Origin of the sequence: Mesorhizobium sp. M8A.F.Ca.ET.218.01.1.1 (genome assembly GCF_004791165.1) — a bacterium.
Taxonomy (GTDB): Bacteria; Pseudomonadota; Alphaproteobacteria; order Rhizobiales; family Rhizobiaceae; genus Mesorhizobium.
The window spans coordinates 458,168-513,757 of record NZ_SRUZ01000006.1 but is presented as its reverse complement, the minus strand read 5'-3'; the positions used below and the strand labels follow the sequence as shown (position 1 = coordinate 513,757).

Sequence of the window (55,590 nt, the reverse complement as noted above, 5' to 3'; positions counted from 1 at the left end):
CCTATGCCGGCAAGCACGCAGGCGTGGGCGGCCGGGCTCTTGTCGCATGTGATGACCGGATTGAGCTCGGTCAGCACCTTGTCACCATTCCTGGAAAACAGCCATTGGCCGACACCGCGAAGCTGGGCGTTTCCGACCCAGGCCAGCGATCGCGCCTGGCGCGGGCTCACACCCTGCGGCAGGCTCGCGGCGAAGGCAGGACTTGCCACCACGATCTGCCGTATCGTGCCCAGGCGCCGCGCCTGGTTCGAGGAATCGGCAAGCCAGCCGACGCGGATGCCGAGGTCGATCTGCTCGTCGACCAGATTGCTTACCGCATCGTCGAAGATCGCCTCGACGCGCATATGCGGATAGGTTTTCAGATAGGCGGCGATGACCGGCGCAACGATCTTCGTGCCGTAGTCGAGCGGTGCGGTCAGTCTCAGCATTCCCGCCGGTTCGACGCCACCGCGCGAAATCTCGCCATAGGCGGCTTCCGCTTCCCGCAGAATGATCATTGCACGGTCATAGAAGAGGCGTCCCTCTTCTGTCGGTGTGACGCGGCGCGTCGTGCGTCGCATGAGAGACGCGCCCAGTTCTTCCTCGAGCTTGCCAATCTGATGGCTGACCACGGCTTTGGCGACGCCAAGTCGGTCGGCTGCCGATGTGAAGGACCCGGTCTCCATCACGGTGGTGAAGTAAATGAGTCGATTGAGGTTCAGCAGGTCGGCCAAAGTGATCGCTTTTGTCTGATTGGATCAGACAGTTTGTATTATTGGTAGCCATTTATCGCAAGACCGCCCGCTGCCACATATGGGCCAGGACATTTGACGGTCAGGTCGCGGGGAGCCCCGCCAACGGACATCAGGCAATCATGCGCAACTCAGGCGTGACTTACCTTTTCGATCCGCTCTGCGGTTGGTGCTACGGCGCCACCCCAATGCTGGACAAATTGATGGCAGGCGGCGTGCGCGTCGAATTGCTGGCGACCGGCCTGTTTTCCGGCGCCGGCGCGCGTCCGATGGATGAGGGGTTTGCCGCCCATGCCTGGGCCAACGATCAGCGTATCGAACGTCTGACGGGACAGCCGTTCACGCAGGCTTATCAGCGCAACGTTCTAAACGTTCGTGGCACTCTGCTGGACTCCCATACCGCCACGCTCGCCATCAGCGCCGCAGGCCTGGAAGATCCCGGCCGGCGGCTGACCGCGCTGAAGGCGATCCAGCGGGCACGCTATGTCGACGGCCGCGATATCGTCACCGCCGGCGGTGTCGCCGAGGTGCTCTCCGCCGCTGGCATGGCGGATGCGGGCGAGTTGCTGGCGGCGCCAACGGAGCGGCTGCTGACGGCTCACCGCGAACTGGTCGGTCGCGGCCGCGCGTTGTTCCAGCGCTTGCATGCCAATGGCGTGCCTTCGCTGGCGGTCATCCGCAACGAAGCGCCCCGGCTCATCGGTTCGAACGCGCTGTTCGGCAGCTTCGACAATCTCGTCGCCCATATCGCTGCGGCCTGATCTCCACCCAATCAGCCTCCAACAGGAAATGGAAGAAGACATGGCAAAAGTTGCTCTTATCGGCGCCTCCGGCGCCGTCGGTTCGCGCCTGCTCAAGGAACTCTCCGACCGTGGCCATACGGTCACCGGCATCGCCCGCAGCCCGGAAAAGATCGCGGCGCTGCCCGGCGTGACCGCCAGAAAAGGCGATGTCTTTGACAGGCAAGGTCTCGCCGATTTGATCCGCGGACACGACGTGGTGATCAGCTCGGTGCATTTCCTGGACAGCGACCCCGATACGTTGATCGCAGCGGTGCGTGACTCCGGCGTGAAGCGGTATCTCGTCGTGGGCGGCGCGGGCAGTCTCGAAGTCGCGCCCGGCAAGCGGCTGGTCGACACTCCCGAATTCCCCGAGATCTACAAGGCCGAAGCACAGAAGGGCGCCGACTTCCTGGATAAGCTCAAGACGGTCGGCGATCTCGACTGGACGCTCCTGTCGCCTTCGGCCCTGTTCGTCCCAGGCGAGCGCACCGGCAAATACCGTCTCGGCAAGGACACGCTTCTCGCCTCGGACAAGGGCAGCAGCATTTCCTTCGAGGACTATGCCATCGTCCTGGTCGACGAGATCGAGAAGCCGGCGCATGTTAGGCAGCGCTTCACCGTCGGCTATTGATACAGCGCTGCGCAAGTGACGAGCGTCGCAAAGTGACCGCTCGTCATCTTCGCTAGTCCTCAGGCTGGAAACGCGGGCCGGCGATTGCCGTGATGACCGAGATCATGGATGCCATGAGGCTGAAGCGGCGGCATGCCGAATCCGCCTGGCAGATCGCTCGCAGGACGCTTCGGCTGCCGCCGGCATGACCGGCGCTGGCACCGAGCGACTCAGGCGTCGCTGGCCAAGGTCGCGCGCAGCCATGCGGTGATGGCATCGAAGTCGATCGGCCGCGTGGTGTCGACGTCGAACAGCGGTCCGCGCCGCAGCGGTTCGGCGCGCTTGGCCAGTTCAATCAGTTCAGGGATGTAGGCAGCGCCGGGATGGCCGGGGAGGCGCTGGCCGAGCCTGGCGCCATAACGTTCGGCCAGAACCTCGCCGGGCGCGTGGCACCAGATTTCGACGGTATGTTCGACGCCGGCCCTGCGCAGATGATCCTCGAGCACTTGCCGCGGCTGGAAACCGAACCAGGCATCGACGATGAAGGTGCTGCCGGCCGGGGCGTCGCCGACCAGCGACCAGATTGCCTGGTAGCTGGCGCGGCCGAGTGTGCGGTTGAATTCGCGGTCGGCACCGCCGAGCACTTCGAGGAACGGGTTCTTGACCGTATCGAGTGCAAGCAGCGGCCATCCCATGCGGTTGGCGATGCCGCGTGACACGGTGCTCTTGCCGCTGGCCGGGATGCCGTTGACGAGCACGGCGCGTCTGGCGCGGCCAAGGTTAACGGAAAGCGATGTCGATGCCGGAGCCGAAAGCGCCTGGAGCCCGGCGCCGATCACACCGGCATCGTCGCCGAGCTGTGCCGGTTCGACCGGGCATTGGTACCAGGGCGCCAGCGCCGGCGCGTGGCCGAGCGCTCTGTGTGCCGCGAGGCCAAGCCCACCGCCAAGCAGGACGACATCGGGGTCGAACATGGCGACGGTGGTATCGATCGCCGCGCGCAGCGGCCTTGCCCAGGCTTCCAGTATGCTGCGCGCCTCGATATCGCCGGCCACGTCGCGAGCAAAGAGCTGGTCGACCGAAACGTCAGGCCCAAAGCCGGCGCGCGCGATGTGGCGGCCAAGCGCCGTGCCGGAACTGGTGGTTTCGACACAGCCGCGCCGCCCGCAGGCACAGACCTCGCCGTCGACGTCGACGGTGATGTGGCCAAGTTGCCCCGCCGTTGCCCGGCCGCGCATGATCCGTCGGTTCTGGGCGACGGCGCCGCCAATGCCGGTGCCGATGGTGAACATGGCGATGTTGTCGTGGCCCCGGCCGGCGCCAAGGGCCATCTCGGCGGCCAGCGCCATGTTGCAGTCATTGTCGAGGACAACAGGCTTGCCGGTCATGCTTTCCAGCCGCTGCGCGAGCGCGACCGAGGCAAGGTTGACGTAACCTCCCGACAGGACAGCGCCGCGGCGCGCGTCGACGCGTCCGGGAACACCGACGCCGATGGCCGCCACGTCGGGCGTATCGAGAAGGCGCACCATGTCGGCGATCCGGCCAAGCACCAGTTCCGGGTCGGGTGCGCTTTTCTCGCTGAGGCGTTTGAGGATTTCACCCGTGCCCGAGATGCGGGCGGCACGCAAATTGGTGCCGCCGATATCGATCCCTATGGCCATCGACTTATGTGGCATGATGTCCTGCACGTGCCGGTGATCCAACGGAATGTCAGGCGGCGGCCTTTTGCCGATAGTGCCCGATCACCGCCTGGATCTCGCGCAATCGCGGCACCGCGATGGTCTTAAGCCTTTCGCGCTGAATGTCACGGTCGAGCGAGATACAGTCCTTCCACAGTGAACGGCCGGCGATCACGCCGGAGGCACCATTTTGCATGGCGATCTCGACCTGGCCGAGGAAGGTGGCGTGGTTGACGCCAGCCGAAAGTACGGCCCACGGCACTTCGCCGGCCATTTTTGTGATATTGGCACAGGCTTCCGGCGTTCCGGGGTAGGGAAGCTTCAGCACCTTTGCGCCGCATTCCAGCGAAATCCTGGTACCTTCCTCGACCAGCCAGGGCGTCTTGGCCGCATAGTCTTCCGGACTTTCTCCGTCGAGCTGATAGGTCAGGAATTCGACGACGAGCAGCAGGTCCTCTTTGCCGAAGTCGGTAATGCACTGGCGCAGGATGGCGATGTTGTGTTCGTTGGCCTGCGGCTTGTCGGCCCTGAGATAGACCATGATCTTGCCGCCCGTGCCGCCGAGTTCGCGCACGCGCCGCGCGTCGATGCCGGGAACCAGCCGCGACAGGCGGTAGCCTTCCGGCGAAAGGTCGAACCCGGACGCGTCGAGGCCGATGAGGAGTGCGGTATCCCGGTTCAGCACGCCCTCGTCGACCACTCTCGGCACCGCGCAGAGCGGGTCGAGCAGCACGCAGGACGCAGCGCTTGCGAGGTAGCGCGTGATGTCGGCCTTGGTGTCGCCGAGCATGTCGTTGGTGATCCTGGCCTGGTCCGCGGGATCCGACGCCAGCAAGGTGCGCATGCCGCCGCGCTGGTCGCAAGCGATGGCCACCATGGCGCCGTCCTTGCCGCATATCTGCTGGTAGCCGCGCAGTTCCGCGGTGGTCATCTTCGTCATGGTTTTCTGTCCGATGTTGGCGCTCTCTCGCCGAGGCGCTGATCCCGTGGAAACAATGGTCAGTTTGCCTGCCTGCCGGCAGGAAGATTTTGCCGCCTGATGCATCGCCGGCTGCCAGCACAAGCAGCCTTGCCGGCGCGTGGCCTGGTATGGCCCTCAAGTTGCGAGTTCACCGGATTTGCGCGATAACTCCCATCGGCGTATACGTGTGTAACACGTTGCTGAAAGGAATTGCAAGCTGTCTGTTCCCTCCGTCCAGGACGCGACCGCATCGCGCACGATGCTGCACACGGTTGCCAAGCTGCACTATGTGGAGGAGATGTCGCAGGTCGACATAGCGCGGCAGCTCGGTGTCTCCACTGCGACGATTTCGCGTTTGCTGCAGAGGGCGCGGGCCGAGGGCATCGTGCGCATCGAGGTCATCGACCTGGCGACGCCGGAGGATATCACCAGGCAACTGGTCGACGGGCTGAAATTGCGGGATGCCGCGGTTGTCGAGACGCCGGCGGCGGGTGGGTTGACGGCGCTTTCCGCCCCGCTTGGCGCTTTGCTCAGGCAGGCGCAGCTGGTTGCCGGCTCCGTGGTCGCCATCGGTTGGGGGCGCGCCGTGCGCGAGGTCATCCGATCCGGCCTGCCGCGCATGCCGGGCGTGCTGACAGTGGCAGCAACCGGCGGCATGCAGCAGCACGCGGCGCATTTCCAGGTCAACGAATTCGTGCGGCTTGCCGCGGAGGAGTTCGGCGGCACACCGCGCTTCATCCACGCCCCCTATTTGCCGTCGAGCGAGCTGCGTGAGGTCTTCCTGCGCGACGCCGCCATCCGCGACGCCGTCGCCTTGTGGGAGAGAACCGATGTGGCGATCGTCGGCATCGGCCTGCCGCACGCCATAAACGCGCCCGAGGCGAGCGCAGCCACGCCGAGCGAGCAGGCGCTGGTTCACGCGGCCGGCGACGTGCTGCGTCATTACTTCGATGCAGAAGGCGCCCTGATCGCCTGGGAAGGGGAGAGCCGTATGATCGCCATGTCGCCGGCGCAGCTTCGCGCCGTGCCGCTGGTGATCGGCGTCGCCGCCTCGCCTGAGAAGGCGACGGCAATTATCGGCGCCGTTCGTTCCGGGCTCATCAACACGCTGGTGACGGATACCAAGACGGCGCAGGCCGTCCTCGCGGTTCTTGCAACGCGATAGCGGCAGATATGCCGGACGGATGCCGCGCCGTGGCGCGGAGAGAAGCCGTTGCGAAATCGATTGTATCGCCGTGGAGTCGGGACGATAGTTCGCCTGGGCTCCGAGGAGCAGTCGGATGGTGTCTGGAAAAGGCTGCGTTGCCGTCTCGGAAAAACCGAGTTGCAATTTATTTCTGCAAAGTGTTACAAATTGCGGACCCGGCGTGCAGGGCATGCCGGGCGCCGTGGTTGCCTGACGTCGCGGAGGCGAGGAAAGCGAGCACGGCGATTGTGCCGGTCGGCTGGCCGGCTGACAGACTGGAGGGCGCTTGGGAGGAGCTGCCCGCGAAAGGCAAACAGGCGTTCCCGGCCGTCGGCATCCTGCCCCCGCGCGGATGACGGCCATTCCAATGTCACCGCAAACGGCAGAATTGCCAACAATGAGGAGGATGTCATGAAGAAGATCGTTGCCGCGCTCGCGGCGCTTGCCGTCAGCGCGACGGTGCTGATGGCGCCCGCGCAGGCACAGGACAAGAAATACACCATTGCGCTCATTCCGGGTCTCACCACCGATGGCTTCTACATCACCATGCGCAAGGGTGCTCAGGCGGCTGCCGATGCGCTCGGCGTGAACCTGGTCTTCCAGGGTGCTCCGGACTTCAACCCGGTCACCCAGGTGCCGGTGCTCGACGCAGTCATCGCCAAGAAGCCGGACGCGATCCTGATCGCGCCGACCGACAAGGTTCAGCTGGTGGAACCGCTGCGCAAGGCCAATGATGCCGGCATCCCGGTCATAACCGTCGACACTTTCATCGGCAGCGGCGTCTACCAGACGGGTGCCGGCGACGCCGATTTCCCGCTGGCCTACATTGCCTCGGACAATGTGCTGGGCGGCGAGATCGCGGCGCGGGCGCTGGCCACCGCCATTGGCGACAAGGGCAAGGTCTATGTGTCGAACGTCAAGCCCGGCATTTCGACCACCGACCAGCGCGAAGAAGGCTTCAAGAAGGAGATGGCCAAGCATACCGGCATCACCGTTCTGGAAACCCAGTTCAATGACGACGACGCCAACAAGGCCGCCTCGCAGCTGCAGGCTGTCTTCGCGCGCAATCCCGATCTCGTCGGCGTGTTCGGCGCCAACCTATTCTCGGCGCTCGGCGCCGCCAACGGCGTCAAGCAGGCGGGACAGACGGGTACCGTCAAGGTGGTTGCCTTCGATGCGCCGACCAGCATCGTCGACAACATCAACACCGGCCTCGTGGACGTGGCAATCGCCCAGCATCCGGCCGAGATCGGCTATTACGGCGTCGTTTCGGCCTATGCCCACCTGACCGGCCATTCGATCCCGGTCACGATCGGCACCGGCTTCACGATCATGGACAAGTCCAACATCGCGGACCCGAACATCTCGAAGTATCTCTACTCCGAGTAAGCCCAGACGAGCTTGGCTCCTCCCGGTTTTGCCGGGGGGGGTCGTGCCGGGTCCCGCAAAAGGGCGGGGCCTGTTTGAAGGCAGCCGCGCCGCGGAGTATTCATGACCTCGACATCACCAGCCCAGCCTGCCGAGAAGCATGTCGCCCCCCAGGCCGATCATGGCGATCCGGCCAGGAGCCTGATCGGACGCATCGCCGAAGGGCGCGCCTGGCTGTTCCTTGCCGGCCTGATCATCTGTTTCGAGATATGGTCGAGATACGCCTTCGGCGCGACGTTCGTGCTCAACCCGTTCAACCTGCAATCCATCGCGATCTTCGCGATAGCGCCGCTGCTGCTGGCGACCGGCCAGACCTTCGTCATCATTTCAGGCGGCATCGACCTGTCGCTCGGCTTCATCATGGGCCTTGCCGCAGTCGTTGCCGCGCATGCCACCAATATGGCGGGCGCCGCCATTCCCTTGCCGCTGGCCATGCTCGCGGGCATCCTCGCCGCCGTGATCGTTGCCGGTGTGCCCGGCATCATCAATGGTCTGCTGATCTCACGCCTCAGGGTGCCGCCGTTCATCGGTACGCTCGGCATGTTCGGCGTCGCGCGCGGCGTTGCCTTCCTGCTTGCCGGCGGCACCACGGTGCCGGTGCAGAATTCTTGGTTCGCGCTGCTCGGCAACGGCAAGTTCTATGGCGTGCCCTATCTGGTCATGATCGCTGCCGTCTTCGTCATCGGCATGCACTACCTGCTCAGCCAGACGCGGTTCGGCCAGCACAATTATGCCATCGGCGCCAATGTGCAGGCGGCGCGGCGCGCCGGCATCGATATCAGGGGCCACATATTGCGGCTCTATGTGCTGTCGGCGATGTGCGCCGGCCTTGGCGGGGCGCTCTACGCAGCGCGCTTCACCGCCGGTGCGGCACAAGCCGGCGAGCCGCTGCTGCTCGACAGCGTCGCGGCGGTGGTGATCGGCGGCGCCAGCCTGTTCGGCGGCTCCGGCACGATCCTGGGCACGGTCGCCGGCGCGCTGGTGATCGCGGTCATCCAGTACGGGCTGGTCTTCGTCAATGTCGAGCCGTTCTGGCAATTCATCGCCGTCGGCGTCGTCATCATCATTTCCGTGCTCATAGACCAGGCGCAGCGCCGGTTCAGTGGAGGCCGCCAGGATGAATAGCACCGACCAGAACACCCCCTTGCTCGAAGTCCGCAACCTGTCCAAGCATTTTGGCGCCGTGCGTGCACTCAGCGATTTCTCCATGGCCGTGCGGCCGGGCGAAGTGGTGGCGCTTGCCGGCGACAATGGCGCCGGCAAGACGACGCTGATCAAGGCGATCTCGGGCGTGTTCCAGCCGACGGGGGGCGAAATCCTGCTCGGTGGCCAGCCAGTGGCTTTCGCGACGCCGCAGGAGGCGCGCGAAAAAGGCATCGAGACGATCTACCAGGATCTGGCTCTGGCCGACAATCTGTCGATCGGCGCCAACATCTTCCTTGGCCGCGAACCGATGCGCAAGGCGTTCGGCTTCCTGCCGGTGCTCGATCGCAAGGCGATGGCAGAGGCCGCCAGGGAGACGATGAAGCGGCTCGATTTCCATGTCAGCCGGATGAACGCCCCGGTCAGCAATTTCTCCGGCGGCCAGCGCCAGGCCGTCGCCATCGGCCGCGCCGTCTACTGGGATGCGCAGATCCTGATCATGGACGAACCGACGGCGGCATTGGGCGTGCCGGAGCAGCGCAAGGTGATCTCGCTGATCCACCAGCTCAAGGCGCAAGGACGCGGCGTGATCTTCATCTCGCACAATCTGCAGGACATCTTCGCGGTTTCGGACCGCATCGTCGTGCTGCGGCGCGGCGTTCAGGCCGGCGAGCGCAAGATTTCGGAGACCAACCATGATGAGGTCGTCAGGCTGATGGTCGGGGGATAGGCGGGTTCTCTCAGTGTGATCTTGCTCGAAGACCGGATCATGGTCTGCTTCTGTCCAATCTGGGCGCGGCCGCCACCAGCGCCTTGCCGACGGCCGATTGCGGTGCGTCGATAACGGTTCGGGCATCGCCGCTCTCGGCAATCCGCCCGCCGTCGAGAAGGATGACGCGGTGGGCGATCGCGCGCACCACGCCGAGATCATGCGAAATGAAGAGATAGGCGATCCGTTCCTGGTGCTGCAGGTCGAGCAGGAGATCGAGGATCTGGCCGCGCACCGAGACATCGAGCGCCGACACCGCTTCATCAAGCACGATCAGCGACGGCTTGGTGGCGATGGCGCGGGCAATCGCCACGCGTTGCCGCTGGCCGCCGGAGATTTCATGGATGGCGCGCGGTGCAAGACCGGCCGCAAGGCCGACCCGCTCCAGCAAGGCAGCGATGCGGCGCGGCCGCTCGGAGCGCGAGGCGACGCCATGAATGCGCAAAGGGTCGTCGAGGACGCGCGCCACGGTGGCGCGTGGGTTGAAGGCGGCGAGCGGATCTTGGAACACCATTTGCAGGCGGGCGCGGCGCACACGCAAGGGCGCGCCGCGCAGCGCCAAGAAATCATCGCCTTCGAATTCGATGCCTCCGCCATCCGGCTCGATCAAGCGCAACACCAGTCGCGCGATCGTCGATTTGCCGCTGCCGGAAGGCCCGGCCAGCGCCAGTGTTTCGCCGGGTTCGACATGAAAGGAGACATCGTCCACCGCGGCGAGGGTCTTGCCGCCGCGACCATAGCGTTTGGTGAGCTTGGACACCGTCAGCAGGCTCATCCATTCAGCCCGCTTCGGTTCAGCAAGGGTTGGGCGTCGAGGCCGATATGGGCGTCGAGCAGCGCGCGCGTGTAGGCTTGGGCGGGTGCGTCGATCATCTGCGCCGTCTTGCCAAGCTCCACCAACTGGCCATGTCGGAAGACCGCGATGCGTTCGGCAAGTTCGGCGGCGAGCGCGATGTCATGGCTGATGAACAGCAGCGTCATGCCGTCCTCTGCCACCAGCCGTCGGATCAGCACGACGATCTCGGCCTGCACGATGGTGTCGAGCGCGCTGGTTGCCTCGTCGGCGATCAGCAGTTTCGGCCCGGCGACAATCGCGGCGGCAATCGCCACACGCTGCTTCTGGCCGCCGGAAAGCTGGTGCGGGAAGGCGCGCAGGGCGGAGTCAGGGTCGGGCAAGCGGACGCGTTCGAGGAGGGTTCTGGCCTTGGCGTATGCCTGCTGCCATGTGAGGCCGAGATGGGTGCGGGCGACTTCGGCGATCTGCTTGCCGATGGTCATCACGGGATCGAGGCTTGCGGAGGGATCCTGAAAGACGAAGCCGATGTCGCGGCCGAGGAGGGGTGTCAGGTTTTGTCCGGAGTGAGACTTTGGCGTTCTGCGTTCTACGGCATCCAACGTTGGTAGAGAGAACCACTCGATGCTGCCTTCAATTTTCGAAGACAGTGGCAACAACCCCGCGATCGCCAGCGCCAGGGTGCTCTTGCCCGAACCGCTTTCACCGATGATCGCAAGCCGTTCGCCTGCGTGGAGATCGATAGTGATGTTCTTCAGCGCCGTGACCTCGATGCCATCGCCGCGGTAGGTCACCGAGAGATCGCGGATCGACGCCAGCGCGGTCACGACAGGCCCCTGCGCACGGCCGTCGTCTCGACGATGCCTTCGCCGGCGAGATAGACGCTCAATACCGTCAACACCAGCGCAATGCCCGGGACGATCGACAGGAACGGCGCGGTGCGCAAGACAGTGCGGCCTTCCGCGATCATGCCGCCCCAGGTGACCCGGTTGGGATCGCCGAGGCCAAGGAAGGACAGGGCCGCTTCGGTGAGGATCGCGGCGGCGACGATCACCGATGACATCGCCAGCACCGGCGGCAAGGCGTTGGGCAGCACTTCGCGAAAGGCGATCTCCATTGGATGCATGCCGATGACACGGGCACCGGCGACATAGTCGCGCTCGCGGATCGACAGCACTTCCGCGCGGGCAATGCGCGCCGGTCCAGTCCAGGTTCCGAGCGCTATGGCCACGACAACGACGCCGAGCGAGGGGCCAACCACGCTGACGAAAGCCAGCGCCAGTAGGAAACCAGGCACGGTCTGGAACGCGTCGGCAATGCGCATCAGCACTTCGTCGACGAGGCCGCCGGCAAAGCCGGCCAGCGTGCCGACGATCGCACCGACGACAAGGGCCGCGGCGGCCGCGGCGAGGCCGACAGCCAGCGAGGTGCGGGCGCCGTGGAACAGTTCGGCCAGCACGTCACGGCCGAGCCGATCGGTGCCGAGCGGCAGCGACCAATCCTGGAATGGCGGCAGCAGCGCGGGGCCGGCAATGGCTTGCGGATCCCCGGGAAACAGTAGCGAGGCCGACAGCGCCATGGCGAACAGCACCGCCAGAAGGAGAGTGCCGGCAACCGCCTCGGGCGTGCGCAGGAAGCGGCGCAGACGGCTCATGCGCCCGCCTCGCTGGCGCCGACGCGGGGGTCGAGAAAGGCATAGGCGATGTCGACGAGCAGGTTGATGAGGATGACGAGCACCGCGCTTGTGAGGATGATGCCAAGCAGCAAGGGGGTGTCGCGCGCGGCCACCGCTTCCTGCGCCAGCCGGCCGAGGCCGGGCACAGCAAAGACGCTCTCGATGACGACGCTGCCGCCCAGCATCTGCGCCGATTGCAGGCCAAGCATGGTGACCAGCGGCAAAAGTGCGTTGCGGGCGACATGAGCGAGCACGATGCGGCGGCGCGAAAGCCCCCTGGCGCGGGCGGCCAGCACGAAATCCTGGCGCCAGGCCTCGGCCATGCCGGCGCGCATCATGCGCAGATAGAGCGCCAGGTAGATGAAGCCGAGCGCGGATACCGGCAGCACCAGATGGATGGCGATGTCGGCGGCGCGGTCGAGACCGGTCCTGTCCGATGCCAGGGTTTCGATGCCGCCGATCGGCAACCAGCGCAGATCGACGGCGAAGATCACGATCAGCACCAGGCCGAGCCAGAAGCCAGGCACCGCGTAGAGCGCCAGCGAGGCGACGGAGAGAAAACGGTCGCGGAAGCTGCCGGGCCTTGCGCCGGCATAGATGCCGAGCGCCGAGCCGAGGCCGAAGGAGAGCGCGGTGGCGCTGACCATCAGGATGAGCGTGGTCGGCAGGCGTTCCAAGATGACATCGCGGATCGGCCGGGAGAAAGTGACGGACTGGCCGAGGTCGAGATGCAGCAATGCCCAGAGATAGTTGGCGAGCCGGGTCAACTCCGACTGGTCAAGGCCCCAGCGATGGCGCAAGAGCTCGATCATGCCGGCGTCGCCGCCGGTCGAGACGATATAGGCGTCGACTGCGTCGCCGGGCGCGGCTTCAAGGAGAAGGAAGGTGCCGATGACGACGATAAGCAGAACGAAGATGCTGCCGATGAGGCGACGACGCAGGAGGACGAGGGCGCGAGTCATAATGATGGGACGCCGCTTGTAAACTTCTGAGGCCGTGCTCCACGGCGCCCCCCTCTGTCCTGCCGGACATCTCCCCCACTTGGGGGGAGATCAGTTGTCATCGCGGCTTTCGCCAATCGCCAACGTTGCAGGGAAGTGCGAGGCGCGGAAACCGCCAATCTCCCCCCTTGTGGGGGAGATGTCCGGCAGGACAGAGGGGGGCGCGAAGGAACTCTCATTCTCCGAATCTGAGCACCCCAAACTTCGATCCGCAAGTGCGGGATCAGCCCGCCAAATAGGTGTCCGCCCAGTTCGACACCGCCCAGCGCGGGTTGTTGGCGATGTTGCCCACCTTGTCACTGGCGACGCTGATAAAACTCCATTCGGCGACGTTGATCAGCGGCAGGTCGGCCGTGACTTGCCTCTGGAACTCCTTGTAGAGGTCGGTACGCGCCGTGGTGTCGAGCGTTTCCGATGCCTTGGTGATCAGCGCGTCGAGCGCAGGGTTTTTGTAGCCGCCCTGGTTGGAGAACGGCACGCCATCCGGAATGCCGCTCTGCACCAGGATGGTAGTCGAGATCGCCGGGTCGCCGCGGAAGACCGGCGGGCCGACCGCGAGGTCGAAGGCGTGGTCGGTGTAGACTGCCTTGATGTGGGCGGCCGAGTCGTTGTTGACCAGTTGCGCGTCGATGCCGATTGCCGCGAGCGCCTGGCGCAGATAGTCGCCGAACTGTTTGGTCTCGTTGAAATAGGGGGCCGGCAAGAGCTTGAGCGAGAAGCGGTTGCCGTCGGCGCCCTTCTTGTAGCCTGCCTCGTCGAGCAGGGCGTTGGCCTTGGCGACATCGAAGGCATAGGTCGGCACGTCGGCGGCGTAGAATTGCGGATCGTTCTTCGGCACCGGGCCGGTGGCGGTGGCGGCATAGCCGAGGAACACCGTCTTGACGACGAAATCCTTGTCGATGGCATGCGCGATGGCCTGGCGCACTTTCACATCGGCCAGTTCCTTGCGGCGATGGTTGATCTCGACGACGAGTTGGTAGGTCAGGCCCTCATAGCCCTTGGTGATGACCTTCAGGCCGGGAACCTTGGAGATTCGGTCGAGGTCGGCCAGCGGCACGGCCGAGAAAGCCGCGAGCTGGATTTCCTGCGCTTCCAGCGCCGCAGCGGCCGAGGTGCGGTCGGGCAGGACCTGATAGATGATCTCGTCGAGATAGGGCTCGTCCTTGCCCCAATAGTCCGTGTTCTTCGTCAGCCGGTAATACTGGCCGGCCTTGTACTCGCCGAACTTGAACGGACCGGTACCGATCGGCGCGTTGTTGGCCGGGTTGTCCTCGATCTTGCCGACCTCGTAGACGTGCTTCGGCACCACGCTCGACAGCGCCGGCAGGGCGTTGCGGATCAGCTGGAACGGCGTCGGCTTGGCGAATTTGAACACGGCGGTCAGATCGTCTGGTGTGTCGACCGCGGTGAGGTCCTTGAACACGGTGCGGCCGAGATTCTGCAGCGGCTTCCAGATCTGCAGCGCCGAGAAGGCGACGTCGGCCGAAGTGAATGGCTTGCCGTCATGCCATTTGACTCCTTCGCGCAGCTTGAATGTCGCCGACAGTCCGTCGGTGGCCCCTTCCCAGCTCACCGCCAGCCGTGGCGCAAGCCCGTCCTTGCCGTCGAAGGAGGCTTCCGCCAGCGTCTCGACGATCTTGCTGGAGATGAAGAAAACCCCGTTCGAGGCGACGATCGCCGGGTTGAGATTGCGCGGCTCGGAGTCGGCGGCAAGCACGAGCCGGCCACCCTTCTTCGGCGTCTGTGCCCAAGCCAGCGCCGGCATGGCCGTGGAGGCCAGCAGCATTGCCGAACCGGTAAGCATGGTGCGTCTGGAAATGGTGAAACCTGACATGATCGAACTCGTCCTCTCCGCGCGACCCGACCCGGGCGCGACACCCCTCGAACGCCGGCGTGCATCGGCATCCTTGCGGCGGGGATTATGAGCCTTGCGAAGGGTTTCGCCAGAGACGGAATTGGCGCATCCTTGCTTGGCTTTGAAATTTTCGTCCGCTGGACCAGTTTAGCTAAAGTCCGTTCAATTCGGTTTCTGGTAGGACCAGATATGCGCATATCTGGACAGAATGCCGGCTCGATGCGCGCATGGATGGGCATTCATAACGTTTCTGGCTGGACCAGAGTGAACAAAATAGTGCAGATTTGATCGCGAGCCATCGGATCGCTGCGAAACAGCGTCGATCCCGGCAATTCAGGGAGTGAGTGATGAACATTGCGCCAGGCAAGAGTGCCGTCAGCAATATCCCGTTCGACCAGGCACGGGTGGACCGGCTGATGGAGGAGGCCGGCATCGACGTGCTGCTCGCGACCTCCAAGCACAACACACAGTACCTGTTGGGCGGCTACAAGTTCATCTTCTTTGCCGCCATGGATGCGATCGGCCACAGCCGTTACCTGCCGATCGTCGTCTACGAAAAGGGCGGGCCGGATCATGCGGCCTATATCGGCAACCGCATGGAGGGCGGCGAGCACCAGAACCATCCGTTCTGGACGCCGACGCTGCATGCCGCCTGCTGGGGCACGCTCGACGCCGCGAACCTCGCCGTCGAGCATGTCAGGAAGATCGGCAAGGAGGGCGCGCGCATCGGTATCGAACCCGGCTTCCTGCCGTCGGACGCCTATGCGCTGATCCGCAAGGCATTGCCCGACGCGAAATTGATCGACGCGACCGAGATGCTGGAGCGCATGCGTGCCATCAAGACCGATGCCGAGCTCGAAAAGCTGCGCACCGCCTCCGAGTTGATCACCGATTCCATGCTGGCGACCATTGCCTGGGCGCATGAAGGCACGACCAAGGCCGAGATGATCGAGCAGGTCAGGCGCGAGGAGACCAATCGCGGCGCGCATTTCGAATATTGCCTGCTGACGCTTGGCTCCAGCCACAACCGCGCCGCCTCGCCACAGGCGTGGAAGAAGGGCGAGGTGCTGTCGATCGATTCCGGCGGCAATTATCACGGCTATATCGGCGACCTCTGCCGGATGGGCATTCTGGGCGAACCCGATGCCGAGTTGGAGGATCTGCTGGCCGAGGTCGAGACGGTGCAGCAGGCGGCGTTTTCGAAGGTCAGGGCAGGTGTGCTGGGCGGCGACATGATTGCTTACGCCGAGGGCGTGCTGAAGAAATCCAAAGTCGCGCCCTATACGGATTTCTTCGCCCACGGCATGGGCTTGATCACCCATGAGGCGCCGTTCCTGATGACCAACCATCCGGTGACCTATGAAGGCACCTATGCGGCCAAACCGCTTGAGAAAAACATGGTGCTGTCGGTGGAGACCACCATGCTTCACCCGACGCGCGGCTTCATCAAGCTGGAGGACACGCTGGCGGTGACTGAGGCGGGATATGTGATGTTTGGCGATCGCGGGCGGGGTTGGAATAGGGGTGGGATTTCATGATGCCCAAGGCTGGCGCTGCCCCTCATCCGCCTGCCGGCACCTTCTCCCCGTAGAACGGGGAGAAGAACGCAGCTTCGGCGATTGGCGAAAGCGGCGATGACAGCATATTTCTCCCCGTCACTATACGGGGAGAAATGTCCGGCAGGACAATGAGGGGCGGCGCGACCCTCGAAGGGTTCACTCCCCCGCCGGGATCAGCCTGAAATCCGGAAGCTCCCTTAGCATCAGTTCCGGCCCGGCCGGCGAATAGACCACAAACAGCTGCATCGGCCCGTCACCAGTGTTGAGCGTCGAGTGGAACCGGCTTTCCGGCACATAGATTGTGCAGCCGGGGCCAACCTTTTCGACCACCGGATTGCCCTTCTCGTCCTCGACCATCTGTTCGCCGTGGCCCGAAATGACGAAGATGATTTCCTCGGCGCCCGGATGGTTGTGGCGGGTATGGCCCTTGCCCGAGGGCAGGTCGACGACGCCGCCGGAAAAGCGGGTCGCGCCATTCACTTCGGGCGCAACGGTCAGGGACAATTTCCCCCAGTCGAAGCCGAAGGCGCTGACGTCCTTCGGATAGACAAACACCTTGCTCTTGTCGGTCATCTCTCATCATCCCTTCTTTTTCTTCGCGGGCGCTCTGTCGTCGCCCAGTGTGACGGCCTTGAAATCCGCCGTCTGCCTGGCGATCGCGGCTTCCGCCGGCAGCCGTTCCATCGAGCTCGCGCCATAGAAGCCGTGCAGGCCCTTGGCATGGGAGAGGATGTAGCGCGCATCGTCCGGCATCGAGATCGGGCCGCCATGGCAAAGCAGGATAACATCCTTGCGCACCGAGCGCGCTGCCTCGGCAATGGCGTCGATGGCAACGACGCAGTCGTCGAGCGACCTGGCCGAGGTGGCGCCGATCGAGCCGCCCGTCGTCACCCCCATATGGGCGACGACGATGTCGGCTCCGGCCTTGGTCATGGCACGCGCTTCTTCGGGGTTGAAGACATAAGGCGTGGTCAAGAGGTCGAGCTTGTGCGCCTCGGCGATCATGTCGACCTCGAGGCCGAAGCCCATGCCGGTTTCTTCGAAACTCTGCCGCATGCTGCCGTCGAACAGGCCGATGGTCGGAAAATTCTGCACGCCGGAAAAGCCCATCGTCTTCAGTTCCGCCAAAAGCAGCGGCATGATGACGAAGGGATCGGTGCCGTTGACGCCGGCCAGCACCGGGGTCTTCTTGACCACCGGCAAGACCTCGTAGGCCATCTCCTTGACGATCTCGTTGGCGTTGCCATAGGCGAGCAGGCCGGCGGCCGAGCCGCGACCCGCCATGCGGTAGCGGCCGGAATTGTAGATGATGATCAGGTCGATGCCGCCGGCTTCCTCGGCCTTGGCCGACAGGCCGGTGCCGGCGCCGCCGCCGACGATCGGCACGCCCTTGTCGATCATTCCCCTGAACTTCTTCAATATGTCCTTGCGCGGTATGGCTGGCATGTCTGGGTCTCACTATCTGGCAATGTCGAGGAAGGCGGCGGTTGCCGCTTGGGCGAATTCGGGGTCGTTGATGTGCAGCGGCAGGCGGGTGACGCGGCGCGTCGCATCTGGCCTGATGGTGCGCTCGATGGCGTCGAACAGGACGGCGTCGGCTTCCGGATCGAAGAAGGCGCCGCCTTCGATGTCGAGCGCGGAGACGCCTTTTTCCGGGATCAGGAAATGCACCGGACCTTCGCACTGGGCGAGCCTGGTGCCGATCCATTCGCCGATCGCGCGGCATTCCTGCGCGGTCGTGCGCATCAGCGTGACGTTGGGGTTATGCTCGTAGAACAGCCGGTCGCGATGCTGTTCCGGGATGGTCGAAGGCGCCCAGAAGTTGATCATGTCGAGTGCGCCGACCGAGCCGACATAGGGCAGGCCGGTGCGGGCGATGGCACCGAAACGATCCTGCGTCGCCGGCAGAACGCCGCCGAACAGCAGGTCGCAAACCTCCGTCGTGGTGATGTCGATGACACCTGACAGCAGGCTGCTGTCGGCCAATTTCTCCATGCTGCGGCCTCCGGTGCCGGTGGCATGGAAGACCATGCAGTCGTAGACGTCGCGCAATCGATCGGCGATTGCGGTCACGCAAGGCGTGGTGACGCCGAACATGGTGAGGCCGATCGACGCCTTGCCGTCCGCTGCCGGCGCTGGATTGCCTGCCATGCCCGCTATCGCCTGGGCGGCGTTGTGCAGCACGACACGCGACAGCCGGTTGAGGCCGGCCATGTCGGTCACCGATGGCATCATGACGATGTCGGAGACGTCGACATAGGGAGCGGTGTCGCCGGAGGCCAGCGTCGAGACCATGATCTTAGGCAGGCCGAGCGGCAGCGCGCGCATGCCCGCGGTGACGATCGAGGTGCCGCCGCCGCCGCCGATGCCGATCACGCCGGCAATGTCATTTCGCGACTGGATGAAACGGGTGAAGGCGACGCCCATGGCGGCGACCGCCGCGCCACGGTCATTGCCGCCGAGCACGGCCGTGCTGCCGCCGGGATGATGCGCCGCGACATCGGTGGCACCGATGTCGACAGATATTGTTGCCTCGCGCGTTCCGACATCGACACGGCAGACTACTGCGCCGGTGGCAGCGATGGCATCGGCCAGGAAGCCGAGTTCCTCGCCTTTCGTGTCGGTCGTGCCCACCACATAGACGCGCTTCATCAAGGGTCCCCAATCCTGGCGGCTGCGATGCGTGTGTCTCATCGCCAGGGTCGCGCTGGGCTGCCATTGCAATTTTTTGAGACGCGCGTATCGTATTGGTATGGATGTCTCACGTCAACAACCGGCAACGAACGACGATACCGGTGAGAGAGCCGAGCGCGGACCCCGCGCGCGTACGAAACGGCTGATGCTGGAGACGGCGACAAGGCTGATGCAGGCGGGTGTCACCCCCTCGGTCAGCGAAGTGGCGGAGGCGGCGCAAGTGTCCCGCGCCACCGCCTATCGCTATTTTCCGAGCCAGTCAGCGTTGGTGCAGGCGGTCGTCGACGAGGGGCTCGGGCCGATCCTCACCTGGAAATCCACCGCCGCCGATGCCGAGCGCCGCGTGGCCGAACTGTTCGACACGGCCATGCCGCGCATCGAGGCCTTCGAGGCCACATTCAAGGCAGCGTTGAAGTTGTCGCTTGATCAATGGGCGCGGCGCCAGGCGGGCACGCTGGGCGGCGAGCCGGCCTTCACGCGCGGCCATCGGGTCGAATTGCTGAAGGAGGCGCTGGCGCCACTCGAGGGCCGCTTGCCGCCGCGCGACTTCAACCGGCTGGCGCAGGCGCTGTCGCTGATCTTCGGTGTGGAGGTGCTGATCGTGCTCAAGGATATATGGGGGCTGGACAGCCGCCGGACGATGTCGGTCGCGCAATGGGCGGCGCGCGCGCTGGTGCGCGCGGCGATCGCGGAGTCGGCCGTCGATACGGCCCGGATCATGCAGGCAACGACACAGAAATAGCGCTTATCTGGTTCTACCAGATTTGGGTGTCAACTAGCGATAATAGTTCCAATGCAAAAGTCCGTACAAGGCCAAAGCGTATCAATGAGTAGGAAAATATAGAGAAAACAGGTGGATAAGTCTGGAATTCGCCGACTTTGTCCGACATCACTGCTCAAGAAAGGGCTTGACGGGCATTCACAATTGGTAATACCAGATTTGGAAAGAAAAGCGGATCGAAAGTGAGGGCTGCGATCCATTTCCGGACAGGGCGAGGAGGCTCCGAATTCGGAAAGCGCGACCACGGGAGGAACTACCAGGGCCGGCTCCGTCGCCGGCTCGCAAGACAGGGTAGAATGCGCACAAGGGAGGAAATCATTATGCGCAAGTTAGTGACCAGCATGCTTGCTGGTATCGGCTTAACGCTTGCCTGCGGAACGTCCGTCTACGCGCAGGAAAAGTCGCTCACCATCTTCTGGGCGGAGTGGGATCCGGCCAATTACCTGCAGGAACTCGGCAACGAGTACGAGAAGGAAACCGGCGTCAAGATCACGGTGGAAACCACGCCCTGGTCCGACTTCCAGACCAAGGCCTTCACCGAGTTCAACGCCCATGGCGACGCCTATGACCTGGTCGTCGGCGACTCTCAGTGGCTCGGGGCCGGCTCCACCGGCGGCCACTATGTCGACCTGACCGACTTCTTCAAGAAGCATGATCTCGGCAACGTCATGGCACCGGCGACGGTGAAATATTATGCCGAGTATCCCGGCAACAGCGGCAAATACTGGGCGATCCCGCTCGAGGGCGACGCCGTCGGCTGGTCCTATCGCAAGGACTGGTTCGAGGATCCCAAGGAAAAGGAAGCCTTCAAGGCCAAGTATGGCTACGACCTCGACGTGCCGAAGGATTTCAAGGCGCTGCGTGACATCGCGGAGTTCTTCCACCGGCCGGACCAGAAGAGATACGGCATCGCCATCTACACCGACAATTCCTATGACGCGATGGCGATGGGCTTCGAGAACGCGCTGTTCTCCTATGGCGGTGAATTGGGCGATTACACGACCTACAAGGTCGACGGCCATATCAACTCCGACAAGGCGGTTGCCGCGCTCGATGCCTACAAAGAACTCTACAAGTTCACACCTCCGGGCTGGGCTAAATCGTTCTTCGTCGAGGACAACCAGGCAATCACGGAAAACCTGGCCGCGATGAGCATGAACTTCTTCGCGTTCTTCCCCTCGCTGATCAACGAGGCCTCGAACCCGAATGCCAAGAACACCGGCTTCTTCGCTAACCCTCCCGGTCCAAATGGCGACCAGTTCGCCGCACTGGGCGGGCAAGGCATCTCCGTCATCTCGTATTCGAAGAAGCAGGACGAGGCGATGAAGTTCCTCGAATGGTTCATCAAGGACGAGACCCAGAAGAAGTGGGCGGCCCTCGGCGGCTACACCTGTAGCCAGGCAGTGCTCAAGTCGCCTGAGTTCCAGAACGCCACGCCCTACAACAAGGCCTTCTACGAGACCATGTTCAAGGTGAAGGACTTCTGGGCGGTGCCGGAATACGCCGAACTGCTGCAGCAGCTCAACCAGCGCATCTACCCCTACATGATCGGCGGCAGTGGCACCGCCAAGGAAACGCTGGACGCATTGGCTGGAGACTGGAACGCGACCTTCAAGAAATACGGCCGCGTGCAATAATCCTTCATGTCCCGCGGAGGGGGCGGTGTCGCCTCCTCCGTTTCTTTTTCTTGAACCGGGAGCAGGGTCTTGGCGACCACGATGATCACCACCCTCGACAGATCCTCGCGCGCCGCGGCGCGCGGCCTGAGCGATATCTCCATCCGCAATCTCTTCATCATTCCGACGGTTCTGTTCCTGATCGTCTTCAACATTTTTCCGCTGATTTACTCGCTCGGCTATTCCTTCACCGATTTTCGCGCGTCGACCAATGCGCCGGCGAATTTCGTCGGGCTGCAGAACTATCGCGACCTGCTCAACGACCCCTACGTCTGGTCGAACTTCGCCATCACGGCGAAATACGTGATTGTCTCGGTCGTCGGACAGTTGCTTGTCGGCTTCGGCGTGGCGATGCTGCTCAACCGGGATATCCCGCTCAAGGGTCTTATCACCACGCTGCTGCTGCTGCCGATGATGCTGTCGATGGCGGTCGTCGGGCTGTTCTGGAAACTGCTTTACGACCCATCATGGGGTGTCATCAACTATGCGCTCGGGCTCGGCAATTTCGAGTGGCTGGCCGATCCCAAGATGGCGCTCTACGCCGTTGCGTTGACCGACATCTGGATGTGGTCGCCCTTCGTCATGCTGCTGTCGCTGGCCGGCCTGTCAGCGGTGCCGAAGCATCTCTATGAGGCCGCCGCGATCGACCGCGCCGGGCCGTTCTACACCTTCTTCCGCATCACCCTGCCGCTGGTCGCGCCGATCCTGATGATCGCGGTCATTTTCCGCACCATGGAAGCGTTCAAGACCTTCGACCTCGCCTACATCCTGACCAGCCAGCCGACGGCCGAGCTGATATCGATCCGGCTCTACAAGATGGCGTTCCAGGAATGGCAGACCGGGCGCTCCTGCGCGATGGCCTACATCGTGCTGATCATGGTGCTGGCGATCACCAACATCTACGTCAAATATCTCAACAAGGTGAAGGAGCGCTGAGATGGCGGCCGTCCGCACTTCTTCCGAAATCACCTTCAACCGCGTCGCCATCGTCGCCGTGCTGCTGGTGACCATCATCTTCCTGGCGCCGATCTATTGGATCGCCTCGACGGCGTTCAAGCCGCGCAATCTTGCCACCACCATTCCGCCGACCGTCGTCTTCCAGCCGGAGATATCGCCCTTCGTGAAGCTGTTCACCAAGCGCTCCCAATTGCGCAGTCCGCCTTCGCCGGAAGAGTACGCGGCCGCCCCATGGTGGGAGCGCGTCGTGTTCGACGGCGGTGAAAAGATCGTGCGCGACGGCAAGGGCCAGGTGCAGTGGTCGGGCTATCCGAGCCGCTTCCTGAACTCGCTGATCATCGCCATCACTTCGACGGTGCTGGCTGTCGGCATGGGCACGTTCACCGCCTACGGCTTCTCTCGCTTCAAGGTGAAAGGAGAGGCGGACCTGCTCTTCTTCATCCTGTCGACACGCATGCTGCCACCGGTGGTGGTGGCGATCCCGATGTTCCTGATGTACCGCGCGGTCGGCCTCAACGATTCCCATATCGGCCTGATCATCCTCTACACTGCCTTCAACCTGTCCTTCTCGGTGTGGCTGATGAAGGGTTTCATGGACGAAATCCCGAAGGAGTATGAGGAGGCGGCACTCGTCGACGGCTACACACGCATGGAAGCCTTCTTCAAGATCGTGCTGCCGGAGGCCGCCACCGGCATCGCCGCCACAGCCGTGTTCTGCTTCATCACCGCGTGGAACGAATATGCCTTCGCGCTGATCATGACCAACCGCCGCGCCCAGACGGCGCCGCCGTTCATTCCCAGCCAGGTCGGCTCCGGCCTGCCGGACTGGACGGTGATTGCCGCCGGAACCTTCCTGTTCCTGCTGCCGGTCGCCATCTTCACCTTCCTGCTTCGCAATCATCTGCTGCGCGGCATGTCCTTCGGAGCGATCCGCAAATGAGCTTTCGCGCCATCAATCAGAAATATCTGGAGCCCGGTAGCCAAGTGCTGATGGTGCTCGGCATCGTCGCACTCTGCCAGCCGTGGAACATGCTGCTGCACAGCTACGGCCTGACCATCATCCTGATCGGGCTGATCGGTTTCAACATCACCTCGAAGATAGCGCCAGAGGAAGAGGCCGGCACCGGCCATGGCGCGGATACGCGAAATCCGGGAGCACAGCATTGACCCAGATAGAGCTTCGCGGCGTCCAGAAATTCTTCGGTGCCGTCCAGGTCATCAAGGACCTCAACCTCAAGATCGCGGACAATGAGTTCATCGTGCTGCTTGGGCAGTCCGGCTGCGGCAAAACGACGACGTTGCGCGCCATCGCCGGACTGGAAACCATCGGCGAGGGCGACATCCTCATCGACGGCAAGCCGGTCCAGCATTTGAAGGCGGCCGACCGCGATATCGCCATGGTCTTCCAGTCGTTTTCACTCTACCCTCATATGAGCGTCTACGAGAACATCGCCTTTCCGCTCCGCGCCACGCGCAAGAGCAAAACAGAGATCGACCAGGAAGTACGCTCGGTCGCCAAGACGCTGCAAATTTCAGACCTGTTGGCCAAAAAACCGTCGGCGCTTTCAGGCGGCGACATGCAGCGGGTGGCGATCGGCCGGGCGCTGGTGCGGCGGCCGAAGGCGATGCTGATGGATGAGCCGATCGGCGCGCTCGACGCCAAGCTGCGCGAAGAGATGCGGGCCGAGATCAAGCGGCTGCACATCAAGCAGGGCTCGACCACCATCTACGTCACGCACGACCAGATCGAGGCGATGAGCCTCGCCGACCGCATCGTCATCATGCACGAGGGCGTGTTGCAGCAGGTGGGAACGCCCGACGAGGTCTATTCGCAGCCGGCCAATCTGTTCGTGGCCCAGTTCGTCGGCAGCCCGGTGATGAATGTCGCCGACGCGGCCGTGACCGAGAAAGCCTCGGCCGCATCGGTGACCCTAGGCGACGCGGCCGCCGGCTTCGAGTTTCCGCGCACGCTGCTGTCGAAGCTCAACGGTCATGCCGGCGACGCGTTGGCGCTCGGCATCCGGCCCGAAGGGGTGCTCATTCGCCGCGATGCGGCCGACGGCTTCATGGCGGTCGAGACGCAGATCGTCGAACCGCTCGGCTCCTTCGACATCGTCGACCTCAAGGTCGGCTCCAATATGCTGCGTGCCCGCACCAAGAGCGGCTTCATTTCAGGCCCCGGCGAAAAGGTCTTTGCCAGGATCGATCCGACGCAGGCGCATTTCTTCGACAAGGCAAGCGGCAAGTCGCTTGAGGTGAGGCTCTGATGGCCCATATCCAGCTCAAGAATATCTCCAAGACGTTCGGTAACCACACGGCCTTGACCGGCCTCGACCTCGACATCGCCGATGGCGAATTCTTCGTCCTGCTCGGCGAAACGGGCGCCGGCAAGACGACCACGCTGCGGCTGATCGCCGGGCTGGAGAAGCCGAGCGCGGGGCAGGTCTTCATCGATGGGGTCGACGTTGCCGACTGGGGCGCGGCCGAGCGCGACGTGGCGCTGGTGCTGCAGCAATATTCGCTCTACCCGCGCTACACGGTGCGCGAAAACCTCGAATTTCCGCTGAAGCCGAAGATCCGCAGGTTGCCTGACGCCGAGATCAAGGACCGCGTCGACCGCGCCGCCCGCACGCTACGGATCGAGCACCTGCTCGACCGCAAGACCGACCGGCTGTCCGGCGGCGAGATGCAGCGCGTCTCCATCGGCCGCGCCATCGTGCGCAAGCCGCGCGTGTTCCTGATGGACGAGCCGCTGTCGGCGCTCGACGCCAAATTGCGCGAGGCGCTGCGCACCGAGTTGAAGAACCTGCAGATACAGCTCGGCGCCACTTTCCTGTTCGTTACCCACGACCAGATCGAGGCGATGTCGATGGGTGACAAAGTCGGCGTGCTCAACCATGGCCGCATCATCCAGACCGGCACGCCTCACGAGATCTACAACAACCCGCGCGACACCTACGTGGCGAGCTTCGTCGGCTCGCCGCCGATGAACCTCATCGACGGCAGGCTGGTGAACGGCCGCGCGGTGATGGCGCCATTGAATTTTGAACTGCCGTTTGCAGGGGGAGCCAAGGCGAGTGGGGCGACCGAGGGTCGCCCGCTCGTCTTCGGCATCCGTCCGGAGGATGTGTATCTGGAAAGCGGCGCCCCGGTCGAGGCGCGTGTCCACGACGTCGAGAACCATGGCGTGGAAAAGATCCTGACGCTGCGGGTCGGCGATACAACCCTGCGCGCCACGGTGCCGGCCAGGACCGATGTCGCGATCGAGCAACCGGTGCGCTTTGCCTGGAACCCCGACAAGGTGGTGCTGTTCGACAAGGGCAGTGGAGTCAGCTTGCGGCACGCGTCATAAGGCGCGGCTATTTCGGCAGGTAGGTCTCGTAGGGCGTGTCGTTGATCAACAGGATCACGCATTCCGTCTGCGAGAGGCAGGCGTCGTCATGCATCTCATCGGCCTTCTGGGTCCAGTAGGATCCAGGTGGCAGTTCGACCTTGCTCGCCTCGCCGCCTTGCATCTGCCAGTGCGCCCATAGACCCTGGATGACCACGGCGCGATAGTCGGCGGTGTGCGCGTGCACGGGGGCGCGCCAGTTGCCCGGGACTTTCAGCAAGGTTCCGGCGGGCCCCTTGGCCCTTTCGCCCCACAGTGGTCCCAGGCGCTGCGGCTGGTCAGTCGCCTCGGCGACGTAAGGGATCTTGCCTGCCGGCAGATAGCTGTCCTCGAGAGCAAAGGCGCGTCCTGGAATGACCGGCAGGACACCAAGCGCGAGCAGTACGAAATGATTGGCCATGGGATTTCCTCCACGGGCCAGCCTATCCGCCGGAAGCCGGCCGGCAATGACGCCGCGTCCAAAAGACCTGGCAATTCCTCCAGCCGGGAGGGATTGGCGTGATTTGGCTGCCTGACGTCAGGACGGCTCTTCGCCGGCACCAATGTGGCGCAGATGGCTCGGCGCCACGCCCATCACCCGCTTGAAGGCGCGGCTGAAGGATGCTTCCGAATCATAGCCCAGTCTCGCCGCCGCCACCGACACCCTCATGCCATCCCGGGCCAACCATTGCCTGGCCTGGTGCATGCGCACGCGCAGCACATATTTGGCCGGCGTCTCTCCGACCACCGTGGCGAAGCGCTGGGCAAAGGCGGAGCGCGAGGCTCCCATCATCCGCGCCAGCGCCTCGACGCTCCAGTCGCGATCCGGCTGCAGGTGGATGGTCGCCAGCACCTTGCCGATGTCGGGATTGCGGACGGCCGCGATCCAGCCGGTGGCATCGCCACAGCCGTTCTCGACCCAGGAGCGGATGATCGTGGCGGCGAGCACATCGGCAAGGCGGGCAAGGATTCCGCCGGAGCCGACCCGGTCCATCGTCACTTCGCCGGCCATCGCGTCGAGCAGATGCTGAATGCCCGGTGCGTTCGCCATCAGCTTATGCGCCTGCATCAGGTTGGGCATCATGTCGAGCAGCGGGTGCGAGCCGTCGAGATTGAAATGCATGCTGCCGCAAAACAGCAAGGTCTTGGGGCCGCCACACTCGTTGGAGACGTCGTAGATGTTTTCGCACACCGGTTCGATCGTGTAGCGGCCGATCGGCACCGGGGGCACGCCGGGCGCGCTGGCCAGGACATGCGCGTCGCCGCGCGGGATCAAAAGCGCGTCGCCCACGGATAGTTCGATCCACTCCTTGGCCGGTGAGAACAGCCAGCAGCCCTGCTGGCCGATGAAATGAAACCGAGCCGCCTTCTGTGCGGGAAAGGAAACGGCCCAGGGCTCGCCCAACACGCAGCGGCCGTAGTCGACGCCGTCGAGCCGTAATCCACGCAGCATGTCGGTCAGCGGATCACCGGAAGTCGGCTGCGCCATTTTGGACGAATTGTAATTCATTCCGGCGTTTCTAGCATGGAAACTCCAACTCGTCACTCCCATGTTGCGGTGCAGCCAAATGCTGCGCTGCAAACAAATCGAAGACCGGCCGCATAGCCAAGCCACGACGGCAAGCATGTAACGGGTGATGCCAGAGCCCGGTTGTTTTCTATGTGGCGCCGCAAACAGATCGGAGACTGACCATGGCCGAACCCGCGACAGGCGCCATTGACGCCGCACTTCTCGACCCCGCCGAATCCGATGAACGAACCGAACCGGCGTGGGGTGCCGTGGTCTCGCTCGCCCTGGGCGTTTTCGGTCTGGTCACCGCCGAATTCCTGCCCGCCAGTCTGCTGACGCCGATGGCGCGCGATCTCGGCGTAAGCGAAGGCGTTGCCGGGCAAGCGGTGACGGCGACCGCGATCGTGGGCGCCATCGCCGCTCCCACCATGGCCATCATCACAAGGCGCATGGACCGCAGGCTGGTGATGTGGATGCTGACGGCGTTCCTTATCCTGTCCAACCTTCTCGCCACCTTTGCCTCGTCGCTGCCCATGCTCCTGCTGGCCCGCGTCGTGCTCGGCGTGGCCCTTGGCGGCTTCTGGGCCATGTCGGCCGCCATGGCGTTGCGGCTGGTGCCGATGCGGCTGATGCCGCGGGCGATGTCGATCATCCTGACCGGCGTGTCGCTTGCCACCGTCACCGCGGCTCCGGTCGGCGCCTATGTCGGCGACATCTGGGGATGGCGCACGGCATTCATGATCGCGACCATCGTCGGGGCGCTGGCACTGCTGGTGCAACTGGCGACCATTCCGAAACTGCCGCCGGTGGGCGTCGCGAGCTTCCGCACCTTGCTCGAAGTGCTGGAGCGGCCGTCGATCAGGGTTGCCCTGCTGGTCGTGCTGCTGGTCGCGTCCGGGCACTTTGCCGGTTTCACCTATGTCCGTCCCTTCCTCGAGAAGGTGCCGGTGCTCAACATCGAGACGATCTCGCTGGTGCTGCTGGCCTACGGCATAGGCGGTTTCTTCGGCAACATCGCCGGCGGCATCCTCGCCGAACGCAACCTCAAGGCCGCCATCGCGCTGGCGCCTCTGCTGATTGCATTGGCGGCCGCCTCGATGCTGATCCTTGGCGCGTCGCCCACGATCGCCGCCACTGCCGTCGCGGCCTGGGGCTTTGCCTTCGGCGCGGTGCCGGTCGGGCTGCAGAGCTGGCTGGTACGGGCAGCACCCGACCAGGCCGAGAGCGCCGGCGGTCTGATGGTTGCAACCTTCCAGGTGGCGATTGCGCTGGGCGCCGTCTTTGGCGGCCTGCTGGTCGACCATGCCGGCGTCGCCAGTGCCTTTGCCTATTGCGGCGTCGCCACGCTGCTGGCTGCCATCGTGGTGTTCCTGCGCGGCCCGAGGCAGGCCGAATAGTCTCTCCCAACAGCTACCATTGGCAACGGCCCGAGAACCACTACGGTTTTCGGGCCGTTGCCGTTGTGATGGCGGCGACGAAGCGGTTGAGACTGTCCTCGACATAGACGGCCACTTCGATGGTCGGATCAAAGCTCCACCATAGCAACGAACCTTGCCAGTGCGACGCCATCAGCAGGCCGACGTCTGGTGGCGGGTCGTCGATTTCAGCGAAGCAGGCCGCAAGAGCAGCGCACAGGAATGCCTTCCAGGTAGCGCCGCGCGCCCTGAGCACAGGATCGCGCAGATCCTCGCGCAAGACGAGCAGGCCCTCGGCATAGGACTCGATGCCGCCATAGCCCTGCGACAGCGCCACCAGCAATTCGATGGCACCGGCCGGGGTTCTAGCAACGCCGGTGGCCAGCGTTCTGGTCTTGTCGTCGAGATCATCCCAGGCATGCAGCAAGGTGCGCTGCTTCAACCGCGCCTTGTTCTTGAAGCGCTGCACCAGGGTTGCGCCGGACAGGCCGCAGGCTTTTGCCAGACGCTCGAAGGTAAGCGCCTCCGGCCCGGGCTCGTGGATCAATCGCAAGGCTGCTTCCAGCACCTGTTCGTCGGACCGGGTTTTGGGACGGGTCATCTTGACATTCCAATATAACCGAATGATCATTTATATATGTTGCGAGCGGCGTTTGCCAGCTCGGATTTGATCGATGGTGCTGTTTTGGGAGAGTTCAATGACGTTGCAAGGGAAAGTTGCCCTGGTTGCCGGCGGCACACGGGGCGCCGGGCGCGGCATAGCGGTCGAACTCGGCGCCGCCGGCGCCACCGTCTATGTCACGGGGCGGAGCACGCGCGGCCAGCAATCCGAGTATGCCCGGCCAGAGACCATCGAGGAGACGGCTGAATTGGTCACCGTGAACGGCGGCACGGGCATCGCCGTGAAGGTCGATCATCTCATCGCCGATGAAGTACGCAGGTTGGTCGAGCGCATCCGTGACGAGCAGGGTCGCCTCGACATACTGGTCAACGATATCTGGGGCGGCGAAAAGCTGTTCGAATGGGACAAGCCGGTCTGGGAGCACAATCTGGAGAACGGCCTGCGCATGCTGCGCCTGGCCATCGACACGCATCTGATCACCGCGCACCATGCCTTGCCGTTGATGATCGAGCGGCCGGGCGGGCTGCTTGTCGAGATCACCGACGGCACCGCCGAATACAATGCCCGGCATTATCGCCTGTCGCCTTTCTACGACCTTGCCAAGGTGGCGGTGAACCGCATGGCCTGGGCTCACGCCAAGGACCTTGCAAAACACGGCGCCACGTCGGTCTCGCTGACGCCGGGCTGGATGCGTTCGGAAATGATGCTGGAGATCTATGGCGTCGCCGAAGAAAACTGGCGCGACGCCACGGCGAAAGTGCCCCATTTCGTCATCTCCGAAACGCCGCGCTTCGTCGGCCGCGCCGTCGCCGCTTTGGCCACGGATCCGGATCGCTCGCGCTGGAACGGCCAGTCGCTGTCCAGCGGCGGGCTGGCGCAGGTCTATGGTTTCACCGATTTGGACGGCTCGCGACCCGATGCCTGGCGCTATGTTCCGGAGGTTCAGGATGCCGGCAAACCAGCCGATGCAACAGGCTACCGGTAGAGCAGAACTGCTTCAGGCCGAGCGCCCATCGAAGTCGAAGATCGACAAGGTGGACGGGTCGAGACCGGTCAAGCAGTTGATGTTGACGTAGGCGCTGCGTTCGCCGCTTTCGCTGATGTCTTCGGCAAAGGGATGGATGCCGCAGGTTCGGCAGAAGCGGTGTGCTATTTTCGCTTCGCCGAATGTGTAGCGGCCAAGGTCATCGCCCCAGGCGACGAGTGTGAGCTTGTCATGTGGCACGGCCCACAGCAGCGCACCCTTGCGGGCGCAGATCGAGCAATTGCAGCGAACGACGCCCTCGAGCTCGCCCTCGATTTCGAACGCAACCTTGCCGCAATGGCAGCTGCCCTTGTACAGCATCAGTATCTTCCTGTCGCTGGCCGGTGCAAAGGCACGCTGGCCGGGTTATTCCTTCGGCAGGCCTGGCGGCTGCTTGCCCGAAGGACGTTCTATCCTGGCGGAGTCCGACATCGACATGCAATCAATCCGCGACCGTCTCGAAAACATCCTGTCACGTCTTGCCAGTCGTGCAGCCGACGAGAAGGTCTACACGAAGCTTTATGCCGAAGCCGCACGGGCCGCGGCTGACGCCAGCGATGCCCGCAAACGAGCCGGCGTGACTCTTGGGCCGCTCGACGGCACCATTGTCTCGATCAAGGATCTGTTCGATGTCGCCGGCGAAGCGACCACGGCGGGCTCGCTGATGCGCAAGACCGCCGCGCCGGCTCAGCGCGATGCGGCCATCGTCGGCCGGCTTCGGCAAGCCGGTGCGGTCATCATCGGCAAGACCAACATGACCGAATTCGCCTTCACCGCGATCGGCGACAACATGCATTACGGAACGCCCGGCAATCCCGTCGACCCAGGGCGCATTCCAGGCGGTTCGTCCTCGGGCGCCGGCGTGTCTGTCGGCGAGGGGACGAGCGACATCTCGATCGGGTCCGACACCGGTGGTTCGATCCGCATCCCGGCGGCGCTCAATGGTGTCGTCGGCTTCAAGCCGACAGCACGGCGCGTGCCGCTGACCGGCGCCTTTCCGCTTTCGGGCACGTTGGACTCTATCGGGCCGCTCGCCCGAACCGTCTCGCAATGCGCAGCCGCCGACGCGGTGATGGCCGGCGAGGCGCCGAACGAATTGGCCGCCATTCCACTCGCCGGGCTTCGCATTGGCATTCCGCGCGGCGTTCTTTTCGGCGACATAGAAGGCGGGGTTGCCGCGGCCTTCGAGCATTGTCTTGGCAGGATCGAACAGGCCGGCGCGCACATTGCGGATCTGTCGATCGACGACATGATCGCGGAGTTTCGTGCGGCCACCAAGCGCGGTTCGATCGCCGCCATGGAAGGCGCCGAGGTGCATGCCGACTGGCTGGCGGCAGGCGCGCCGGCGCCGGTCGACCCGCATGTGAGTGGACCCTTGTCGCGGGCGGCGCTGCTGCCGGCGCCCGTCTATATCAGGGCGCTGCGCCGGCGCGCCGCACTGGTCGCTGCCATGGACGAGCGGCTGGCGTCGGTCGATCTCCTGGCTCTGCCGGCCACACCGGTGACCGCCCCGACCATCGCCTCCATGGCCGAGGACGCCGAGCTGCGCGACCGCACCGAAGGACTGCTGCTGCGCAACACGCAGGTCGCCAACCAGTTCGACCTCTGCGCGATCTCGCTGCCAATGCCGGGCACGGCGCTGCCGGCTGGCCTGATGCTGGTCGCGCGCAACGGCCACGACCATCGTCTGCTGCGGATAGCGGCTGAAGTGGAGAGGCTGCTGTGACGAGCAGCGTGCCCACGGCAATCAGTGCGCCGCGCAGCGCCTGCGCTCGGCTTTGCCAGAGGCGCGTTCGATACGCGTAACGACCAGCATGGGCGGCTCGTTCGGCTCACCGCGATGCTGGATCGATCCTCTGACGACGAGCTGTCCCGCGTGGAGCTTGTCGGAAGTGTCGGGTGCGGCCCTGTCTTGCAGCGCCAATTCGGTGGTGTTGAGCGCCACGCCTTTGATGACCTTGCCGGTGGCCAGATCCAGCGCGTTACCCGAGGGACAAGGGTCTCTGAAGCAGACGATTCCATTGCTGCAGTAGACATAGTCGCTGCCCTCTGCCGCAGCGAGTGCAGGCAAGGCCGCGGTCGAACACGCGGCGAGAACCAAGGATGCCAAGCGACGATACAACATGACTTTCAGCGTCACCAACAATTGAAGCGAAACCGCGGTGTATTTCACGTGTCGGCCGGAAACCGCCGCCGGTAATGATCGACCACTTCGGGATTGCGCAGATTGACAGGCAGCTTGCCGGCCAGCACCAGCAGGGTCTCGCCGGCCGCGCCGACGCCCATGCGCATCATCGATTCCTCGGTAATCCCTGCCATATGCGGGGTGATGATGACATTGTCGAAGCCGAAATAGGGATGATTTGCCGGTAGCGGCTGTGTCGAGAAAACGTCGAGCGCGGCGCCGCCAATGCGGCGCTGCCGCAAGGCCTCGATCAGCGCGTCGTCGTCGACGACCGGCCCACGCGACACGTTGATCAGCAGTGCGTTGGGTTTCATGCGGGCGATGCGCTCGCGGCTGATCAGGCCGCGCGTCTCCGGCGTCAGCGGGCAGCAGAGCACGATGATGTCGCTCTGCTCGACCAGCGCGTCGATCGACAGGAAGCCGACTTTTTCCGGCGCCGGCTGCATGCTGCGCGTCGTTGCCACAACCTTGAGGTCGAAGCCGTGCGCGGCGATATGCCCGACGGCTTGCCCGACTGCGCCGAGGCCGACGATGCCGATGGTCTTGCCGGCGAGTTCGATGTTGGAGTTGGCATGCTCGCGGCCGGCAAGCCAGCCCTTGGCGCGCAGGTCGCGGTCGACCCTGCGGAATTGCCGCAGCAGCGCAAGCGCGGTGAACATGACATGTTCGGCGACCGAGCGGGCATTGACCGCCGGCACGTTAGCCACCAGCACGCCGGCTGCCGCGGCTGCTTCCATCGGGATCATGTCGAGCCCCGCGCCATGGCGAATTGCGGCCCTCAGCTTCCAGGCGCCCTCGAACAGCGCCGGCGGCAGCGGCGCCCGCACGATGACGATGTCGGCATCCTTGGCCTCCCTGGCCAATGTGCCGGCGTCCAGCGCCGAAGCGATCACCAGCTGACCGGCGCCGGCGAGCTTGGCCGAGGCGCGCGGGTGCAGCGGATGGGTCGACAGGATCTTTGGCACGGTCTGGGTCACGGTCAGGCCTTTTCGAGCGCCGCGCCTGCGGGCGAAGCCGCCATGCCGCCCTCGATCAGGCCCTTCCAGTAGCTTTCGGCGCCTTGCAGATGGGCGCTCATCAGCGCCTGGGCGAGATTGCCGTCGCGGCGCAGCAGCGCCTCGTAGATCTGCACGTGCTCGGCATGCGAGCGCACGCTGCGTTCGGGATCGTTGAAGTAGATCGGCAGGCGCTGCTCGCCCATCAGATAGTAGACGCTGCAGATGTTGTGGAAGACGCTGTTCTTGGTGGCGCGCACGATTTCGAGGTGGAATTCGCGGTCCTCCTTGGCCAAGCCTTCGCCAGCGGCGATGCGCTCCTCGGAGGCCTTCAGGATTTCGCGCAGCCGTTCGAAATTTTCCTCGGTGGCGCGCGAGCAGGCAAGCTCCGCGGCCTTGATCTCATGGATCTTGCGCAACTCGACCGTTTCATAAATCTGCATGGGATCGAGCGGCAGGCCGGCGCGTGCGAACAGCGCCAGCGCCTCCACGCTCGCCTGTTTGGTGTCGATGTAGATGCCTGATTTGGCGCGGCGCTCGACGATGCGCATGGCTTCGAGGATGGCAAGCGCTTCGCGGATCTGCCCGCGGCTGACGCCAAAATGCTCAGCCAACTCGCGTTCGGAAGGCGTGCGGCCGCTCTCCTTGTCCGAGTGGGAGAACAGATAGGCGGCGAGTTCCGCGAGAAGGTTGTTTTCTTTCATCGTCAATTGCGTTGCGCGTGCGCCTCCAGGAATCGCTCCGAAATGGTGAATCCCAATCCGGCCTTTTCCGGGATCGCTATCATACCGTCCTTCGCTTCGACAGTCTCATCGACCAGATCGTGGATCATCGGGTTGGCGCCGAGCGAATATTCGACCGTGAAACTCGAAGGCGATGCGGCACAGACATGCAGCCCGGCGAAGAAGCAGGGCGCGCCGGCCCATAGATGCGGCGCAAAGCGCAAATTGAAGGCGCTGGCGATGGTGCCGATCTTCATTGCCTCGCTGATGCCGCCGCAAAAGGCCGGATCCGGCTGGAAGATGTCGGCGGCCTTGAGCACGGCGAGGTCGCGAAAGGCATAGCGCGTCGCCTCGCTTTCGCCGGTGGCGATCGGAACGGCGCCGGCGGCGCGCACTTCGGCCATGCCCGGCTTGTCGTCGGCGATCACGGGCTCCTCGAACCAGGCGAGATCGAGATCGCCGACGAGGTGGATGAAGCGCTTGGCTTCCGCCACGGTATAGGTTCCGTGGGCATCGACCATCAGATCGACATCGGGGCCGAGCGCCTGGCGTGCCGCGCGCACGCGAGCCGCGGAAATATGCGCGGCGCCATCCATGGCGCCCACCCGCATCTTCAGCGCCTTGAAGCCGCCCCTGGCGATATAAGATTTCAATTGCTCGCCGATGGCATCGGCCGACGCCCAGCCACCGGAGGCATAGGCCTGCATGCGATCGACCTTACGGCCACCGAGAAGCCGCCAGACCGGCTGGCCTAGCGACTTGCCCAGGATGTCCCAGAGCGCGATGTCGACGGCGCTGATGGCGGCGACGCTCATGCCGCGCCGCGCCAGCTGCGGCATGGCGTGGCCTGCATGGGCGGCACTCTGGTGGCGCACGCCGTTGTAGAGCATTTCCCAGATGACGCCGATATCGGCCGGATCGCGGCCGATCAATTGCGGCCCGACTTCTTGGTTCAGCATATGGACGAGGGCGCCATAGCTGCCGGCACTGCCGGCCGCATTCTTGCCTTCGCCCCAGCCGACCAGCCCGTCATCGGTTTCGATGCGCAGGATGGCCGCGTCGAAGGTCGTCACCTGGCCGAAGTCGCTGCGATGCTGCTTCGCGGCTTCGATCGGGACGCGGACCCACCAGGCCTGGACTGTCTTGATGCGCATATTTTTCCCCAGCCCCGCCGCCGGCCAGGGCGGAAGGGCAAATTCCCAGAGGCGGTCGACTACTTGATCAGCGGCAACAGCGTTTCAGCGGTGATGCGCATCTGGTCGGTGTAGAATTTCTCGGTGAGTACGCTGGAGCCGTGATCCTGGATGAACTTCAGCTGCTCGGGCGAGATATCGACCGGGTGGCGCTCAACCATGTCGGGATAGGGTGCCGCCGGCGTGCGGTCGACCGGGGCGACGAACTCGTTGGTCAGCGCGCCATCATAGCCGACTTCCTTCAAGGTCGCGACGATCCTGGGCCAGTCGATCTGGCCGAGGCCGGCGGCGAAGCGGTTGTTGTCGGCGACATGGAAGTCGAACAGGCGCTTTCCGACCTGCCGGATGGCGTCATGGACGTTAAATTCCTCCATGTGGAGGTGGTAGGCGTCGAGGCAGACGCCGCATTCGGGGCTCACCGCATCTGCCAGCGCCAGTGCCTGTGCGCCGCGGTTGAACAGATAGGTCTCGAAGCGGTTCAGCGGTTCGACGGCAATCTTGACGCCGACCTTCTTGGCGTGGGTGAAGCATTCGCGGGTCGCGTCGACGACCCACTTCCACTCCTCTTCCTCGGTGCCGTCCGGCACCACCTTGCCGACGGTTGCCGGAACCAGCGTGATGATCTCGCCGTCGAGTTCGCTGACCATCGTCAGCACGTCCTTGACGTATTGCACGGAGCGCTCGCGCTGGCCCTGGTTCCTGGCGGCGAGGTTGCGTTCGCCCAACATCAGGGTCACCGCGCCCCAGCAGCGGATGCCATGCTCCTTCAGCAGCGCCCGCGTCTCCTTGGTCTTGTACTGCGCGGGCTCGCCGGAAATCTCGATCGACTCATAGCCGAATTTCTTGATGCGCTTGAGCGTCGTCTCAAGGGGTTCCGCGCGCATCCAGTTGTGCGTCGAAAGATGCATGGTCTGTCCTTCCCAGATTCGTCCGTATGGTTTGCCTGCGACATGCATCGCCGGAAGACGACGCAAGGGTTTCCTCCCCAAGGCATCCCCAGCCTTTTCCCGCAAACTGGTTCGACCAATTGGGCCTGAAGCGAGGTCTACAGCAAATTCCCTGGAACGGCAAGAAGCGTGGAGACGCTACTTCCTGTGTGAATTATAACATTGATTGTATTGCGTTATGTGCCGATATTTTGGATATGCGGAGGGCTTTGCCGTGACATTGTCGGGCTTGACCAAAATCCCCCATTTGGTAATACCAGAATGGCCGTGCCTGTAAGGCGCCTGGTTCGAAAAGACCAAAATGGCTGGCCCTGCTTCCAATCGGCGCTATGCTTGGTCGCGACAAAATGAGGAGGATGCCGATGCCGACGACAATGAAGGGCCCTGGACTGTTTCTGGCGCAGTTCGCGGGCGACGCCGCGCCGTTCAATTCGCTGGCGTCGATCACCAAATGGGCCGCCGGTCTCGGCTACAAGGGCGTGCAGATCCCGACCTGGGACGCGCGCCTGTTCGACCTCAAGAAGGCGGCGTCTTCCAAGGCCTATTGCGATGAGGTGAAGGGCATCTGCACTGACGCCGGGGTCGAGATCACCGAACTGTCAACGCATCTGCAGGGGCAATTGGTAGCGGTGCATCCGGCCTATGACGCGCAGATGGATGGTTTCGCGCCGCCATCGGTGCACAACAACCCGAAGGCGCGGCAGGAATGGGCCGTCGAACAGATGAAGTTCGGTGCCAAGGCATCGCGCAATCTCGGGCTGAATGCCTCGGTGTCGTTCACCGGCTCGTTGGCTTTCCCCTACCTTTATCCTTTTCCGCAGCGGCCCGCCGGTCTGATCGAGGAAGCCTTCGGCGAACTCGGCAAGCGCTGGAAGCCGATCCTCGACGCCTATGAGGACAATGGTGTCGATGTCGGCTACGAAATCCATCCTTCGGAGGACGTGTTCGACGGGGCCACCTTCGAAATGTTCCTCGACGCCGTCGGCGGCCACAAGCGCTGCAACATCAATTACGACCCTTCGCACTTCCTGCTGCAGCAGCTCGACTATCTCGAATTCATCGACATCTATCACGAGCGGATCAAGGCGTTCCACGTCAAGGACGCCGAGTTCAATCCGACCGGCCGGCAGGGCGTGTACTCCGGTTACCAGAGCTGGACGAACCGTGCCGGCCGTTTCCGTTCGCTCGGTGATGGGCAAGTGGATTTCGGTGGCATCTTCTCCAAGCTGACGCAGTACAATTACGATTCTTGGGCGGTGCTGGAATGGGAATGCTGCCTGAAGCATCCTGAGGACGGGGCGGCCGAAGGGGCCCCCTTCATCCAGCACCACATCATCCGGGTGACCGAGAAGGCATTCGACGATTTCGCCGCGGGCACCACGGACAAGAAGCTGCTGCGCGCCATGATGGGAATTTGACACGGCTTTCGCTCCCTTTGGGGAGGGTATTTCATACGAGGGAGAAAAATATGGTTGGCGCATCGAAGTCGGAAACGGGAGGCGGCCCGATCCGCTACGGCATGGTCGGCGGCGGGCAAGGCGCCTTCATCGGCGCGGTGCACCGGATCGCGGCGCGACTGGACAATGATTTCGTGCTCGTCGCGGGCGCCCTGTCGTCCGATCCGGCACGCGCCAAGGCCTCGGCCGCCGAACTCGGGCTCGATCCCTCGCGCAGCTATGCGTCCTACGCGGAAATGGCCAAGGCCGAGGCGAAGCGCCCGGATGGCATCGAGGCGGTGGCCATCGTCACTCCCAACAACGTCCATGTGCCGGCGGCCAGGGCTTTCCTCGAAGCAGGCATTCACGTGATCTGCGACAAGCCGCTGGCAACCACGTTGGCAGAGGCGAAAAAGCTTGCGGCGATAGTCGAAAAGACCGGCAAGGTGTTCGTGCTCACCCACAATTACACCGCCTATCCGATGGTGCGGCAGGCGCGCGAAATGGTGGCCAAGGGCGTGCTTGGCGACATCCGCATCGTGCAGTCGGAATATCCGCAGGACTGGCTGACCGAGGACCTGGCCGCCACCGGCCAGAAGCAGGCGTCGTGGCGCGGCGACCCCAAGCAGGCGGGGGCCGGCGGCGCGCTCGGCGACATCGGCACCCATGCCTATAACCTCGCCCGCTTCGTCTCCGGGCTCGAGCTCGACTCGCTGTCGGCCGATCTCGATGCCTTCGTGCCGGGGAGGCTGCTCGACGACAACGTCAACGTCATGCTGCGTTTCAAACCGGCGGGAAAAACGCATCCGGCCAAGGGCATGATCTGGGCGAGCCAGGTGGCGCCCGGTCATGAGAACGGCTTGAAGCTGCGCATCTACGGTTCGAAGGGCGGGCTGGAGTGGGTGCAGGCCGATCCCAACTATCTCTGGTACACGCCGTTCGGCCAGCCGAAACAGTTGATCACCCGCAACGGCGCCGGCGCGTTGCCGGTGGCAGGCCGCGTCAGCCGCGTTCCGTCAGGCCACCCCGAGGGCTATCTCGAAGGCTTCGCCAATATCTACCAGGAGGCCGCACGCGCCATCCGCGCGGCGCGGCGCAAGGGCGGCAAGCCGGCAAAGGATGTCGTCTTCCCGACCATTCAGGACGGCGTCGAAGGCATGGCTTTCATCGAAGCCTGTGTGAAGTCGTCGAAGAAGAATGGGGCGTGGACGAAGCTGTAAGGGGGGCCTGGCAAGCGCGGAATTCCCCCTCACCCGGATTGCCAACCGAATTGCGAAGGGCAATTCGGGGCAATCCGACCTCTCCCCGAGGGGAGAGGAGGTCGCTGGTGCCGGCGTCAGTCTCTTCTCCCCTCGGGGAGAAGGTGGCCGCGTAGCGGCCGGATGAGGGGCTTGGCGCGAAGTTGGCGGGAACAACCAGCCGGCCTTGAAAATGGGGAGGGCGTCGATGAAAATCGGCATGTGCATGTTCTTGTGGACGACGGCGGTGTCGAAGAAGCACGAGCCATTGCTTCGCGACATCAAGGCAACCGGCTTCGACGGTGTCGAGATACCGATCTTCGCCGGGACGCCGGACGACTACCGGAAACTGGGCGAATTGCTCGACCGCATCGGGTTGGAGCGGACGGCGGTTTCAGCGATGGGCGATCCCTCGATGAACCTGATCTCGGCCGATGCTGCAACGCGCAAGGCTGGTGTCCATTACATGAAATGGGCCATCGATTGCGCCGATGCGCTTGGCGCCCGCACGCTGAGCGGACCGCTGCATTCGACGCTGGGCGCCTTTTCCGGAGCCGGGCCGACAGCCGCCGAGAAAAAACGCTCCGTCGCCTCGCAGCGCGCCATTGGTGACCATGCCGGCAAGCGCAACGTCACCATCGGGCTCGAGGCGCTGAACCGCTTCGAATGCTATCTTCTCAACACCATGGCCGACCTGTCGGAGCATGTCGACGTCATCGACCGGCCGCACATCAAGGCGATGTACGACACGTTCCACGCCAATATCGAGGAGGCCGACCCGATCGGCGCTTATACGAAGCACCGCAGGAATGTCGTGCATATCCACATATCGGAGAACGATCGCGGCGTGCCGGGGCGCGGCAACATTCCCTGGAAAGAGACTTTCGCGGCGATCCGCAAGAGCGGCTATGACGACTGGCTGACCATCGAGGCGTTCGGGCGCTCGCTGAAGGATCTGGCGGCGGCGACGAAAGTGTGGCGCGATTTTTCCGAGACGCCGGAAGCGGTCTATCGCGAGGGATACAAGCATATCAGGGACGGGTGGAAGAAGGCGGCTTAGGCTTAGGGCACGTCGATATTCGGGTGAGGCCGGTCTGCAAATGCAGGGTTCCTGCGCTTCCGGTGCTCACGTACCCAAAAAGTACGCTCCGCTCCGGTTCTCGTAACCCTGCATTTTCGACTCGGCCTGACCCGAATCTCAACATGCCCTGAGGCGAGATCGTTATCCTTGCTGGGCCTGGATCCTATTGTAGTCGTGGATCGTCCGGCTCAACCTGCGGCGCAGGAAGTTGGATATGTTGTCGAAGATGAAGACGACGAGCAGGATCAGCAGAACCATGTAGAAGACGTTGGCCCAGTTGGAGTTGGTGCGCATCGCTTCCCACAGTTTCAGGCCAATGCCGCCGGCGCCGACCGCGCCGATGATGGTGGCGCCCCTGGTGTTGGATTCCCACTGGTAGAGGGTCTGACTGATGAAGATCGGGATCACTTCGGGCATAACGCCGTAGCGCTGCACCAAAAGGCCGTTGGCGCCGGTCGAAAGCACCCCTTCACGTGGCTTGTCGTCGATGTTCTCCAGACCTTCCGAATAGACTTTGCCGAGCGTGCCGATCTCGGTGAAGAAGATCGCGGCACTGCCGGCCAGCGGGCCGGGGCCGAAGGCGCGGGTGAAGAACAGCGCCCAGATCAGCATGTCGACCGAGCGCATGAAGTCGAAGAAGCGCTTGAGGACCTGGCTGAGCACGCCGCTTGGCGTAATGTTACGCGCCGCGAAGAAGGCAAGCGGGAAGGCGACGATGCCGCCGAGCAGCGTGCCGAGGAAAGCCATGACGATGGTCTGCAGGAGCTTCGTCCAGACGTCGCCGTGCTGCCATTGGGCGTTGTTCCAGATGTTGTCGCCGGCCAGCGCGAGGTTCGAGGTGCCTGGTTTCAGCTCGGGTCCCGATATGATCAGCGAAATCACTTGCCCCACTGATTTGCCGAAGAAAGGCGAGCGTGTGTCGAAGACGAAGTTCGCCCAGCCGAGGAAGCGCTTGCGCACCTTGACCCGGTCGACGGTGACGCGCACCTCGCCGACAAAGCCCATCTTGGCGACCACCTCGTCATCGTGAACCGTCATCCAGTCGGGCACCGGACCCGAGACCACCGGCTTGCCGCTGGTCAGCGCCACCGGCACTGTCTGTCCATTGGCGACAATCGTCGCATAGGTCTTGTCGAAGGTGACGGATTTGGCCTGGCCGTCGATCCGCACGGTGAAGGACCCGTCGGCATTCTTGATTACCCAATCCGGATTGGGATTGTCGCCCAGTGCGGAGAAACGCGGATATTTGGGCATGATCTCCGGCTGGTCGAGACGGAATTCCGGCTGCAGATCGTAGCTGATCCACTGCGTCAGGAAGAGTGGCAGTCGCTCCCAATGCGATTCACGCAATACCTGCGGCAGGCTGAAGAACCACAAGGCATAGACCAGATAGAGGAGAGTGCCAACGAACAGGAGCAGCGGACCGAAGCGCTTGTATGCGGGGCGCCGGAAAACCTGCGGGTGGCGCGCCTCGATCGACAGCATCTCCTCGGCGGTCATGGTTGCCATGATCTATGCCCCCATCATAAAGGCTTGTTCGCCGACCAGCTTGCGGCGAAGCCAGGCGGAAAACTGATCGATGATGAAGATGGTCGTGAACAGCAGCAACACCAGCGCCAGCGTCTTGGCGCCGAAGCCGCGCGAGATGGACAGCTTCAGCTCTTCGCCGATGCCGCCGCCGCCGACGGCGCCGATGATGGTCGAGGCCCGCACGTTGATCTCGACCCGCAGCAGCGTATAGGACACGAAATTGGGCAACACCTGTGGAAGGTCGGCGAAGCGCACCCGCTCGAACCAGTTGGCGCCGACCGCCGTCAGGCCTTCCTCGGCACGCATGTCGATGTTCTCGTTGATCTCGTAGAACAGCTTGCCGAGTGCGCCGATCGAATGCAGGCCGATGGCGATTATGGCGGCGATCGGACCGGTCGAGACGATTGCCGCGAAGAGGCCGGCGATGACGATTTCCGGAAAGGCACGCAGCAATTCCATGAAACGCTTGACCACCAGCCTCAGTGCCGGATGGGGCGTCAGGTTGCGCGCCGCGATGAAGGAAAAAGGCACCGCGAAGATGAAGCCGATGAAGGTCGAAACCAGCGCCACGTTCACCGTGGTCAGCATCAGTTCGAAATATTCGGGGACGTAGAAACCGCCCCAGACATAGACGCGGCCGAGCGGGAAGTTGAATTCCTGGGTGCCGGTATCACGCGGCGAGGCGATGTCGAACAGCGCACGCCAGACGTCGTTCCAGTCCTTCGGGACCAGCCAGCTCAGGAAATCCAGTATGTGCGGCAGCCGGTCGAAGAAATGCCCGGCATTGGCTTCGTCGGCGAACCACATGCTGGAAAGCATCGCGGCAAGCAGGAGGCTGACGCCGAGCACCGTATAGAACCGGCGCAGCGACGTCTGGCGTCGCCAGGTATCGGCCGTCTGGTGAATGCCGTCGGAGGGGGCTGTCACGGAAAGGGTCATGATCGGAGATGCAAAAAGGGCGGTGTTTTGAACACCGCCCCTTCCGATTTCGCCGTTAGCCGCCGATGGCTGCCTTACGGGCTTCGACGATGACGTTGTAGAAGTCGGGCTTCACCGGAACGTAGCCGGTAAAATCGCCGCCTTCGACGCCTTCGAAGCAAGCCTTGTCCTTCTTGGGCAGATCAGTGAAGAAGGCGGTCAGCTTGGCGGTCATGTCGTCGCCGAGCGCGGTGCGCACGACCAGCGGGCCGTTCGGGATCAGGCCCGAGCGCCAGACTTCGACGAAGTCGTTGGGGTCGACGGCGCCCTTGGCGACTTCCTTGTGGAAAGTGCCGGAGGTGTAGCCGTTCTTGAAGTCGCCGATGCCCGAGGAATCGTCAACCGCGACGTCGACCTTGCCATCACGCACGGCCAGAACGTTGTTTTCGTGGCCGCCATTGAACTGGGTCGAAGCGAAGAAGGTCTCGTTCGAAGCGCCAGTGTCCTTCGGAATCTGGGTCAGCGGGATCAAATAGCCGGAAGTCGAATCCGGATCGGCATAGCCGAGCTTCTTGCCCTTGGCCGACTTGATGTCGGTGATCCCCGAGGTCTTCAGCGCCAGGCCGATCGAATAATAGCCGGTGGCGCCGTCGGTCTGCTTGGTGGTGAGGATCGGGGTGACCGCCTTCGGGTCCTTGAGATAGACGCTGGCGTAGCCGGAAGCGCCGAGTTCGGCGAAGTCGAGCGTGCCGCCGAGCAGGCCCTGGATGACGCCGTCATAGTCGGCGGCGGGGAACAGCGAAACCTTTTCGAAGCCGAACTCGGTCTTCAGGTGATCGGCCAGGCACTGGTAGTTGCGCAGCCGGTCGGTTTCGTTTTCGCCGCCGAGAATGCCGACGCGAAATTCCTTCATGTCGGCGGCGTGGGCCATGCTGGTGGCCATGGCGAGCACCGAAACGGCACCGAAAACCATCTTCCTGAACATTGATGTCTCTCCTGTAAGTTCCGGCCCCGCGCCGGCAGCGTTCTTGATCTTGACAAATGCCCTTGACGCGGGCGGACGATCCAGGCGCTCGCTATGGCCCGTAATGGGCTCAGTATCCCGGGAATGCGGGTTCGAGCGGTCCGGCGGATGCGGCGATTTTCTGCTTGAAGGCAACGCTGGTGGAGGTGATGGCCTCCGATATCTCGCCGCCATTGCTGTCGGCGCCGTAGACAAGACGCACAGCTTCGCGGTTGAGCTCTTCGGGCGGCCCGTCGAAGACGACCTTGCCGGCGGCCATGCCGATGATGCGGTTGCAATAGGTGCGGGCGGTATCGAGCGTATGAAGATTGGTGACGACGGTTATGCCTTCGCGCAGATTGATGTCCTGCAACGAATCCATCACCACCTTGGCATTGAGCGGGTCGAGCGAGGCGATCGGCTCGTCGGCCAGGATCACCCTGGGCTGCTGCATCATGGCGCGGGCGATGGCGACCCGCTGCTGCTGTCCGCCCGACAAGGTGCCGGCGGGCTGAAGTGCGGTGCGGGCGATGTCGAGCCGCTCGAGCGCGGCGACCGCTTCCGCGCACTCGGCGCGCGAAAACATGCCGAGAAGGTTGGACAGGGTCGAACGGTGGTTCAGTTTGCCGAGCAGTACGTTGGTCAGCACGTCGAGGCGCGGCACCAGGTTGAATTGCTGGAAGATCATGGCGCAGTCGCGCTGCCAGCGGCGCAGCGGCGAGCCGCGCAACCGGGAAACCTCGGCGCCGTCAAATAAAATCGACCCCTGGCTGGGGTCGACAAGACGGTTGATCATGCGAAGCAGAGTTGATTTGCCCGCGCCCGAACGACCAATGACACCAACCATCTGCCCCTGCGGGATCGAGATGTTGACGTCGCTGACGGCGGTGTTCTTGCCAAATCGTCGGCTGACACCGCGGATTTCGAGCGTCGCAGAGCTTGCTGACATGGGCTGGTTCCAGTCCGGTCCATATTGATCGTCAGGCACTCGCCTAACGCAGCCACATGAACCTGCCATGTCGCCAGCATGTCAGTTTTGTTACGCTCCACAGATACGACGGCCGCGTCCTGCTGGCGATCAGCCGAGCACCAGCAATTCCTCGAAATGCTTCATGTCGCGGAATGCGCAGAAGGCGGGCGGCTTGATCTCGATCACCGGGGCCTCCCGGCCGAAAAGCGCCAGGCTCTCATCGAACAGCGCCTGCCAGGCAGCAGCCCTGTCGTCAGCGAGACGCTGGATCTGATAGGCGAAGGTGATGTGGAAGACGTAGGCGTCATGGTCGGGGTGCCGGTAGCCGAACGGCACAGCCAGTGCATCGCGCCATGCACGCATGATGCGCACATCCTCGTCGGTCGCGCCGGCAACGGTGAGGCCGGTCGGCACGATCTCGACCACCTTGATATTGAACGGGCCGGCGCCCTGGAAGCCTCTCAGGCGCTCCAGATAGAGGCGGGTCATGGCGTCGATGCCGGTGTCGAGCGGCACGTCCCGCGGCCAGAAGGGCAAGCGGCGGCGATATTCGATGATACCCTGAAACAGCGTCATGTGCAGGCTGGAAACCGGCGTGAAGGCGAGGCGGTCGGCGTCCGGCATCGCCATCATCCGATCGCGCACCGCAAGCACAACGGCTTCCGATGGTGAGCCGCTGACCAGATGGCTGACGACGGTATTGCCGGGTTCGATCAGGAAATTGCCGGAAGTGTCATAACGCGTGCCGAGATGTGTCGGCGGCATCGGATTGGAGCCGGCAAAGAATCCAGCGAGCGAGGGTCTGACAGTGTCGGGCATGGCGATCTCCTTGGGAGATGGCGTACTGTCCGAGTCCTGTGTCAGGGATATGAACAGGACCGCCATATGACGATGATGTGAGCGGCTATGTCTCTTCACCTGACACAATTCCAGGAAAACCGGTTCACCCTTTTCCTGGAATTGTCCTATCCCTCGTACTTCTCCAGGAACGCCTCGGCGGACAGTTCGCGGAAATCGTCGAGCGAGGCTCGCAGCCTGGCATGGTCCCAATCCCACCAGGCAAGCGCCTGGTAGCGTTCGGCGGTGCGGCGGTCGAAGCGCTCGCGGATCGGTTTGGCCGGCACGCCGGCGACGATGGTGTAGGGCGCGACGTCCCTGGAGACGACCGCTCCGGCGCCAACGGCGGCACCGTCGCCGACGGTCACGCCAGGCAGGACGGTCGAGCCGTGGCCGAGCCAGGTGTCGTGGCCGATGGTGACGCGCTTGGCGCGACGCTCAGCGAAGAATTCGCTCTCATGCTCGGCGTCATCCCAATAGTCCGACGCGCGGTAGGTGAAGTGGTGCAGCGTCGGCCGCCAGGTCGGATGGTTGGTGGCGTTGAGGCGCACGCTTGCCGCGATGTTGGCAAACTTGCCGATGGTCGCGCACCAGACGGCGCAGTCCTGCATCATGTAGGAATAGTCGCCGAGTTCGCTTTCCGACACCCGGCTGCGGTCGGCGATCTCGGTCCAGCGGCCGAGCGTCGAGTTGTGCACCTCCGCTGAGGGGTGGACCAGCGGCGTCTCCGACAATTTCCTGGTCATGTGGCGAGTTTTCCCGGGGCGAAGGCGGTGACGTCGATGATGCGGTCGGCCACCGCCTCGCGCACATCGTGGTCGTGGAAGATGCCGAGCAGGGCAACGCCGGCCAGCTTCTTGGCGGCGATGAGTTCGATCACCACGTCGCGGTTGGTGGCGTCGAGCGATGCGGTCGGCTCGTCGAGCAGCAGGATCGGATGCTCGGTGATGAAGCCGCGCGCGATGTTGACGCGCTGCTGCTCGCCGCCGGAGAAGGTTGCCGGCGGCAGCGCCCAGAGTTTTTCCGGCAGGTTGAGCTGGGCCAGCAAGGCGCGGGCCTTGGCTCGGGCGGCCTCGCGCTGCTCGCCGTGTTCGACCAGCGGCTCGGCGACGACATCGAGAGCCGAGACGCGCGGCACGGTGCGCAGGAACTGGCTGACATAGCCGATCGTTTGCCGGCGAACGGAAAGCACGGTGCGCGGGCTGGCATGGGCGAGATCGATCAACCCGTCCTCGTGCGTGACGATGATCTGGCCTTCGTCGACGGCGTAGTTGCCGTAGAGCATCTTCAGGATCGAGCTCTTGCCGGCACCGGAGGGGCCGCCGAGCACCGTGCATTCGCCCGCCTTGATGGAGAAGGAGACGCCGGAGACGACAGGCAGTTTGATGCCGTCGCGCAGATGCATGGTGAAGCTCTTGGCGACGTCGGAGACAACGAGGGGGGTTGCCATCAGAAGGTTCTCCAATTGTCGTCGGTCGGTCGGAGGATATGGCTCTTTCTCCCCGTCACCATACGGGGAGAAATGTCCGGCAGGACAATGAGGGGCAGCGCCGGGGTCCGGTTGAGAAGTTGCTTTGGGCAGGGCGAGGCTAACGGGACAGCATAAGCGTCCACAGCGCGCGTTCCCGCCACGTCAGCGTCGCCCCTCATCGCCCTGCCGGGCACTTCTCCCCGTATAGTGACGGGGAGAAGGGGCTGTGTCGGGCGGTTTCGCCAATCTCCAACGTTGCAAAATGCGCTTGGCAGATGGGGGTGACCTGGTGCCATCGTCACACCTGAAGTATCGAGGAAACGAGCAATTGCGTGTAGGGCGCGCGCGGATCGTCGAGCACACGGTCGGTGAGGCCGCTTTCGACCACGCGGCCGTCCTTCATCACCATCATGCGCTGTGACAGAAGCCGCGCCACGGCAAGGTCGTGGGTGACGACGATCGCGGCAAGACCAAGGTCGGTGACCAGACCGCGCAGGAGATCAAGCAGGCGGGCCTGCACGGAAACATCGAGGCCGCCGGTCGGCTCGTCCATGAACACCAGCCGTGGCCCGGTGACGAGATTGCGGGCGATCTGCAGGCGCTGGCGCATGCCGCCGGAAAAGGCGCGGGGTTCGTCGTCGATGCGGTCTTCCTCGATCTCGACGCGCGACAGCCAGTCGACCGCAGTGGCGCGGATCTTGCCATAATGGCGGTCTCCGACCGCCATCAGACGCTCGCCGACATTGGCGCCGGCCGAAACCGTCATGCGCAGGCCATCGGCGGGGTTCTGATGGACAAAGCCCCAGTCGGTGCGCATCAGGAAGCGGCGCTCGGCCTCGCTCATGCGGTAGAGTTCGCGGAACTGGCCGTCACGCATGCGGTAGCTGGCGGTGCCGGAGGAAGGCAGCAGCCGCGTCGACAGGCAGTTGAGCAGCGTGGTCTTGCCGGAACCGGACTCGCCGACGACAGCCAGGACTTCGCCGGGCCACAGGTCGAAGGAGACGTTGTCGCAGCCAACGCGCGAGCCGTAGAATTTGGAGAGCGCCGAGACGCGCAACAGCGGTTCGTCGGTCATTGGGCCGGCTCCATGTTTGCTGGCGCCAGATGGGTCTCGGGGGCAAGGTGGCCGCGATGGCCCTCTTCGCGCCTCTTCTCGCAGTGGTCGGTGTCGGAGCAGACGAACATGTGGCCGCCATGGTCGTCGAGGATGACCTCGTCGAGATAGACGTTCTCGGCCGCACAGAGCGCACAGGGCTGGTCGAAAGTCTGCACCTCAAACGGATGGTCCTCGAAGTCGAGGCTCACCACATCGGTGAAGGGAGGCACCGCGTAGATGCGCTTTTCGCGGCCGGCGCCGAACAGCTGCAAGGCCGGCGAGCGGTGCATTTTGGGATTGTCGAACTTCGGCGTCGGCGAGGGGTCCATGACATAACGGCCCTCGACCTTGACCGGATAGGCATAGGTGGTGGCGATGCGGCCGTGCTTGGCGATGTCCTCATAGAGCTTCACATGCATGAGGCCATACTCCTCCAGCGCATGCATCTTGCGCGTTTCGGTCTCGCGCGGCTCGAGGAAGCGCAGCGGCTCGGGAATGGGTACCTGGTAGACCAGCACCTGGCCGGCGGTCAGCGGATGCTCGGGGATGCGGTGGCGGGTCTGGATGATGCTGGCGGTGGCGGTATCGGTGGTGACAGTGACATTGGCGACCTTCTTGAAGAAGGCGCGGATCGACACAGCATTGGTGGTGTCGTCGGCGCCCTGGTCGATGACCTTCAGCACGTCGTCGGGGCCGATGATCGAGGCGGTGACCTGGACGCCGCCGGTGCCCCAACCGTAGGGCATCGGCATTTCGCGCGAGGCGAACGGCACCTGGTAGCCAGGAATGGCGATGCCCTTGAGGATCGCGCGGCGGATCATCCGCTTGGTCTGTTCGTCGAGATAGGCGAAGTTGTAGGTGGCGATGTCGGTCGGTTGCGCAGTCATTCCGCTGCCTCCTTCGTTTCTTCCGCCTTCGCTGGATTTTCGCGGGCCTCATACTCGGCGCGCATGCGGCGCACGAGGTCGAGTTCGGCCTGGAAGTCGACATAGTGCGGCAGTTTCAAATGCTCGACAAAGCCGGTCGCCTGGACATTGTCGGAATGCGAAATGACGAACTCCTCGTCCTGCGCGGCGGCGACGACGTCCTCGCCCAACTCGGAGGCGCGTAGCGCCCGGTCGCAGAGCGCCATGGCCATTGCCTTGCGCTCGCTCTGGCCGAAGACGAGACCGTAGCCGCGCGTGAATTGCGGCGGCGCCTTGGCCGAGCCCTTGAACTGGTTGACCATCTGGCATTCGGTGACCCGCACCGTGCCGAGCGGCACCGCGAAGGGCAGTTCGGGAATGTCAAGCTCCAACTCGACCTCGCCTATGCGGATCTCGCCGACAAAGGGATGGTTGCGGGCGTAGCCGCGCTGCGTGGAATAGCCGAGCGCCAGCAGGAAACCCTCGTCGCCGCGTGACAGCGCCTGCAGGCGGATGTCGCGCGCCATCGGGAATTCCAGCGGCTCGCGGGTGATGTCGCCGGGGATGTGATCCTGCGGCATCTTGCCATCGGGCTCGATCAGGCCTTCACGGGCGAGGATGGCCGAGACACGCGGCATGGGCTCGGCTTCGCGGGCGCGCTGCAAGGGTTCGGCGACATCGGCGCCGGTGGCAAGCTCGGGGTCGAGCAGGCGGTGCGTGTAGTCGAAAGTCGGGCCAAGCAGCTGGCCGCCAGGCAGGTCCTTGTAGGTCGCCGAGACGCGCCGCTCGACCAGCATCGCGCCGGTGTCGATCGGTCTGGTGTAACCGAAGCGCGGCAACGTGGTGCGGTAGGCACGCACCAGGAAAATCGCTTCGATCATGTCGCCGCGCGCCTGGACGATGGCGAGTGCGGCGAGTTCACGGTCATAGAGGGAGCCTTCGCTCATCACCCGGTCGACGCCCAGCGCCAGCTGCTCGACGATCTGGTCGAGGCGGAGCGCGGGCACCGAACGGTCACCGCGCCGGCGGTCGGCAAGCAGGCCGTGGGCGTTGGCAATGGCGGCTTCGCCACCTTTTACCGCGACATACATCTTCAAGCCTCCATCGTCTTGATGCGCGTCGTGCGCGGCAGGCAGGCTACGCCTTCCGATGTGGCGAGGACGATGTCGACGCCGCGCGGAAAGCGCTTGTTGTTTTGCTTCCACTGCTCGACGAAATGGCGCGGCATTTGTGCCGGCGCGATCGTGGCGCTGGTTTCGATGCCGGGGCCTTCGAGCAACAGCGGGGTTCCTGAAGTGAGATCGCCGACCTGCAGGATCAGCGTTGTCGATCGATCGGGATAGTCCTGCGTGCCTTGTGAGAAACCGTCGAGCGCCATCATCTCGGCCGGTGTGGCAACAAACGCGAAATGCGCGTCGGCCGGTGTGTTGGCAAGCGGCGCACCGGTGTGGAAACCAAGCCAGGAGCCGATCGCCGCGGAGGCGTGCAAGGCCGGGTCGAGCCAGAGCGGCGTGTCGTTGTCGCAGAGCGCCAGTGCAATGGCGCCTGATGTTGCCGAAAGCGGCGCCGGCGGGCGGGCCAGGCCCGGCAAGGGCTGGACGCTGCCCGGCCGCGCCATGGCGTCCATGACTGCCCGAAACACGGTCTGTGCGTTGAAGACCGGATCGGCGAAACCGCCCTCGATCGATTGTGCCGCGATATCCATCAATCTTCTCCGCGAACCATGGTGAAGAAATCCACTTTCGTCGCCGCCGTCTCGGCACGGCGTTTTTCGTGGGCAACGGTCAGAGCCGAGCGTAAGGGCGCAATGAGCCTGGTCTCGACCTCGGCGCGGCGGGCAGGGTCCTGCCAGAGCGCGTCGGCGATGGCCGCCAGCTTCGCCTTCTGCTTGTCGCGGCCAAGCGCGTAGCAATGACCGACCTGTCCTGACGGCAGCCGGACCGTGGCGCGGGTGACGGTCGCTTCGCCGACATTGAAGGGGGCGCCGCCGCCGCCGATGCGGCCACGCAGCGTGACCAGGCCAGTCTCGGGACCGCGCAGCAGCTCGGCTTGCGAAGGCAGGCCGGCCTCGTTCCAGAGCCGGACGATGTCGTCGCCGCTGGATTGCGCCAGCGTCGCCATGGCGGCTTTGCGCTCGGCTTGGTCGCGGGCTTCCTGTCCTCGCATCGGCAACTTTCCTCTTCGCAGATTTGTCTATTGATATAGACAACTATACAAATTATACATATTACCTAACGCGAGTCCATGACGGGTGCGTGACAGGCCGGGGGCAAACATGATCGGGCAGCAAGTGGCCGACAGCATCGAGCGGCGCAGCGGTGTTTCACTATGGCGCCAGATCGCCGACAGGATCCTGCAAGCGATTGCCATTGGCGATTTCGCCGAAAATGCCGCGCTGCCGCCCGAAGTCGCGCTGGCCGAGCGCTATGGCGTCAACCGTCACACCGTACGAAGCGCCATATCGGCCCTCGTGCAGGAGGGGGTGCTGCGGGCCGAGCAAGGGCGCGGCACGTTCGTCTTGTCGCGCAAGCGGCTGTCCTATCCGATCGGCGCGCGTACGCGCTTCTCGGCGGGCCTGCAGGGGCAGACGTCGGAACGACACATCGTGCTGCTCTCTTCATCGATCGAGCCGGCCAGCCAGCGTGTCGCCGAGGGTCTTGGCCTTGCCAGGGGCGCTGACGTGATGCGGCTGGAAACACGCGGCGAGGCCGACGGACGGTCCGTGTCGCGTGCTGCCAGCTGGTTCGATGCCAGACGCTTTGCCGGCATCGACGAGGCGATGGCGCAGACCGGTTCGATCACCGCGTCGCTCGCGCGTTTCGGTATCGACGATTATCTCAGGCAATCGACCGTGCTCTCGGCGCGCCATGCCGACGCCGCCGATCTTGCCGATCTCGATCTGCAGCCGGGCGCCATCGTGTTGGTCACGGTGGCGGTCAACGTCACGCCCAACGGCCAGCCGATCCAGTTTTCGGAGTCACGTTTTCCCGCGGAGCGGGTGGAGCTGAAGCTGTCGGCGCTGTAACGCCCGGCTATCCGATCTCGATCACGGCCTTGATCAGGCCCGACTTTTCATGGACCCAGCGTGCGAGATCCTCTGGCGTTTCGGTCAGCGTGGTGCGGTGGGTGACGAGCTTGGCCAGCGGCACGGCGCCATTGCGGATCGAGGCGGCGACATGATCGAAATCGGCGCGCAGCGCATTGCGGCTGCCGACCAGCGTCATCTCGCGCTTGTGGAACTCGGGATCGGAAAAGACGATGTCGTCCTTGACGACGCTGACCAGCACCAGCGTGCCACCATGCGCGACATGGGCGAAGGCCGATTGCACCGAGGAGGTGTTGCCGGTGGCGTCGAAGACCACGTCGAAGCCTTCGCCACCAGTCGCGTCGCGCACCAGATCGGCAACCGGCGCTTGTGAGCCGTCAAGGACCGAGAAGCCGAGCTCGCTTGACGCGAAGCCCAGCCTTTCGCTGCTCATGTCGAGCAAGCTGACGTCGAGCCTGGCGATGCGGGCGAAGATGGCGGTGCCGAGGCCGATCGGACCGGCGCCGATGACCAGCGTGCGTGCACCGGGCTCGCAACGCGCGCGGCGCACGGCATGGGCGCCGATGGCCAGGAATTCGACGGCGGCGGCGTCGGCGAGCGACAGGCCGTTGGTGGGATAGAGGTTCTGCGTCGGCACCAGGATCTGTTCGCACATGGCGCCATCGCGATGCACGCCGAGCACTTCGATGCGCACACAGCAATTGGGCTTGCCGTGCCGGCAGGCGATGCATTTGCCGCAGGAGAGATAGGGGTTGATGATCACCGGTTCGCCGACCGCAAGACCGGCTCCTTCGCCGACTTCGACGACGGTGCCAGACACTTCGTGGCCCATGATGCGGGGGTAGGCGAGGAACGGGTGCTTGCCCTCAAAGATATGGTAGTCGGTGCCGCAGATGCCGACATGGCTGACCGCCACCAGTGCCCAGCCGGGAGGCGGCGAGCCGGGAGCGGGACGGTCTTCCAGAATGAGTTCGCCGGGCGAGCGGCAGACGACGGCTTTCATGGTTCGGTCCAATTTGGGTTTACGAAAACGCCGGCCCGTTTTGATACTGGGCCGGAGTTCGATTTTCGGTTCGTTGACTACTTGCCGCCGCGGCGGCGCAGGCCATCGAAATAGACGATGACGATGATCAGCACGCCGGTGATGACACGCTGCCAGAAGGCGTTGACGTTGAGCAGGTTGGCGCCGTTGTTGATGGTCGCCAGGATGAAGGCGCCGAGCAGTGGCCCGTGCACCGAGCCGACCGCGCCGAACAGTGAGGTGCCGCCGATCACCGACGAGGCGATCGCCTGCAGTTCCCACCCTTCGGCCTGGGTCGGGTTGCCGATGCCGATGCGCGAAGCCAAGAGCACGCCGACGAACGCCGCGCACAGACCCGACAGCGTGTAGGCCATGAAGATGGTGCGCTGGACGTTAACGCCGGACAGGCGCGAGGCCTCGGCGTTCGACCCAACCGAGAACAGATACCGGCCCCAGCGGCTGTGATGCAGGAAGACATAGGCGGGTATGCCGACCAGCAGGACCATCCAGAACAGATTAGGGACGCCGAGGAAGGAGTTGCGCGAGAATTCCTGGAAAGCATCATTGTTGATCGAAATCGAATTGCCGTTGGTCATCAAGAGGCCAATGCCGCGCAGCGACGTCAGGGTCGCCAGCGTGATGATGAAAGGCGGCAGGCCCATCTTGACGATGCCAAAACCATGGAAGAGGCCGATGGCGACGCCGACCAGCAAGGTGAGCAGGATGGCGACGAAGACCGGGACGCCGGCGTTGATCAACATCGCGGCGATGACGGTTGCGAAGCCAACCACCGCGCCGACGGACAGATCGATGCCGCCGGTGATGATGACGAAGGTCTGGCCGACAGCCAAAATGGCGATCATCGAACCCTGGCGCAGCAGATTCGAGATGTTGTTGGCCGACGCGAAGCTCGATGTGGATAACGACAGGATGACCCACAGCAGCACCAGCAGCGCCAGCAGCGTCAGTCCGAACAGGGCGTTGTAATTGCGCTTCGGTTTTTCGGCAGGAATCGCCTCGGTGCTCATGTCTTTCCTCCCAACTTTTCTTGTTTCTCGGCGAGCGCCTGTGTGAGAATGTCCTCATGATCGGCGGTGTGGAAGCCGTGCGTGGCCACCAGCTTGCCGCGGCGGAACACGTGCAGCGTGTCGGCCAGTTCATAGACTTCCGGCAAATAGGATGAGATCAGGATGATGCCGGCGCCCTTTGACAAGAGCGCGCTGAACAGGCGGTAGATTTCGGCCTTGGTGCCGACATCGACGCCAACCGTCGGCTCGTCGAAGATGAACAGCTTGGCGCCGTGGGCCAGCCATTTGCCGATGACGATCTTCTGCTGATTGCCGCCCGAAAGGCTGGAAGCCAACGCATGGCGCGTCGGCGTCTTGATCCTGAGGCCGGCGATCTGGTGGTCGGCCTCGGCCTTCTCTTTCGCGTTCGAGATCAACAGATTGCGGGAGATGCGCTTGTAGATCGGCAAATTGAGGTTGAGGCCAACCGGCAGGTTGAGACAAAGGCCCTGGTCGCGGCGGCTTTCCGGCGCCAGCGCCATGCCGAGCTTGATCGCGTCATGCTCGGAGTTGATCTGGACATCCTTACCTTCCCACAGGACCTGGCCGGCCGACTTCTTGTGCCGGCCGTAGAGCGTGGTGACGAATTCGCTGCGTCCGGCGCCGATCAGGCCGTAGAGCCCGACGATCTCGCCGGCACGGACTGTCATCGACACGTTCTCGAAGCCCTTGCCCGAGAGGTTCCTGGCCTCGACGATCGCGGCACCCGGAGTGAAATGATCCTTGTGGTAGATCTGTTCGATCGAGCGGTTGATCATCAGCTTGACGAGTTCGGCGTCATTGGTCTCGCTGATGTTCCTGGTGCCGACCAGCGTGCCGTCGCGCAGCACCGAAACACGATCGGCGAGCTCGAACACTTCCTCCATGCGATGGCTGATATAGATGATCGTCACGCCCTCCGACTTCAGCCGGCGGATCAAGGTGAAGAGCTGGTCGGCCTCCTTGCGGGTCAGGTAGGCGGTCGGCTCGTCGAAGATCAGGAACTTGGTGCCGCGCACGGTGGCGCGGGCGGCGGCGATCAGCTGCTGCTGGCCGATGGTGAGGTCACCGAGCATGACATGCGCCGGTAGGTCGAAGCCGAGGCCGTTGATGATCCTCTGCGCGTCTTTGACCATGGCGCGCTGTTGCAGGAGGCCGAAGCGGGACTCCTCCTCGCCGAGGAACATGTTGGCGGCGACGGTGAGATGGCGGCACAGCACCACCTCCTGGTGGACGGCGTTAATGCCCAGCGCCATCGCCTCGTGCGGGGTGGCCAAAGCCGCCGGCTTGCCCTCCCAGATGACCTCGCCGGAGGTACGCGGCATGACGCCGGTCAGAAGTTTTATGAGGGTCGATTTGCCGGCGCCGTTCTCGCCGACAATGGCGTGGATCTCGCCCGCTTTGAAGGCAAGGTGCACCGGCTTCAGCGCATGGGTGCCGGGGTAGCGCTTTTCGAGGCCGTTGAGTTCGAGGATTGTCCTGCCCGGCTGCAGCGTAGGGGCCGGGTGCAGTTCCTGCGCCGTCGACGTCATAACAATCCTCCCAGATTGGTCTCAATCGTTGGGTACGCAGCGATGCGTCTTGAACACGCATCTTGAAGGCGGAGCCTAAAGCACGCAGGCGAATTTCCAAATCGTCCGATGGATGTTTCCGGGGCGACGCCGCCCCGGAAACGATTGTCGCGACGCTGCTTATTTGAGCTTCGGGTTGAGCAGCGCGTCGATCTTGG

The 55,590-nt window shown here is 63.8% G+C and carries 58 protein-coding genes (2 of these 58 only partly in view); 22 read left to right on the top strand and 36 right to left on the bottom strand.

Annotated features, from left to right (window positions below):
• Positions 1-713: the 5' portion of a LysR family transcriptional regulator gene (locus EN861_RS23750; RefSeq protein WP_127872302.1), read on the bottom strand. It extends 205 nt beyond the left edge of the window; 713 of the gene's 918 nt are visible here — the first part of the coding sequence; its start codon is at positions 711-713; the stop codon falls past the left edge of the window.
• 140 nt (positions 714-853) lie between these two features.
• Between EN861_RS23750 and EN861_RS23745 the strand changes: the two genes are divergently transcribed.
• Positions 854-1,492, top strand: a complete 639-nt coding sequence (locus EN861_RS23745) for a DsbA family protein (protein WP_127279804.1) — start codon at positions 854-856, stop codon at positions 1,490-1,492.
• A 40-nt stretch (positions 1,493-1,532) separates the two neighbouring features.
• Positions 1,533-2,144: an NAD(P)-dependent oxidoreductase gene (locus EN861_RS23740; protein ID WP_127872303.1), complete on the top strand. Its 612-nt coding sequence runs from the start codon at positions 1,533-1,535 to the stop codon at positions 2,142-2,144.
• 209 nt (positions 2,145-2,353) lie between these two features.
• Here EN861_RS23740 and EN861_RS23735 read toward each other — a convergent pair whose 3' ends face one another.
• Both EN861_RS23735 and EN861_RS23730 read right to left on the bottom strand, forming a co-directional pair.
• Entirely contained in the window at positions 2,354-3,799 is a 1,446-nt protein-coding gene (locus tag EN861_RS23735; RefSeq protein ID WP_135865864.1) for an ROK family protein, read from the bottom strand.
• Between the two features lie 34 nt (positions 3,800-3,833).
• Positions 3,834-4,742 (bottom strand): tagatose-bisphosphate aldolase, encoded by a 909-nt coding sequence (locus EN861_RS23730; RefSeq protein ID WP_135865862.1) that lies wholly within the window; start codon positions 4,740-4,742, stop codon positions 3,834-3,836.
• 280 nt (positions 4,743-5,022) lie between these two features.
• Here EN861_RS23730 and EN861_RS23725 point away from each other — a divergent pair, with 280 nt between their 5' ends.
• The 4 genes from EN861_RS23725 to EN861_RS23710 all read left to right on the top strand — a co-directional run bounded on the left by EN861_RS23725 (position 5,023) and on the right by EN861_RS23710 (position 9,250).
• Positions 5,023-5,928 (top strand): sugar-binding transcriptional regulator, encoded by a 906-nt coding sequence (locus EN861_RS23725; protein WP_135865860.1) that lies wholly within the window; start codon positions 5,023-5,025, stop codon positions 5,926-5,928.
• A gap of 432 nt (positions 5,929-6,360) precedes the next feature.
• Positions 6,361-7,338 carry an ABC transporter substrate-binding protein gene (locus EN861_RS23720; protein WP_096457947.1) on the top strand — a complete coding sequence of 326 codons (978 nt, stop codon included), beginning with the start codon at positions 6,361-6,363 and terminating at the stop codon, positions 7,336-7,338.
• A gap of 102 nt (positions 7,339-7,440) precedes the next feature.
• Positions 7,441-8,502: a ribose ABC transporter gene (locus EN861_RS23715; protein ID WP_127279899.1), complete on the top strand. Its 1,062-nt coding sequence runs from the start codon at positions 7,441-7,443 to the stop codon at positions 8,500-8,502.
• Positions 8,495-9,250: an ATP-binding cassette domain-containing protein gene (locus EN861_RS23710; protein ID WP_127279898.1), complete on the top strand. Its 756-nt coding sequence runs from the start codon at positions 8,495-8,497 to the stop codon at positions 9,248-9,250. Before EN861_RS23715 ends, EN861_RS23710 begins: the two co-directional genes overlap by 8 nt.
• Positions 9,251-9,287: 37 nt before the next feature.
• On the opposite strand, the gene EN861_RS23705 is transcribed toward EN861_RS23710, so the two are convergent.
• The 5 genes from EN861_RS23705 to EN861_RS23680 form a co-directional block, all read right to left on the bottom strand.
• Entirely contained in the window at positions 9,288-10,064 is a 777-nt protein-coding gene (locus EN861_RS23705; RefSeq protein ID WP_135865858.1) for an ATP-binding cassette domain-containing protein, read from the bottom strand.
• Positions 10,061-10,909, bottom strand: a complete 849-nt coding sequence (locus EN861_RS23700; protein ID WP_189343707.1) for an ABC transporter ATP-binding protein — start codon at positions 10,907-10,909, stop codon at positions 10,061-10,063. The genes EN861_RS23705 and EN861_RS23700 overlap by 4 nt, the downstream gene beginning before the upstream one ends.
• Positions 10,906-11,736 carry an ABC transporter permease gene (locus EN861_RS23695; protein ID WP_135865855.1) on the bottom strand — a complete coding sequence of 277 codons (831 nt, stop codon included), beginning with the start codon at positions 11,734-11,736 and terminating at the stop codon, positions 10,906-10,908. Before EN861_RS23695 ends, EN861_RS23700 begins: the two co-directional genes overlap by 4 nt.
• Positions 11,733-12,719, bottom strand: a complete 987-nt coding sequence (locus EN861_RS23690; protein WP_127872311.1) for an ABC transporter permease — start codon at positions 12,717-12,719, stop codon at positions 11,733-11,735. Before EN861_RS23690 ends, EN861_RS23695 begins: the two co-directional genes overlap by 4 nt.
• A gap of 262 nt (positions 12,720-12,981) precedes the next feature.
• The gene (locus tag EN861_RS23680) at positions 12,982-14,592 is read right to left on the bottom strand and encodes an ABC transporter substrate-binding protein (RefSeq protein ID WP_135865853.1); all 1,611 of its coding nucleotides are present in this window, start codon (positions 14,590-14,592) and stop codon (positions 12,982-12,984) included.
• Between the two features lie 87 nt (positions 14,593-14,679).
• Here EN861_RS23680 and EN861_RS35875 point away from each other — a divergent pair, with 87 nt between their 5' ends.
• Together EN861_RS35875 and EN861_RS23675 are read left to right on the top strand one after the other, a co-directional pair.
• On the top strand, positions 14,680-14,901 hold the full coding sequence (locus EN861_RS35875; protein ID WP_145972053.1) for a hypothetical protein: 222 nt from the start codon (positions 14,680-14,682) through the stop codon (positions 14,899-14,901).
• Positions 14,902-14,960: 59 nt separating this feature from the next.
• Complete coding sequence (locus tag EN861_RS23675; RefSeq protein WP_127872313.1) at positions 14,961-16,151, top strand: Xaa-Pro peptidase family protein; 1,191 nt, start codon at positions 14,961-14,963, stop codon at positions 16,149-16,151.
• Positions 16,152-16,328: 177 nt separating this feature from the next.
• On the opposite strand, the gene EN861_RS23670 is transcribed toward EN861_RS23675, so the two are convergent.
• Genes EN861_RS23670 through EN861_RS23660 form a run of 3 tightly spaced genes read right to left on the bottom strand, consistent with a single transcriptional unit; the run spans position 16,329 to position 18,824 of the window.
• The gene (locus EN861_RS23670; RefSeq protein ID WP_135865851.1) at positions 16,329-16,745 is read right to left on the bottom strand and encodes a cupin domain-containing protein; all 417 of its coding nucleotides are present in this window, start codon (positions 16,743-16,745) and stop codon (positions 16,329-16,331) included.
• Between the two features lie 6 nt (positions 16,746-16,751).
• Positions 16,752-17,618: a phosphoenolpyruvate hydrolase family protein gene (locus tag EN861_RS23665; protein WP_127872314.1), complete on the bottom strand. Its 867-nt coding sequence runs from the start codon at positions 17,616-17,618 to the stop codon at positions 16,752-16,754.
• A gap of 12 nt (positions 17,619-17,630) precedes the next feature.
• Positions 17,631-18,824: a Tm-1-like ATP-binding domain-containing protein gene (locus EN861_RS23660; RefSeq protein ID WP_135865849.1), complete on the bottom strand. Its 1,194-nt coding sequence runs from the start codon at positions 18,822-18,824 to the stop codon at positions 17,631-17,633.
• A 100-nt stretch (positions 18,825-18,924) separates the two neighbouring features.
• Between EN861_RS23660 and EN861_RS23655 the strand changes: the two genes are divergently transcribed.
• From EN861_RS23655 to EN861_RS23625, 7 genes are all read left to right on the top strand, one after another.
• A complete protein-coding gene (locus EN861_RS23655; protein ID WP_135865847.1) occupies positions 18,925-19,608 on the top strand; it encodes a TetR/AcrR family transcriptional regulator in 684 nt (227 codons plus the stop codon).
• Between the two features lie 359 nt (positions 19,609-19,967).
• Positions 19,968-21,284, top strand: coding sequence for an ABC transporter substrate-binding protein (locus EN861_RS23650; protein ID WP_127279271.1), 1,317 nt, complete (start codon positions 19,968-19,970; stop codon positions 21,282-21,284).
• Positions 21,285-21,353: 69 nt separating this feature from the next.
• Positions 21,354-22,259 (top strand): sugar ABC transporter permease, encoded by a 906-nt coding sequence (locus EN861_RS23645; protein WP_015315632.1) that lies wholly within the window; start codon positions 21,354-21,356, stop codon positions 22,257-22,259.
• A gap of 1 nt (position 22,260) precedes the next feature.
• Positions 22,261-23,220 (top strand): carbohydrate ABC transporter permease, encoded by a 960-nt coding sequence (locus EN861_RS23640; RefSeq protein ID WP_127279270.1) that lies wholly within the window; start codon positions 22,261-22,263, stop codon positions 23,218-23,220.
• Entirely contained in the window at positions 23,217-23,447 is a 231-nt protein-coding gene (locus EN861_RS23635) for a hypothetical protein (RefSeq protein WP_127279269.1), read from the top strand. Before EN861_RS23640 ends, EN861_RS23635 begins: the two co-directional genes overlap by 4 nt.
• Positions 23,444-24,547 (top strand): ABC transporter ATP-binding protein, encoded by a 1,104-nt coding sequence (locus tag EN861_RS23630; protein WP_135865845.1) that lies wholly within the window; start codon positions 23,444-23,446, stop codon positions 24,545-24,547. The genes EN861_RS23635 and EN861_RS23630 overlap by 4 nt, the downstream gene beginning before the upstream one ends.
• Positions 24,547-25,632, top strand: coding sequence for an ABC transporter ATP-binding protein (locus EN861_RS23625; RefSeq protein WP_127872317.1), 1,086 nt, complete (start codon positions 24,547-24,549; stop codon positions 25,630-25,632). Before EN861_RS23630 ends, EN861_RS23625 begins: the two co-directional genes overlap by 1 nt.
• Before the next feature lie 7 nt (positions 25,633-25,639).
• Here the strand turns inward: EN861_RS23625 and EN861_RS23620 are convergent, their stop codons facing one another.
• Positions 25,640-26,071, bottom strand: coding sequence for a DUF4437 domain-containing protein (locus tag EN861_RS23620; RefSeq protein WP_135865843.1), 432 nt, complete (start codon positions 26,069-26,071; stop codon positions 25,640-25,642).
• Positions 26,072-26,188: 117 nt separating this feature from the next.
• Positions 26,189-27,160, bottom strand: a complete 972-nt coding sequence (locus tag EN861_RS23615) for an AraC family transcriptional regulator (RefSeq protein WP_127279575.1) — start codon at positions 27,158-27,160, stop codon at positions 26,189-26,191.
• 182 nt (positions 27,161-27,342) lie between these two features.
• Here EN861_RS23615 and EN861_RS23610 point away from each other — a divergent pair, with 182 nt between their 5' ends.
• Positions 27,343-28,557, top strand: a complete 1,215-nt coding sequence (locus EN861_RS23610; protein WP_135865840.1) for an MFS transporter — start codon at positions 27,343-27,345, stop codon at positions 28,555-28,557.
• Positions 28,558-28,597: 40 nt separating this feature from the next.
• On the opposite strand, the gene EN861_RS23605 is transcribed toward EN861_RS23610, so the two are convergent.
• On the bottom strand, positions 28,598-29,176 hold the full coding sequence (locus EN861_RS23605) for a TetR/AcrR family transcriptional regulator (protein WP_245512089.1): 579 nt from the start codon (positions 29,174-29,176) through the stop codon (positions 28,598-28,600).
• A gap of 97 nt (positions 29,177-29,273) precedes the next feature.
• Here EN861_RS23605 and EN861_RS23600 point away from each other — a divergent pair, with 97 nt between their 5' ends.
• Entirely contained in the window at positions 29,274-30,182 is a 909-nt protein-coding gene (locus tag EN861_RS23600; RefSeq protein ID WP_135865836.1) for an SDR family oxidoreductase, read from the top strand.
• Positions 30,183-30,194: 12 nt separating this feature from the next.
• Here the strand turns inward: EN861_RS23600 and EN861_RS23595 are convergent, their stop codons facing one another.
• Positions 30,195-30,542: a GFA family protein gene (locus tag EN861_RS23595; protein WP_127279578.1), complete on the bottom strand. Its 348-nt coding sequence runs from the start codon at positions 30,540-30,542 to the stop codon at positions 30,195-30,197.
• 115 nt (positions 30,543-30,657) lie between these two features.
• Here EN861_RS23595 and EN861_RS23590 point away from each other — a divergent pair, with 115 nt between their 5' ends.
• On the top strand, positions 30,658-31,947 hold the full coding sequence (locus tag EN861_RS23590) for an amidase (RefSeq protein ID WP_135865892.1): 1,290 nt from the start codon (positions 30,658-30,660) through the stop codon (positions 31,945-31,947).
• A 21-nt stretch (positions 31,948-31,968) separates the two neighbouring features.
• Here EN861_RS23590 and EN861_RS23585 read toward each other — a convergent pair whose 3' ends face one another.
• The 5 genes from EN861_RS23585 to EN861_RS23565 are packed head-to-tail and all read right to left on the bottom strand — an operon-like array spanning position 31,969 to position 36,224.
• Positions 31,969-32,394: a hypothetical protein gene (locus EN861_RS23585; RefSeq protein WP_245512088.1), complete on the bottom strand. Its 426-nt coding sequence runs from the start codon at positions 32,392-32,394 to the stop codon at positions 31,969-31,971.
• A complete protein-coding gene (locus tag EN861_RS23580) occupies positions 32,391-33,371 on the bottom strand; it encodes a hydroxyacid dehydrogenase (protein WP_127872362.1) in 981 nt (326 codons plus the stop codon). The genes EN861_RS23585 and EN861_RS23580 overlap by 4 nt, the downstream gene beginning before the upstream one ends.
• A 14-nt stretch (positions 33,372-33,385) precedes the next feature.
• On the bottom strand, positions 33,386-34,105 hold the full coding sequence (locus EN861_RS23575) for a FadR/GntR family transcriptional regulator (RefSeq protein ID WP_127872323.1): 720 nt from the start codon (positions 34,103-34,105) through the stop codon (positions 33,386-33,388).
• A gap of 2 nt (positions 34,106-34,107) precedes the next feature.
• Complete coding sequence (locus tag EN861_RS23570) at positions 34,108-35,277, bottom strand: mandelate racemase/muconate lactonizing enzyme family protein (RefSeq protein WP_127872324.1); 1,170 nt, start codon at positions 35,275-35,277, stop codon at positions 34,108-34,110.
• Positions 35,278-35,336: 59 nt separating this feature from the next.
• On the bottom strand, positions 35,337-36,224 hold the full coding sequence (locus tag EN861_RS23565) for a sugar phosphate isomerase/epimerase (RefSeq protein ID WP_127277895.1): 888 nt from the start codon (positions 36,222-36,224) through the stop codon (positions 35,337-35,339).
• Positions 36,225-36,625: 401 nt separating this feature from the next.
• Here EN861_RS23565 and EN861_RS23560 point away from each other — a divergent pair, with 401 nt between their 5' ends.
• From EN861_RS23560 to EN861_RS23550, 3 genes are all read left to right on the top strand, one after another.
• Entirely contained in the window at positions 36,626-37,681 is a 1,056-nt protein-coding gene (locus EN861_RS23560) for a sugar phosphate isomerase/epimerase (RefSeq protein WP_127277894.1), read from the top strand.
• A 50-nt stretch (positions 37,682-37,731) separates the two neighbouring features.
• Positions 37,732-38,919: a Gfo/Idh/MocA family oxidoreductase gene (locus EN861_RS23555; RefSeq protein WP_135865834.1), complete on the top strand. Its 1,188-nt coding sequence runs from the start codon at positions 37,732-37,734 to the stop codon at positions 38,917-38,919.
• Between the two features lie 226 nt (positions 38,920-39,145).
• A complete protein-coding gene (locus EN861_RS23550) occupies positions 39,146-39,997 on the top strand; it encodes a sugar phosphate isomerase/epimerase (RefSeq protein WP_135865831.1) in 852 nt (283 codons plus the stop codon).
• A 162-nt stretch (positions 39,998-40,159) separates the two neighbouring features.
• Here the strand turns inward: EN861_RS23550 and phnE (EN861_RS23545) are convergent, their stop codons facing one another.
• From phnE (EN861_RS23545) to phnG, 12 genes are all read right to left on the bottom strand, one after another.
• On the bottom strand, positions 40,160-41,527 hold the full coding sequence (phnE, locus tag EN861_RS23545; protein ID WP_135865828.1) for a phosphonate ABC transporter, permease protein PhnE: 1,368 nt from the start codon (positions 41,525-41,527) through the stop codon (positions 40,160-40,162).
• Between the two features lie 3 nt (positions 41,528-41,530).
• Positions 41,531-42,487: a phosphonate ABC transporter, permease protein PhnE gene (phnE, locus tag EN861_RS23540; protein ID WP_135865826.1), complete on the bottom strand. Its 957-nt coding sequence runs from the start codon at positions 42,485-42,487 to the stop codon at positions 41,531-41,533.
• 55 nt (positions 42,488-42,542) lie between these two features.
• Complete coding sequence (gene phnD, locus EN861_RS23535) at positions 42,543-43,451, bottom strand: phosphonate ABC transporter substrate-binding protein (RefSeq protein WP_135865823.1); 909 nt, start codon at positions 43,449-43,451, stop codon at positions 42,543-42,545.
• Between the two features lie 109 nt (positions 43,452-43,560).
• Positions 43,561-44,418, bottom strand: coding sequence for a phosphonate ABC transporter ATP-binding protein (phnC, locus tag EN861_RS23530; RefSeq protein ID WP_135865821.1), 858 nt, complete (start codon positions 44,416-44,418; stop codon positions 43,561-43,563).
• A 129-nt stretch (positions 44,419-44,547) separates the two neighbouring features.
• Positions 44,548-45,258, bottom strand: a complete 711-nt coding sequence (locus EN861_RS23525; protein ID WP_135865819.1) for a DUF1868 domain-containing protein — start codon at positions 45,256-45,258, stop codon at positions 44,548-44,550.
• Between the two features lie 146 nt (positions 45,259-45,404).
• Complete coding sequence (locus EN861_RS23520; protein ID WP_135865817.1) at positions 45,405-46,022, bottom strand: DapH/DapD/GlmU-related protein; 618 nt, start codon at positions 46,020-46,022, stop codon at positions 45,405-45,407.
• Positions 46,019-46,726, bottom strand: a complete 708-nt coding sequence (gene phnL / locus EN861_RS23515) for a phosphonate C-P lyase system protein PhnL (protein ID WP_135865815.1) — start codon at positions 46,724-46,726, stop codon at positions 46,019-46,021. The genes EN861_RS23520 and phnL overlap by 4 nt, the downstream gene beginning before the upstream one ends.
• Positions 46,727-47,045: 319 nt before the next feature.
• A complete protein-coding gene (gene phnK, locus EN861_RS23510; protein WP_015315654.1) occupies positions 47,046-47,822 on the bottom strand; it encodes a phosphonate C-P lyase system protein PhnK in 777 nt (258 codons plus the stop codon).
• Positions 47,819-48,730, bottom strand: coding sequence for an alpha-D-ribose 1-methylphosphonate 5-phosphate C-P-lyase PhnJ (locus EN861_RS23505; protein WP_135865813.1), 912 nt, complete (start codon positions 48,728-48,730; stop codon positions 47,819-47,821). Before EN861_RS23505 ends, phnK begins: the two co-directional genes overlap by 4 nt.
• Positions 48,727-49,839 (bottom strand): carbon-phosphorus lyase complex subunit PhnI, encoded by a 1,113-nt coding sequence (locus EN861_RS23500; protein ID WP_135865811.1) that lies wholly within the window; start codon positions 49,837-49,839, stop codon positions 48,727-48,729. Before EN861_RS23500 ends, EN861_RS23505 begins: the two co-directional genes overlap by 4 nt.
• A gap of 2 nt (positions 49,840-49,841) precedes the next feature.
• The gene (phnH, locus tag EN861_RS23495) at positions 49,842-50,453 is read right to left on the bottom strand and encodes a phosphonate C-P lyase system protein PhnH (RefSeq protein WP_135865809.1); all 612 of its coding nucleotides are present in this window, start codon (positions 50,451-50,453) and stop codon (positions 49,842-49,844) included.
• Positions 50,453-50,914, bottom strand: a complete 462-nt coding sequence (gene phnG / locus EN861_RS23490) for a phosphonate C-P lyase system protein PhnG (RefSeq protein WP_127279888.1) — start codon at positions 50,912-50,914, stop codon at positions 50,453-50,455. Before phnG ends, phnH begins: the two co-directional genes overlap by 1 nt.
• A gap of 109 nt (positions 50,915-51,023) precedes the next feature.
• Between phnG and phnF the strand changes: the two genes are divergently transcribed.
• A complete protein-coding gene (gene phnF / locus EN861_RS23485) occupies positions 51,024-51,773 on the top strand; it encodes a phosphonate metabolism transcriptional regulator PhnF (protein WP_135865807.1) in 750 nt (249 codons plus the stop codon).
• A gap of 7 nt (positions 51,774-51,780) precedes the next feature.
• Here phnF and EN861_RS23480 read toward each other — a convergent pair whose 3' ends face one another.
• The 4 genes from EN861_RS23480 to EN861_RS23465 form a co-directional block, all read right to left on the bottom strand.
• Entirely contained in the window at positions 51,781-52,797 is a 1,017-nt protein-coding gene (locus EN861_RS23480) for a zinc-binding alcohol dehydrogenase family protein (protein WP_135865805.1), read from the bottom strand.
• A 77-nt stretch (positions 52,798-52,874) separates the two neighbouring features.
• Positions 52,875-53,843 carry an ABC transporter permease gene (locus EN861_RS23475; RefSeq protein WP_135865803.1) on the bottom strand — a complete coding sequence of 323 codons (969 nt, stop codon included), beginning with the start codon at positions 53,841-53,843 and terminating at the stop codon, positions 52,875-52,877.
• On the bottom strand, positions 53,840-55,393 hold the full coding sequence (locus EN861_RS23470) for a sugar ABC transporter ATP-binding protein (protein WP_135865801.1): 1,554 nt from the start codon (positions 55,391-55,393) through the stop codon (positions 53,840-53,842). The genes EN861_RS23475 and EN861_RS23470 overlap by 4 nt, the downstream gene beginning before the upstream one ends.
• A 159-nt stretch (positions 55,394-55,552) precedes the next feature.
• On the bottom strand, positions 55,553-55,590 hold the end of the coding sequence (locus EN861_RS23465; protein WP_127872337.1) for an ABC transporter substrate-binding protein. Its footprint extends 958 nt past the window's final position; only the last 38 of its 996 coding nucleotides appear in the window; its start codon lies off the right edge, out of view; it ends in the stop codon at positions 55,553-55,555.

Coding starts and splice junctions, on each gene's coding strand:
- phnL (WP_135865815.1), bottom strand. CDS start 46,726: ATGGCAACCCCCCTCGTTGTCTCCGACGTCGCCAAGAGCTTCACCATG.
- EN861_RS23475 (WP_135865803.1), bottom strand. CDS start 53,843: ATGAGCACCGAGGCGATTCCTGCCGAAAAACCGAAGCGCAATTACAAC.
- EN861_RS23720 (WP_096457947.1), top strand. CDS start 6,361: ATGAAGAAGATCGTTGCCGCGCTCGCGGCGCTTGCCGTCAGCGCGACG.
- EN861_RS23500 (WP_135865811.1), bottom strand. CDS start 49,839: ATGTATGTCGCGGTAAAAGGTGGCGAAGCCGCCATTGCCAACGCCCAC.
- EN861_RS23605 (WP_245512089.1), bottom strand. CDS start 29,176: ATGACCCGTCCCAAAACCCGGTCCGACGAACAGGTGCTGGAAGCAGCC.
- phnC (WP_135865821.1), bottom strand. CDS start 44,418: ATGTCAGCAAGCTCTGCGACGCTCGAAATCCGCGGTGTCAGCCGACGA.
- EN861_RS23690 (WP_127872311.1), bottom strand. CDS start 12,719: ATGACTCGCGCCCTCGTCCTCCTGCGTCGTCGCCTCATCGGCAGCATC.
- EN861_RS23675 (WP_127872313.1), top strand. CDS start 14,961: ATGAACATTGCGCCAGGCAAGAGTGCCGTCAGCAATATCCCGTTCGAC.
- EN861_RS23740 (WP_127872303.1), top strand. CDS start 1,533: ATGGCAAAAGTTGCTCTTATCGGCGCCTCCGGCGCCGTCGGTTCGCGC.
- EN861_RS23620 (WP_135865843.1), bottom strand. CDS start 26,071: ATGGCCAATCATTTCGTACTGCTCGCGCTTGGTGTCCTGCCGGTCATT.
- EN861_RS23650 (WP_127279271.1), top strand. CDS start 19,968: ATGCGCAAGTTAGTGACCAGCATGCTTGCTGGTATCGGCTTAACGCTT.
- EN861_RS23610 (WP_135865840.1), top strand. CDS start 27,343: ATGGCCGAACCCGCGACAGGCGCCATTGACGCCGCACTTCTCGACCCC.
- phnE (WP_135865828.1), bottom strand. CDS start 41,527: ATGGCAACCATGACCGCCGAGGAGATGCTGTCGATCGAGGCGCGCCAC.
- EN861_RS23590 (WP_135865892.1), top strand. CDS start 30,658: ATGCAATCAATCCGCGACCGTCTCGAAAACATCCTGTCACGTCTTGCC.
- EN861_RS23600 (WP_135865836.1), top strand. CDS start 29,274: ATGACGTTGCAAGGGAAAGTTGCCCTGGTTGCCGGCGGCACACGGGGC.
- EN861_RS23730 (WP_135865862.1), bottom strand. CDS start 4,742: ATGACGAAGATGACCACCGCGGAACTGCGCGGCTACCAGCAGATATGC.
- EN861_RS23615 (WP_127279575.1), bottom strand. CDS start 27,160: ATGAATTACAATTCGTCCAAAATGGCGCAGCCGACTTCCGGTGATCCG.
- EN861_RS35875 (WP_145972053.1), top strand. CDS start 14,680: ATGAGCCTTGCGAAGGGTTTCGCCAGAGACGGAATTGGCGCATCCTTG.
- EN861_RS23525 (WP_135865819.1), bottom strand. CDS start 45,258: ATGCCCGACACTGTCAGACCCTCGCTCGCTGGATTCTTTGCCGGCTCC.
- EN861_RS23715 (WP_127279899.1), top strand. CDS start 7,441: ATGACCTCGACATCACCAGCCCAGCCTGCCGAGAAGCATGTCGCCCCC.
- phnF (WP_135865807.1), top strand. CDS start 51,024: ATGATCGGGCAGCAAGTGGCCGACAGCATCGAGCGGCGCAGCGGTGTT.
- EN861_RS23505 (WP_135865813.1), bottom strand. CDS start 48,730: ATGACTGCGCAACCGACCGACATCGCCACCTACAACTTCGCCTATCTC.
- phnE (WP_135865826.1), bottom strand. CDS start 42,487: ATGACCCTTTCCGTGACAGCCCCCTCCGACGGCATTCACCAGACGGCC.
- EN861_RS23565 (WP_127277895.1), bottom strand. CDS start 36,224: ATGCATCTTTCGACGCACAACTGGATGCGCGCGGAACCCCTTGAGACG.
- EN861_RS23635 (WP_127279269.1), top strand. CDS start 23,217: ATGAGCTTTCGCGCCATCAATCAGAAATATCTGGAGCCCGGTAGCCAA.
- EN861_RS23520 (WP_135865817.1), bottom strand. CDS start 46,022: ATGACCAGGAAATTGTCGGAGACGCCGCTGGTCCACCCCTCAGCGGAG.
- EN861_RS23665 (WP_127872314.1), bottom strand. CDS start 17,618: ATGCCAGCCATACCGCGCAAGGACATATTGAAGAAGTTCAGGGGAATG.
- EN861_RS23625 (WP_127872317.1), top strand. CDS start 24,547: ATGGCCCATATCCAGCTCAAGAATATCTCCAAGACGTTCGGTAACCAC.
- EN861_RS23680 (WP_135865853.1), bottom strand. CDS start 14,592: ATGTCAGGTTTCACCATTTCCAGACGCACCATGCTTACCGGTTCGGCA.
- EN861_RS23550 (WP_135865831.1), top strand. CDS start 39,146: ATGAAAATCGGCATGTGCATGTTCTTGTGGACGACGGCGGTGTCGAAG.
- EN861_RS23640 (WP_127279270.1), top strand. CDS start 22,261: ATGGCGGCCGTCCGCACTTCTTCCGAAATCACCTTCAACCGCGTCGCC.
- EN861_RS23705 (WP_135865858.1), bottom strand. CDS start 10,064: ATGAGCCTGCTGACGGTGTCCAAGCTCACCAAACGCTATGGTCGCGGC.
- EN861_RS23595 (WP_127279578.1), bottom strand. CDS start 30,542: ATGCTGTACAAGGGCAGCTGCCATTGCGGCAAGGTTGCGTTCGAAATC.
- EN861_RS23570 (WP_127872324.1), bottom strand. CDS start 35,277: ATGCGCATCAAGACAGTCCAGGCCTGGTGGGTCCGCGTCCCGATCGAA.
- EN861_RS23725 (WP_135865860.1), top strand. CDS start 5,023: ATGCTGCACACGGTTGCCAAGCTGCACTATGTGGAGGAGATGTCGCAG.
- phnG (WP_127279888.1), bottom strand. CDS start 50,914: ATGCGAGGACAGGAAGCCCGCGACCAAGCCGAGCGCAAAGCCGCCATG.
- EN861_RS23470 (WP_135865801.1), bottom strand. CDS start 55,393: ATGACGTCGACGGCGCAGGAACTGCACCCGGCCCCTACGCTGCAGCCG.
- EN861_RS23745 (WP_127279804.1), top strand. CDS start 854: ATGCGCAACTCAGGCGTGACTTACCTTTTCGATCCGCTCTGCGGTTGG.
- EN861_RS23560 (WP_127277894.1), top strand. CDS start 36,626: ATGCCGACGACAATGAAGGGCCCTGGACTGTTTCTGGCGCAGTTCGCG.
- EN861_RS23735 (WP_135865864.1), bottom strand. CDS start 3,799: ATGCCACATAAGTCGATGGCCATAGGGATCGATATCGGCGGCACCAAT.
- EN861_RS23655 (WP_135865847.1), top strand. CDS start 18,925: ATGGATGTCTCACGTCAACAACCGGCAACGAACGACGATACCGGTGAG.
- EN861_RS23695 (WP_135865855.1), bottom strand. CDS start 11,736: ATGAGCCGTCTGCGCCGCTTCCTGCGCACGCCCGAGGCGGTTGCCGGC.
- EN861_RS23710 (WP_127279898.1), top strand. CDS start 8,495: ATGAATAGCACCGACCAGAACACCCCCTTGCTCGAAGTCCGCAACCTG.
- phnK (WP_015315654.1), bottom strand. CDS start 47,822: ATGACCGACGAACCGCTGTTGCGCGTCTCGGCGCTCTCCAAATTCTAC.
- EN861_RS23575 (WP_127872323.1), bottom strand. CDS start 34,105: ATGAAAGAAAACAACCTTCTCGCGGAACTCGCCGCCTATCTGTTCTCC.
- phnD (WP_135865823.1), bottom strand. CDS start 43,451: ATGTTCAGGAAGATGGTTTTCGGTGCCGTTTCGGTGCTCGCCATGGCC.
- phnH (WP_135865809.1), bottom strand. CDS start 50,453: ATGGATATCGCGGCACAATCGATCGAGGGCGGTTTCGCCGATCCGGTC.
- EN861_RS23480 (WP_135865805.1), bottom strand. CDS start 52,797: ATGAAAGCCGTCGTCTGCCGCTCGCCCGGCGAACTCATTCTGGAAGAC.
- EN861_RS23555 (WP_135865834.1), top strand. CDS start 37,732: ATGGTTGGCGCATCGAAGTCGGAAACGGGAGGCGGCCCGATCCGCTAC.
- EN861_RS23660 (WP_135865849.1), bottom strand. CDS start 18,824: ATGAAGCGCGTCTATGTGGTGGGCACGACCGACACGAAAGGCGAGGAA.
- EN861_RS23670 (WP_135865851.1), bottom strand. CDS start 16,745: ATGACCGACAAGAGCAAGGTGTTTGTCTATCCGAAGGACGTCAGCGCC.